The following is a 52,619-nucleotide window of genomic DNA, read 5'->3' as shown; positions in this document are numbered from 1 at the left end:
TCTACTCGAGCCAGGTGGCGGCCGGCGCCGGCAACCACTACCGGCACAACAGCGGCAGCCTCAGCGCTTACCCGGTCACCCAGGCCGACTTCGACAAGGCCCAGGCGGCGATCGGTGGCCACGCCGACGCCCAGGCCTACGCCGATGCCTGCCGCCTTGCCCGCCTGGCCAAGCATGACGAGCTGTGGGGCGACGCCACCCGTGGCCCTTGGGGGATCGTCGGCTGGTGCGGCCGCGAGGACTTGGCCACCAAGCTGGCCGCCCAGCAGCGGGGCTACAACTGCCGCGCCGACGTCCAGGTGGAAGCCGTCAACAACGGGGAGCGGTGAGGGGTTCGCCCTTTCGCCCTTTCGCTAAAACGCTAATTCGCTACCCATCGGAGCTGCCGCCATGCGTGAACTCAAAGCCCTGCTGTTCGCATCCACCAAGGAAGCCTACGACGCCACCCAAACCGGCAATGCGCCGCTGGGTAGCGTGCTGCTGATCCCGTCCGAGGGCGTGGTCGGCCTGGCCTGGACCTGGCCCGTCGCGGTCACCGTTGCCTGTGGCGAGCTGCACCAGGTCGCCGACGTCTTCCAGGCCGACAACATCATTGCCGAGGCCGCCTGGGGCAAAGCGCAGCTGGAGACGGCGCGCGACTTCGCCCTGATCGGCCACATGCCGCTGGAGGCCTGGGCGGTCAATGCGCTGATCGACCCGCTGCACTTCCCGCGCCTGGAGGCGCACCAGCCGCCCTACACCGTGCTGGCCAGCGCCACCGTCGGCAACTTCGTCAAGGTGCGCGTCGTGCTCGATGGCGACGACCTGCCGGGAGCGGAAACGCTGACCCTGGAGGTGCTGTCCGTCGACGCCGAGCGCCTGATCGGCCGCATCAGCGGCCCCACCCTTTACGCCCATGAGCACGACCTTCGCCGCGGCGATCGCGTGGTCTGTGGCCACCACAACCTGTTCCCGGCCGAGGAGGCCTGATCGATGACCATTGCCATCAACTTCAACAAGTCGGAGGCCGAGGTGGTGCGTCACCGCCTGGCCTTCCTGGCCGCCCTGGACCTGGACGGTATGCGTGAGCTGTTCGAGGAGGAGTGCGAGCTGGATTGCCTGGTGCTGCTCGAGTACGCCGGCAAGGCCGACGCCGCCCTGCGCGACCCGCTACACCGGGTCCTGGTCGATCGACCTGAGCACGTGGCCATCCTGGTCGAGGCGATCGAGGGGGCCACCGTGCACGCGGTGGCCAGCGACGAAGCCGCGGCCGGTCGCATCACCCGTATTGCCGCCGTCAACGTGCGCCACTCGCTACGCTCGGCAGGCCGCAAAGTCACGGCTGCAACGGGCTCTGCGGTTAGAGCGCCGTAGGAAATTTCCCATACTTTTTACTTGCTACGATCAAAAGGTGATCTTATAGTCACCTCACCAAACAACACCGCTCACTGCTACGGAAAAGCCCCCCATGTCGACCATCGCACGCTACGGCTACAGCCCTTCTACTGCCGGCCAAGCCCTCGTTACCTGGTGCATCAGTGCACGCAACTCCCTGATCGATCTGCTGCAAAAGCCGACTCGTCCGATCTCGGACGCTTCGGTCGATATGTGGGAGGCCTACTTCCGCAAGATCGCGGCCATCCGCGCCATGGACCACAAAGAGCTGGCGACCGCCCTGGCCGCTGCCAAAGCTGAGGCACCTACCGCCATGACCAATGCCACCCCGTCCACCGACTACCTGATCCTCAAGACCGACGGCACCGAGCAGCGCCTGTCCGCTGAGCTGCCGACCAACCCGGGCTACCGCGCCCTGTCCGACCTGATCGACCCCGTCCTGGGCGTGCTTGCCTGGGAGCAGGTCAGCGTCCTGTTCAACGGCGAGCCGTGCGATATGTTCGTCGACGAGGTCAGCGCCCTGCGTCCCGACCGCGTGCGCAACGAGCGCGCCACCGCGATCTACCGCGCTAACGCCCTCGCCCAGCGCCCGGGCACCGACCCCGAAAGCCTGCCGGCCGTCTACGGCACCGTCGTGCTGTTCACCCGTCGCGTTTGGTTCTGAGCCCCCCGGAGAGCCGCCATGTCTATCCCAACTACTGCTGAGGCGATCTTCGCCAACCTGACCCGCGGCCATGCCGTGACCGTCACCACCGCTGCCCTGGTCGTCATGCGCGTCGGCCTGGTCGACGTCGCCGGCGGCCGCCTGAGCGGCCTCAACATCGAAACCGGCGAGCCCTGCGAGTGCGTGGTGTCGCAGGTCCGCAACATCAGCACTGTGCTGCGCCGCAGCGTGGGTACCATGCGCGCCGCCGATGTGGTGGTGGGCATGGATATCCGTCTGATGACCATCCAGGGCAGCGCCGGCGCCGTGATCGACAAGGTGGTCGATGGTGACGACGTCGACCTGGAGCTGCGCATGGAAACCGGCGAGGTTGTGACCTTCCACATGGACGCCCACCGTTCGGTCGAGCGCCTGGAGGCCCGGCTGTGATCGATCCACGCGCCAACAGCAAGGGGCCGCTTGCGGCCCCAGCTCCCCTGCCGCACGTCTCTCGGCGTGCCCTGGGGCGCATCAACGACGCCCTGCCGATCCCGACCGAATGCCGCTACTGCTCCGGCCCGGTCGCCCTGGTGGACAACTCGGAAATCTACCGCGGCCGCTCCTACGGCGGCTGGCCCTTCGCCTACTGGTGCAAGGACTGCGACGCGATGGTCGGCCTTCATCCCGACACCGACCTGCCGCTGGGCACGCTGGCCAACAAAGCCCTGCGCACCGCCCGCCAGAACTGCAAGGCGCCCTTCGAGCGCATCTGGCGCGTACTGCGCCTCAAGTCGCGCAAGGGCGCCTATGCCTGGCTGGCCGAGCAGCTGCGCATTCCCGTCGAGCAGTGCCACTTCGGGCTGTTTGAGGTCGAGCAGTGCGAGCAGGCCCGCGACGCCTCGCTGCGCTTCCTGCAGGCCCAGGAGAAGGCCCATGTCGCCTAGAACGCCTAAGCCGGCGATGGTCGATCGCCAGTGCCTGCACTGCAATTCCCCGTTCCAAGCCACCGCCTCGGCCGTTCGCCGGGGTTGGGGCACCTACTGCGGTAAACCCTGCAAAGCCCGCCATGCGGCCCTATTGAAAGCGCAACCTGCCCACCTGGAGTCCCCGATGTCTAATGCCCCTGTTCTCCCAACCGACGCCGTCCAGGCGCCCGCTCCTACGGCCGCCGAGGCCCCAGCGGCCGCCCCAGGCGTCCAGATTCCGGCCCGTGGCCTCACGCTCGAGCAGCTGATGGTCGAGCGCGTTTCGGCCTACGCCGTGTCCGATCGCCCGCGCGAGCTGATCGACGAGGGCCTGGACAAGCTGTTTAAGTCGGTTGTCGATGACCTGACCCGCTCCTACGGCGACCTGGGCAAGGCCATCAAGGAAGCGCTCGCCGCCGCGATGCCGGCGGGCGTGAGCGATATCTTCGAGCTGACCCGCTATAACGCCCTGGTGGCCAACCAGCTCAAGCAGCGCTGGGAGGCCTCGGCCGTGGGTGATCAGCTGCTGCAGCAGGCCAACAAGTCGATTGATGCGGTGCTGTCGGGTGACGGCCTGGTCAAGGGCGAGGTGTCGCTGCAGGAGCTGCTCGAGGCGTTCATCGAGGACAACAAAGAACGCGCCGCCGAGGAGCGCTGGAGCGCGCCAGAGATCCGCTTCGAGGAGTCCGACACCTACGGCCCGACGCTGGTTGTCGCCTTCGACCCCGAGCCCGAGGAGTCGCATCGCGGCGGCGGCCTCCGAAGCTCCCGCCGGCGCTACGATCATGAGCTGAAACACCGGATGCAAATCCGCATCACCGACGAAACGCGCCCGGCGCCGTTCCCGCATCACCCGGTGATCCGCGTGGGTGAGGTCTATGCCGCCACCTTGGATGACAAGAAGATCGCCCTCGACATGCAGATCTACACCCCGTGGGAGAAGCAGCTGGCGGCCCTGTACTTCGGCAATGCCAAGCTGCTGATTGACTGCGACGCTGACGACTTCACCTATGGCTTCGATGACTGAGGCGCCCCTGATGAAAGAGCATGACCTGAACACCAGCGCCGGCGGCCGTGGCTTCGTGAAAGAGCTGTTCAACGAGCACCTGGGGACCCACTCCTACAACCGCTATATCGACGAGCGCCTGGCCGCCGACTTCGCCTGCGCCCTGGGCCTGTGGGCTGGCCCGGTGCTGGCCAAGGTGGCCGCCTACGAGGCGATCGACGCCATGGCCGAACCGGTGCGCGTGTCGACCTTGTATGCGGCCACCCTGGAGCGCGACGTTGTCCTGGAGCAGAACCGCCAGCTGCGTGCCGCCCTGGAGGAGGTCCTGGTAAACGCCGAGCGCGGTCTGCCGCCGGCGCTGCACCGCAAGCTGCGCGACCTGATCCCGAAGGCGCCGTCGGCGCCGGCGAACGAGGCCGAGCGCCCTGGCTTCGAGGCCTGGCACTGCGACCGCTTCAAAACCGAACACACAACCGGCGCGCCGACCCGCGATTTCGACGGGTCCCGCCATGCACCTGAATACGGCCCTCCCGCCCAGCAGTTCATGTGGGAGGCCTGGCAAGGCCGCGCGGCCAAATGCACCTGTGGGGGTGGAAAGTGAGCGAACAAGTAAAACCGGCCCTTTCTTCGGGCTACCTGACGATCGAATCGGGCGCCGACAAGCACCAGGTGGTGCTGTCCTTCCAGACCATGGAGGCCATGCACGCGGCCCATGTCGAGCTGCACGCCCTGCGCCAGCTGCCCGACGTGCCGCTGGTTTGGGCCAACCGCGAGCAGCTGCTGCTGTGCACTCGCCAGCCGCGCGAGCATGCCCCGGGCACGCTCCTGGACGGCCAGCCGCGCAACGTCGCCGGCAGCGCCCTGCGCACCGACTACTGCAACACGCCGCTGTACCCCCGCCCTGCGGCCCTGCCGGCGTCCTGGAAGCTGATCGAGCGCCACCTGGTGGCCGAGCCTGTCGCCGAGGCCGGCGCCGGCATCGTGGCCCGTTTCAAGGGCAACCCGGCGTTCGACGACCTGGCGCTGGCGCTGGCCGTGTGGGATGCCATGCTGCTGGCCTCGTCGGAGGTCACCCTGGGCGACCTGTTCCCGCTCCTCGAGGAGGAGCAGGCCGTGGAGATCGAGGAGGACGCCAACCACCGCTGCCCCGATCGGGCCCTGCAATCGGCGCTGTTCGCCTGCCTGGCCGGCGGCGCCCTGCCCCGCCGCTACGGCGGCGTGCAGATCGATGGCGGCCGCTATGCCTGGGTGACCTTCACCACCGTCGGCGCCGACGACCCAGCCCCGGAGCCGGTGAAGTGGTGGAACGGCTGCGACAGCAGTGTGCCGGCGGCCCTGCGCTTCCTGGCCAACAACGAGCGCCCGATCGGCGGCGAGAGCCGGTTTAACGCCGAGCACCTGTACCAGCTCGCCGGCGAGATCGAGCGCATGGCCAAGACCCGGCTGTATGCGGCCGCGCCCGACTTCGAGCAGCTGGTGCAGGCAAACGCGGCCCTGGTGACCCAGCGCGACCACGCCTTCGAGGTGCGCGACAACCTTTCCCGCCAGCTGCGCAGCGCCGAGGAGCGCATCCGCGAGCTGCTGCTGCCGCTTGAGGACGGCGAGCCGGTCCTGGGCTGGGTTGACCCCGAGCGCGACGAGTTCTTGAGCGTGAAGGGCCGCCAGCGGGCCGAGAGCATGGGCCACGGCGAGGGCGCCGGGCGTTTCAGCGTCCCGGTGGTGCCTGCGGCCGAGTCGGAGCGCCTGCGCGCCCTGCTGGCCGAGGCCCTGTCGGCGGTCGAGGGCGGCTGCCATGTGGCCGATCTGCCCGATCGCATGCGGGCGGCGGTCGGTGATCTGGCCGTCGACCTGGTGGCCGATGACGCGCTGGCCGCGCCGCCGGCGCCGGTCGTGCAAGGTGAGGCGCTGGCCGCTGCTGGCTTCGCCGAGCTGGACCGCCGCGGCTTCCGCGTCGGGGCTTCTGACCTGGGGATTGATGACCTGGTGGCCGTCTACCGCGCCATGCAGGCCGCCGAGGTGACGTCGCCGGCGAAGGTGAGCCCGGACGCCCTGCGCCAAGCCATGGAGAACCTGGCGGTGCGCGCCCCGTCCCAGGTGTATATGTCGGCGCCTGCCTGCAAGGGGCCGATGGTGATCCTGGGGGGCGTCTGCCTGCGTGTTCACTACTCGGGCCTCAAGTGGTACCACGACCAGCTGGTCAATGACTGCTGGGAGCCGCTGTCGGTCGACGAGTTCGACGCCCTGTTGGCCGAGGCGCTGGCGAAAGCATGAGTCGTAAAGCCCGGGGCCGGCGCGTCCAGCCCCGCGCCGTTTGGGGCCTGGTGAAACAAGGTCCCGAGGCGCCGCCGGTGATGACCGGCAACATCCAGGCGCTGGCCAAGGCGCCCAGGCGCTGGCGCGTTGACTACGAGGTCGAGCACTTCGAGGTCGACGAGGCCGGGCAACAGGCGGTGGCGGTCGATCATGACCGCTTCACCACCTACAGCCGGGTGCTGCTGCACCAGTTCCTGGTCGACGTCATCGAGCCGTACATCGATGGCGTGCTGGCCCAGTACCAGGGGCGTCTGATCGACGTCCGCTTTAAACTTGAACCAATTTTGTAGGAGTTGCCCCTATGTGGCTGATGTTAAACACCGGTTTTCTCTCGATCGTCCAGCCGTCCGACCGTGACCTGGCCCAGTTCGCCCCTGCCGGCGACGACCTGCTGCTGGTGCGTGCCCGCGCCCGTGGCCACATCGAGGCCGCCTTCCCCGAGGCCGAGGTGCTCGAGGTGAAGGGCCGCGACTACCTGTTCCGCGCCTTCGTGCCGCGTGCCCGGGTTGCCGTGAAGGCCGCCGAGCTGGTGTCGGCGATCAACTACGGCAACTTCAAGGACTCGGTGCGCGACCATGCGCTGCATGACGCCTACGCGGACTGCTGGTCGGTGTTCTACCGCTACCAGCGCGCAGAGGCCCACAAGCCGCATTCTGGCGTCCTGCGCGCTCGTCGAGGTGGCTACTGATGACTGCTGCTGCCAAGCGCCCTTCCCCGATCGACAAGGCGATCGGCGCCCGTCTGCTCGCTATGCGCCAGCAGGCGGGAATGTCTCAGGCGGATATGGTGGTGCAGATGCAGCAGGCGGGCCTGTCGGTTTCGCAGGCCCAGCTGTCGCACTATGAGCGGGGCGAGAATAAGGTCCCGGCGTCGCTGCTGGCGATCGCCGCGCCCATCCTGCGCTGCAAGGTGGGGGATTTCTTCGATTTCCCGCCGGTCAGTCGGGCTGCGATGCTCGCTGCCAGCGAAGGGTAAACGCCTTGTCCAGGTCGTCGGCGTCCTGGACCTGGTTGGCGTGCTCCGGTCGAATCTTGAAGCCCAGCACCAGGTTGTTCACCGTCCCGTCCGGGTTGGCTCGGACGCGGCGGAAACCGTAGTAAACCCGCCCCGTGGCCTTGTCTGTCGCCCGGCAGAAGTGCCACCCCTCAACGATCGGCGCCTTGTCGGTCACCGCGTAATTCCCCCACCAATCGATGACGCAGTCGTTGACGTAGCAGGCCAGGAGCCGGCTGGTGCGCTTGGCCTGGTTGAACGGGTTGCGGATCAGCCAGCGGTACTGGGCGCCGACGCTGCGCTCGTTGCCCTTCTCCCGGGCGCTGTGCTTGCCGCTGGGCTCGCCGAGCAGTCCGTCTTCCAGGTTGTTCCAGAGGCGCAACAGCGGCCATGTGGTGGCTTTGTAGGCCCACAGGCCCGACGACCCCTGGGCGATGTACTTCGGCTCATGGCTGGCCAGCGCTGGGCCTTCCGGGCTGCGGATGAACCGCGCCGTGGCGATGACCAGCGGTCCCATGGGAAAGAAGGTCAGCAGCACGCCGGCGCCGATGACGATCGCCAGCCAGGTCCATTGCCAGGCTGCGGCGATGATGTAGCGAATCGGGACATTCATCAGGCAGCTCCCTTGGATTTGACGACCTCGACCAGCGAGTGCATGGCGTTGTCCTTGCCCTGGCTGCTGCGGCTGCTGCCGTAGAAGTAGGCGATGATGATCGGGATGATGGTGCCCAGCAGCACGCCAAGGATGGTGTCTGCAAAGCGCTGGCTGCCGGCCGGGATGTCGATAAACGTGATCCCGACCAGGTAGGTCATGGCGAACGCCGACCAGGCGGCGGCGAAGTAGTAGACGAACCGCTTGCTGAACACGTCGTCTTGCTCGAGCGCGGCCTTCTGCATGTCGCGGGCGCTCTGGCGGTCCAGGGCCTCGCGCTGGGCCTCGGCGTCGGCCAGGTCCAGGACACGCTGGCGCAGGGTGGCGTTGGCGGCCAGGTCGGCCTTGAGCTGCTCGGCGATCTCCTCGGGATTGCGCAGGCCGGTGACCTGCTGGGCGACGTCTACGACCTTGCCGGCAAACGCCGCGCCCTTGTCGCCGCCGAGCCAGCGGCCGACGACCTGGTCAATGCCCAGGGTCTTGATCAGGCCGGTGGCGGCCGCGATGGTGATGGGGTCCATTCAGTTGTCCTCTGCTGCGTATTCCAGGTTGCCGGCGACGCGGTTAACCCACCCGCGGCCGAACTCGTCAAAGGTGCTGATCTGCGCGATGAAGCGCAGGCGCTGGGCGGCCAGGCGCATGATCAGGTCGTTGAGGTCCATCTTGGCCATGGCGGCCAGGCTGATCGGCCCGACGCGGCCGTCATCGAGCACGCCGGCGGCGCGCTGCAGCATGCGGATGGTGTTGCCGAATCCGTGGTTGATGCCCATGTCGAACAGCTGGAACACCACTGCTGCCGGCAGCTGGCCCATCTGCGCCCGGTCCCAAAAGTCGCGCCGGTAGATGGCCTTGGCCTGCTCGAGCGTCAGGTTCTTGATGTCCAGGTCGGGATAGGCCATGGCGCTGATCCCGTACTTGGTGCCCTTGAGTTCGCCCTGGCCAACCACACCGCTGGTCCAGTTGCCCCGGTCCTTGCGGTTGTCCTGGTACTTGCCTTCGTGCCCGACGACGCGCTCAAAGGCGACCGGGAAGGCTACTGCGGCTTGGAGGGTCATACGGTGGCCCCCTTGCCAGCGGTGGCGTGCATCTGCTTGATCTGCTCCACCAGGTTGCGCGACAGCTGGTTGACGTCATCGCGCATGTCGTTGCGGATCTGGCGGGTTTCCTGGCGCAGCAGGTCATACAGCTCTTTGATCTCGACCCGGCGCATGTTCTCCAGGTCGGCCTTGATGCCGCTGCGCAACTCGTCCATTTCCTGGCGGGTGACGAAGTTGTGCTGCTCGCGCTGCAGCTCCTGGATCTGGTTGCGGTTGGCCTCGCATTCCCTTTCTAGGCGCACGAATGCGCCCTGCTGGGCGGCGATCTGCTGGCGCAGAAACCAGCCGAAGACGCTGGTGGCGATGCCACCGGCAAAGATAACGATGGTTAAGGTGTCGCCCGTCATGAGCTGGCTCCCCGGTAGCGCTGCCGCGCACGGCGGCTTGAAATGCCGCAATGCGGCGCGTGCGCGGCTCTCCCGGTACCGCTGACCGGGAGTTTACAGGCGGCTATTCCGTGGCCACAGAACGGGCTGGACTGGCGAAGTCGCGGGGGAGGTGTTCGCGGGCCAGCTCGCCCAGGTAGGCCAGCTGGCAGTGGCGGATGACGACGCCGTCGGGGAATGTCTGCCGATCGCGCCAGAACAGCGCATCTATGGCCGCCCTGGCCCAGCGCCAGCGCCGTTTGGCGTTGATAGCGCTGGCACCTCGGTAGGCCCGGCTCGACAAGGTTTCGTCGTTGTATCCCCCCAGCATGGCGTTGACGAGCTGATCGATGCCGATCAGGACGCCGATCCAATAGGGCCGGCGCCCGTATTTCGCCACGTATGCGGAGAGGTCTAGTTTGTTGGCCATACAATCGCCTCGACTTCCGCCGCGGTGGTTGCTGCATCGAGCTGGGCTTTCAGCGCCCAAGCCTTCTGGTAGTTGCTGGCCAGGAACGTGGCCACCGCTACGCCCATTTCCACCATCTGCACCGGGGTGAGCAGGTACGTCTCGTCGCTCGCGGCTCGGAACGGAAGCGCAGCGGTCGTGACGCCGGCGGTTTGCATGATCAGCGCGCTGGTGGTCTGCCCGTTGACGTTGGCGATGTCGCGCTCGTCGCGCAGCTGGACAACGTCCTGGACGTTGCCCGGGAAAGTCCAAGGCATGCCGGCGGCTTCGGCGGCCTTGCGCCACGCCTCGATTTCGCGGCGCTTGCGCTTTTGCACCACCTCGAGGAGCAGAACAAATGGCTCGACCGGCCCGAAGTCGCCGCGCACCAGCCCCTCGAAAATGGCCTGGCCCTCCAGATCGCTGTCATTCGGGCAGGCGGTATATGGAATCCAGCCCAGGGTGGCATGCTCCAGCTCGACGTTGATTTGCCCCTGCTCGGTGTACTTGGGGTTGCGGATGTTCGGCATTAAGAGACCCTCATGCAAACGGTGGCACTATCGCCGTCTGTTTCGTCGGCGTTTTGGATGTAACCCATGATTCGCCAGGTGCCAGGCGGGGATACGACCGATGGCTTGGTGCCCCAGCCGTTGGAGTAACGCATGTTGCCGCCTGCGACCAGCGAGTTAGGCGTGGTCGCGGCGCCTCCGCCGATGACGAAGAACCCATAGCTTCCGACTTCGCCGGCGCCGTTGCCGGCGTGGGGGACGAGGTTGCCGCCAACATACATGGCGATGTTGGCGAACACCCCGTTGGCGGACAGGTTGTTGGTTGCATACACACTGCCTGCCGTGCTGAATCCGCCGGCGGTCATGGTGCCTGCGATCGACATATCGCCGTTGCCGCCGTTGTAGTTCAGCGAGTACGTAGCGCTATAAGCGCCGATCTTGAACACGTTGTCGGAGTCCAGGCCGGCCTTGATGGCGTAGTTGCCTGGCCGGTGGAACACGATAGCCGCTGCGCCAGGGTTGGCCCGGACCTCCAAGGCGCCGGCCGCGTTGCCGGCGTTGAAGTTGGCGTTCATTGGTCCGGCATCGAACAGGGGGATGCCGTCAGAGCCGATGGTGATCCGCGAAACGCCGCCGGTGGCAAACGCCAGCGTGTCGGCTCCCGGGGTGTACATACCGGTGTTCGGGTCCCCGGCGAAGCTGAAAATGGGGGCCGTACTGCCACCCCCTCCGCCTGCAAGGTATTGGTTCCCAGTGTTCCAGGTGGCGCGTGCTGCGCCGCCCAAGCTGAGCGCCATGGTGTCGGCGCCAGGACTGTAAAATCCGGTGTTGGGGTCGCCGTTGAACGAGTAAATAGGCAAGGCCGCGGTGCCGAGGCTGCCGGCCAGGTATTGGTTGCTGGAGTTGATGATTGCCGCGACCACGCCGGCGGTGGTGATGCCCACCTGGTCTGCCGCGGGGCTGTAGATCCCGGTGTTGGGGTCGCCGTTGAAGCTGTAGATCGGGAGGGCGGCGGTACCGAGGCTGCCGGCCAGGTACTGGTTGGCCGCGTTGATGATCGCCGCCACGACGCCGCCGGTGGTGATGCCCACTTGGTCTGCCGCGGGGCTGTAGATCCCGGTGTTGGGGTCGGCGTTGAAGCTGTAAATCGGCAGCGCGGCCGTACCCAGGGAGCCCGACAGGTACTGGTTGGCCGCGTTGATGATCGCCGCGACCACGCCATTGGTGGTAAAGCCGATCTGGTCGGCCGCGGGCTGGTAGATGCCGGTGTTGGTGTCGCCGGTGAAGGGCAGCCCTGGCAGCGCGGCGGTACCGGCCGGAATGCCGTATTCCTTGCTGATGACCTTGTCGGCCGGCAGGGTGCAGAACACGTCGCGGGTGCCGGCGGCCCAGTTGACCTTGGTGGTGCCGCCGGCGGAGCTGGCCAGCACGGTGTCGCGGCTAAGGGTGTTCGGGCTGCCGCTGGTGACGGTGCCAATGCCGACTTCCCACGCGGTGCCGTCGGTGATGCAGTAGTACGTGTTGTTGCCGCTGCCGATACCGGCGACAAAGGTCTGGTACCCGGACGCAGCGCCCGCCAGCGACAGCGTGCCGGTGCCGGTGGTGGTGCTGGACTCGCGGACCCTGTCCGCAACGTTGAACGCCATTTAGAGCCTCTCCTCGATTCGATAGGCTTTGCTGTAAACCCCGAAGCTCGGGTTACTGATTTCGCTGGAATTTTCGAGCGTACCCCAGATGGCCTGGTCGCTCCGGTTGCTGCCGTCAACGTCCAATAGCGCCAGCAGGTCGCGGTGCAAACCGCAGTTGCGGTCCAGCTCCAGGACGCCGCCCAGGGCCTCTGCCTGGGTCAGAAAGTCGAACTTGAAGGCGACGGCCCGGTACATGGGCTGAATGTCGGTGTACTGCTGGCCACCGCGGCTGCGGCGCTTACGGCTGGGGTCGATGTAGGCGACCGACCAGTTGTAGCTGTAATTAACCTTGGGCTGGAACATCGGGCCCATGTACAGGCGCCCGGCCTGCAGGTAGCCGCTGGCGCCGCTGTCCGTCAGGTCAATTTTCCAGTAGCGGGCTGTGATCTCGCTGGCCATCACCAGCGACGCCAGGCCGTAGGCGATATCGACGCCTGCCGAGACGGTGCCGCTGTCGTAGGTGATGCCGGTGGCCACCGCCGGGTCCGTGTTGCTGGCCCGCACGCGCCAGGTCGCGGCCGCGGTCAGGTTGGTGCCGATCAGCGCCACCACCTGCACGGGCTGGGCGCTGGCCAGGTCGATGCGCAGGTTTTGCCCGGTGACGCTGGTGGTGCGCCATTTCTTGGCAATGTGCGGGTCTTTCAGGTTTTCGGCCGGCAGCGTGGGCACCTCGGTGCTCGGCGTGATGATGGTGCTGCTAGGCGCGGCCTTGTTGTCCCAGGCGAGGATGGCAGATGGCATAGGGTCACCCGAATACGGTTAGTTCGACTTCGTTGGTCGTGGCGTCCTCGCTGATCCTGACGACGGCAAATTGTCGGCCGTTATCCAGGCCCCAGCGGGGGAATCTGAGGGTGATGACGTCGCCCAGGTCGAGCTGGAAGGGCTGCGTCTTGAGGGTCACGCGGTACATAGCCCGGGCGGTGCCGTACAAACCAAGCTGGCGGTCGGCTTCGGTCTGCGCGGCCGTCTCGTCGTTGAAGAAGGCGACGATGGGGGCGCTGTCGGTGGCCAGCAGGTGCCGGTTCAGGATGCTGGCGTCCTGGGCAACGGCCAGCTTGGCGTCGGTGGCCAGCACCGCGCGGCGTTCGGCTGTGACCACGCCGGCCAGGTCGCTTGTCTGCGGGGTCCAGTTGCGGGCGTACATGACGCGCCGGCGCCAGTTCGGCGGGTTGATGCTGTCGGGCAGCGCCAGGCGCTCGATGTCCAGTATCTCGATCGGTGTAAATTCCAGTTCCGAAACACCGGCCGGCGCCTTGAACACGGCCGCCTGCAGCTTGCCGGCACGGCTGAATCCGTACCAACCGCCGATCCCCTTGGCCAAGGCCTCCATAATGTCGCGCAGGCTGGCCTGCTCGTTGATGTAGATGCCGACAGCGGCGCCGTTGTCGCTCCTGCAGGCGGCCATGGCGGCGCTATCGATCTCGGTGTCTGCCAAGTTGCCGTGCCGGCGCGCCAAGTGGTTCAGGATGTCCGAGGTTGTGACGGTCGCCGGCGCAATCAGGCCGACCAGGTCCTGCAGGAAGCGCTCGGCGATCGACAGTTCGCTGGCGCTGGCCGCTCGATCGAGGATGACAGCGCCATAGAACCGGCCATTCCAGTACGCGCCGCCCGATGCAGCACCGGTGCCGCCCTGGCAGCCCAGGAAGAAGTTTGTTGCCGTGCCCGGGTAGCCGATGGCGCTGGCGCCGGCGCCGACGTAGCGCGCCTTCTCGCTGCCGTCGACGCGCAGAGCGACATCCTTGAGGTCGCACCAGGTGGCGAGCACATGCGGGCCGTCGGCCAGCGCTGCCGGCGCCACGACGCTGCGCGCGGCACCGCCCAGGGTGACCATGCCGCCGTTGGTGCCGGCCGCGTAGTGGCCGACCTCCCAGCCGTTCGCGCCGTTGCTGCTGGTGGTCAGCAGCTTGCGGTTGGCCGTCTCGTCCCAGTCGGCCGATTGAGCGGCCACCAGGGCGGTCATGCCGCTGCTGAACTGGTAGGCGGCGCTGGTCACCGACGTCATGAACTGGGCCCCGGAGAACTGCAGGTAATAGGCACCGGTGGTGGCGTCCTTTTGCAGTGTCGGCCTGGCGCCGGCGGTGGGCTGCCACAGGTCGCGGGCGGTACCGCTTTTGTCGGCCAGGTAGCCGACGGGCTGGCCCACGGCCGTAACCTTGGTGAGGCGCCCCGCGTCCTGCCACATGCTGGTCAGGTCGCCAGGGTCGAGCCAAGCGCCGCCGGTACCGCCGGAAAACAGCGACGCCGGGGTCAGCACCTCGCCCACGGCGTCGACGGTGATCTCGCCCGCCGGCATGGCCGACAGCGTGAAGGTGCCGGTGGCCAGGTCGACGGTGTAGCCGCCGTTCGGGTTGAGCAGTGCGCCGCGGTCGTAGACGGCATCGATCGAGCGCAGGTTTCCGTCGTGCACCTGGTAAAGCAGCTGGGTGGCGTCGATCAACACCGCGGAAACGTTGAGGCACTTGCCGTAAAGCAGCGGCTTGGGCCGGCCGATGACGTTGGCGTCGCCCGCCAGGCCGCCTTCCCCGCTGTACAGCCAGCGCTGCACCGGGATCTCCAGCTTGTACCCAAAGTCGCGCACCAGCAGGCGTACCCGATCCTCGTCGACCTCCCAGCCCCGTGCCGTGCCGTCAAACACCACGCCAAACTCGCCGTAGGCAAAGTCGGCGGTACCGACCTTCACCGTCACCCGGCGGCCGTCGACGGCGCTATTGGTCACAAGGCTGTCGTAGTAGCCGTCGCTGTTGATCATCTCGATGTCGCCCCAGCCGAGCGCGGCCTGGCCGACGGGCTCGCCCTGGCCGATCAGGCTGCGCTCAAAGCGCAGGGGGACGTCCAGGCGCCCCTCGAAGTAGGTCTGTGACGGGGTGTCGGCGGCCTGGCTGATAAAACCCTGGGTGGCCGCGTAGAGCGTGGTCAGGCCGTAGGCGCCGGTCTGCTCGCCTACCAGGACGCTTAGGGGAAATTCGGATAAGGCGTAGGCGCCGAAAAGCATTATGCAACCCTTACTTCTGGCTCAAATTCGAGCGTGTAGATTCGGTTGGCGTCCGGGGCCATAGCGACCTTGGCCAAGGGTGTAGCCGCCGGCGGTGCGACCGTGCCGCTGCCCTGGCCAGGGTCGCGCACCTGCATGACGCTGATCTCGACGGTGAACAGCCGTTGCTGGTCGCTGTTGCGTAGCAGCTTGGCGATCGGGGTGTTGGGCAGCGCGGCCGGGGCGCCCGGGGCCTTGCCAGGGGTGCGGAAGGTTTCGGGGCTGATCTCGACCGTAAACACCCGCCCAATGGTCGGGCTGGTCGATAACAGCTCAAAAAGGCTAACAATTTTGCCCTTGAGGGACGAACTACCGGCCGGACTGGCGCGCAGCATCTGCAGGCGCCCTGCAAACCCGGTAATGGCGCCGGCGCCGGCGACGCTGGCGGTCAGGCCGTTGATCTTCTCCGCCTCGGCCTCGAGCACTGAGCCGCCGCCGGTGAGGGTGGTGGTCAGTGCCTCGATGTGGTTCAGGGTACCGGTGATGCTGCCTGCGCCCGCCACGGTGGCTTTTAACACCACTTCCATGATGTAGGCGGCGTCCAGGCTGCCGGCGCCGTTGACTGTGGCCGTGGGGCCTCGGATGGCGTTGCCCTGGGCGGTGACTGCACCTACGCCGTTCAGGTCGGCATCGGCCGCGTTGATCAGCTCCGGCTCAGCGTCCAGGCTGCCGGCACCGGCGACCGACACGGTGGCCACCGCGCGCAGGTCCTGGTCGGCGGTGATCGAGCCGGCGCCGGCGACACTGGCACCGGTGCCGTTGATGAGCTGCTCGTCGGCGTCGATATCGCCCGCGCCGGCGACGCTGGCTGCGCCCACTGCCAGCAGGTCGGCGTCGCAGGTGATCGAGCCGACGCCCGCTACGGTGGCGGTGAAACCCAGCACCAGGTCGACGGTGCCGTCGATATCGCCCGCGCCGGCGACGGTGGCCACCGGCCCGCGTATCGCCCCGGGCACGGCCGTAACGCTGCCGGCGCCCGCCAGGTCGGCGTCGACGTCGAGCCATAGGCCGGTGAGCGTGCCCTGGCGGATACCGCCGCCGATCGGCGCCTCGCCGAAGGCCCCGCCAGATATCGGCATGACCTCCTCGGGGTCGCCCAGCCAGCCGCGTCCGTTCAGGATTTCTGCGTCTGTTTCGAGCGGGTAGCCGCCGTTGGCTGTGATCGAGCCGGCGCCGGCGACGCTGGCCGTCGGGCCGTGGATCAGCTCGTCGTCGCCCTCGAGTGCGCCTGCGCCGGCGACGGATACGGTGGCCACCGCGCGCAGGTCGACGTCGGCCGTGACGGAGCCAGCCCCCGCCACGCTGGCGGTGGCCACCGCTCGGCGATCGGCGTCCGCGGTGATTGCGCCGGCGCCCAACAGGTCGGCGTCGGCGACGGCGTATAAGTCGGGATTGGCGGTGATGCTGCCGGCGCCGGCGACGCTGGCGGTGGCCACCGCGCGCAGGTCGGCATCGCTGATGAAGGTGCCGGTACCGGCGATCAAGTCCGCATCGAGCGGTTGGATCAGGTTCGGTACCGCGGTGATGGAGCCCGCGCCTGCGACGCTGGCGGTGGCCACCGCGCGCCGGTCGGCATTCGCGGTGACGGCGCCGACGCCCTGCAGGTCGGCTTCAAGGTCCTGGACGCCCACGCCGGGCGTGGTGGCCAGGGGCGTGACCGATAACGGCGAACTACTGAACACGGCCGCGCCCTCCTGCGGTTAAGGGGTGACTTAGTCGATCGATACGGTCAGGTTGTTGGCCCCAAAGCGCAGGGAGTCACCGACCGCCACGGCCTTGCTCGCGGTTACTGGCCCGTAGAACAGCAGGTTGCCGGCGCCGATGGTGGCGCTGTCGACGATGCCGATGTGGGTCACGGTGCCCCAGCTGGTGGTCACGCACGGCCCGAAGTTGATATCGGCAGCATTCTGCGAGGTGGAGCCGTTCGAGCTGGCCGACATGGTGCTGGTGATGGCCTGTCGGGCGTAGCCTCGGCTTGCCGGCACCTCGGCGGTCAAGGTGCCGTTATCGGTCGGGTCGGCCGTAAACAGCGCCAGGTAAACCGTGGTGGGCATGGTGTACGCGGCCTTGCCCAGGATGTGGTTGGTCAGCGCCGTTTCGGCGTAGTTGGTGAGTTTGCTCATGGGTGGCCCTTATGGTTTCTCGTTCATGCGGCGCAGCTCGCGGCGCATACCTTTCACTTCGTCCTGCAGCTCGCCGAATAGGTCGACCAGCTCGCCCAGTTGCTGGGTTTGGTCCGCACCGGTGGTGACGATGGCTTTTACCACCTCGGCCCCGCCGCCCTGGCCGCCGCCAGTTGCGCCAGCGGCCATGGCCGCCGATTGACCGGCGGTGTAGACCTGCTCGCCCCCGCGGAAAGCCACCAGCTCGGGGCCCTGCTCGCCGACCCACGCCATGCCCCGGGGCGCGTTATAGGTGCCGGTGGCAAAGCCCGGCAGCTCCAGCTGCTTGCCCAGGTTCTCGATGGTCTTGCGGATGAAATCCGCCATGGTCGTGTACTGCTCGCTGCTGGCGTAGAAGTCGCGGCCGATCTTGAGCAGCTGGTCGGCGTAGCCGGTAATGCTGCCCTGGGCGTCCTTGTCGCCGCCCCGGGCTTTCTCCAGCTGCGCGTCGAACTGGCGCTGTGCCTCGGCCAGGCGCTCGGCCGGGGTCAGGGTGCTGGTGTCGCCCAGCTTCTGGCCGTCGAGCCACGCCTTATAGTTCTCGCCCAGTTCCTTGGCGGCGGCGATCGCCTGCTCGTTGAAGTCCTTGATGGCCTGCAGGCGCTCAGCGGCCAGCACTTGCTCGAGCATCACGATGTCGAGGCCGTTGTGCTTGGCCTGCTCCAGCTCCTGCTCGGCCTGGGCGTCAAAGACGGCCAGCATGGCCTTGCGCTTGGCCTCGGTGTCGTCGCCCAGGTCGGCCAGGCGCTTGGCGATGCTGGCGTTACCGCCACGAATGGCCATATCGGCCTGTTTCATGGCGTCGGCGAACTCGCCGGCGAGGACGCTGGCCAGGCGCTCCAGCTGCGCGGCGCTGTAGCCGGCGGCCTTGGCGCTGGCCATCTCGGCGCGCTGCTGCTCTTTCAGGGCGATGACGGACGCCTCGCGGTCCATGTAACCCAACACTGCCTGGCGCTGGTCCAGGTTCACGTCCAGCTTGCGGATCTGCTCCTGGTACTGCTCGATGACGGCCTTGCGACCAGCCTCGATGCCGGCCTCGATCAGGCCCAGGTTCGCGCCCACCAGGGCGGCGTCCTTACGGGTCAGCGCGGCTTGCTTGTCGTAATCGCGCAGCGCCATGGCCTGCTGGTCGGTCAGGCTCATGCCGATCGACTGCTTGGCGGCGTCCTCGAGGCCGTCGGCCAGCTTGCGCAGGTTGGCGGCGCGGGTCTGCTCGATCTCGGCCATCTTCGTGGCGTCGGCCGCGACCGTCTCGAAGGCCAGCGAGGCCTCGGCCAGGGCTGCGTTCAGCGATTCCACCTGCTTGCTGATGTCGGTGGCGTCCATGTCCTTGATCGAGGCGTAGTTCTTGAAGATCTGTTCCAGGCGGCCGAAGGCGTCCTGCGTCGTCTCGTCCTTTTTCTTGAAGTTGTCGATGTTCGGGGCGGCGGCGGTCAGCAGCTTCTCGACGTAACCGTCCATCCAGGCGCTGAAACCGTCGGTACCGCCGTGGTACTGACCGTTTACGGACGCGGTGCGGCTCAGCAGGTCCATACCGGCGGTGTCGCCGACGGTGCCGATGTAGTCGGCCAGGTTGCCCAGCTTGTCGTTGACCTCGTCCTGGAAGCCGTCGGGCAGGTCCAGGTACTTGATCGACTTCTTCTTCTTGCCGAACAGCTTTTTCTTGACCCACACCTGGTACTGGCGGCCGCCAGTCATTTCGGTACCGGAGAAATCGGCCTCGATGCCCTGCTCTTTCAGCTTCTTGTTGGAGCCGAACAGCGAGCCGACCAGGCCGCCGATGACCGCGCCCGCCAGGGCGCCTACGGGGCCCGCAAACGCGCCAAGGCTAGCGCCCATGGCAGCGCTCGACACACCTGCCGCGGCGCCTACAACGGCGCCTGCGGAGCCCAGGGCGCCGGAGTACTTGCCGCCGCCGACCCAGTCGCCGATGTAGTTGCCGGCGATGCCGTAGCCCATGTAGCCCAGGTTGGAAATGGTGCCGGCGTTGGCGAACATGCCGCCGGAAATGTTGCCGCCGGCCATGGTCGCGCCCTGCAGGCCGCTGGTGCCGCTTGCCCAGCCGCCGAATTGGGACAGGCCCAGCCCGACGCTGTTGCCGCCGAAAGCGCCCTGCACGCCGTTCCACAGCCCATTGATGCCGCTGCCGACGCTGCCCATGAAGCCCTTCCCGAGCGTATACGCCTGGTTGAGGCTGCTCATGGTGCTCATGAGGTTACCGCTCCCGCCGCCGCTGTTGGCGGCGCTGAAACCGCCCCCGCTGAATAGGTTGCTGAACCAGCTGGTGGCGTTGCTGGCACCGGTGCTAACCACGTTGCCCAGGGACTGGAGAAACGACAGGCCGCTGCTGCCGACGCCGCTGCTGCCGGTACCGGAACCACTGAACAGATTCCCGAGGGACTGGAGCCAGCTGGTGCCGCTGGTGATGCTTTGACCGCCAATCCCGGCCGTTTTCCCGTTGCCGTTGCCCAAGACGTTATTGAGTATCTGGTTCACGTTGTCGCTGCCCAGGCCCATGATCGAGCCGGTGCCCTGGAGGATCGGCAGCAGGATTGGCTTGATGGCGGCCTGGTAGGCCAGCTCGGCCACCAGGCGCTTGAACATCGACTTGATGCCGTCTGTCATCTTCTGGAAGGCGTTCTCACCCTCCTCGAAGGCCGAAATAAACGACTCTTTAAAGCCGTCCTCGATCTCGCCGGCGATCGACGCGAACTTCTGCGCCATCGGGTCCAGTTGGTTCTGTGCCTCGATCAGCTCCTTTTTGGCCAGCTCGAGCGATCGGCGGATGGCCTCGACCTGCTCCGGGGTCTTAGCGACCTTGGCCAGCTTCTCCAGGTCCGCGACCTGCTTGTTGTACTTCTCCTGGGCGTTGGCGGTGGATTCGACCATGCGCTGCAGCTCGGTGGCCTGGTCGACGCGCAGGCGGGCGCTGTCGTTGGCCGCCTGGGCCTTGCGCAGCTCCTCGGCCTCGGCCTTGACCGCTGCCGCGTTCTTGCCCGACAGGGCCGCGCTGATGGCCTTCTCGTTGTTGTAGGCGCGCAGGGCGGCCTCACCCCCAAGGATGGCGGTGGCGTGCGCCTGCTGCTCGGCAGTGTCCTTCTGCAGCTCGGCGGTGGTCTTGGCCAGGTCGGCGCGATCTCGGGCGTCGTGTTCCTTGTTGATCAGGTCGACGACCTGCTGGCGGGCCGAGGCGTTGACCTTGAGCATCTCCTTTTCGACCTCGGCCTGGATGCCGGCGACGCGCACGGCCTCGGCGTTCTTGCCGTATGCCTCGGCCAGCCGGTTGGCGTTGTCGATGGCGTTTTTCTGGTCCTTGATGAAGTCCTTGAGCGCGTCGGCCTCGCGGTTGGCGTCTTTTTGACTGTCCTTGCTGGGCGTGGTGTTGGCCTTGATGGTCGCCAGGATGCCGGTCATGCGGTCCTGGGCAGCTTTCAGGGTGTCCTGGTACGCCTTCGCGCCGGCGGCGCCGGTGCGGTTGGCGGCCTCGGTGACGGTCATGACGCCCTCGGCCACCAGCGGCGCCAGAGCGGCTGCTTTTTCGGCGATAGCGATCGCCTGCATGGCGTTTGCCTCGAGCACGGCGGTGCGCATGGCGCTGTCCTTGGCCTTGGCGGCTTCGGCGGTATTGGCGTCCTTGAGGGCTTTCTCGTACTTGTTCAGGGCCTCGGCCTGCTTGGCCAGCACCACCACGTAAGCCTGGCGCTCGGGCGAGAAGCCCTTTTGCGCGGCCTGGTAGGCGACTTCCTGCGACTTGAGCATGCCGATGGTGTCGCGGGCAGTGACCAGCTTGCCGATGAACTTGGACCACTCCTCACCGTTGGCGTCCATGCTGGATGCGCCGTCGGTGACGTTCTTGTTGAGCCCCAGGATGGCCTGAGCGGCCATGTCGGCCGGGTTCTTGATCAGGTCGATGCGGGCCTGGTAGTTGGCCGCGCGCTTGGCGCTATCGTCCATTTGGACAGCGGCCGCGCCCACCTTCATCTTGAATTCTTCCATGGCCTTGCCGGTGTATCCGGCCTTTTCGGCGATGGCGGTCAACGACTCGAGCATCTGCGTGCTGTCGATCTTGCCCGAGCTGCCCTGCTCGATCAGGTCGGCGACCTGCTTTTGGCGCGCCAGAGTGGCTTGTTGCTCGGCCAGGCTGGTCGGTGCGCCGGTTTTGCCCGAAGCGTGCTGCAGGCGGGTGAGCTGCTCGAGCTGCTCGCGCATATTGGCCACGGCGCCCTTCATGGCCTCGTTCTCGGCCTCCAGGTTCTTAGCCAGGTCCAGGCGCAGCGACTCGCGCTTGGCCTCGTTGAGGGACTTGAGGTGCTTCAGGTACTCCTGGGCGTTGCGGCCGGTGTCCAGGATGGTCTTGTTGAAGTTGCTTTCAGCTTCCTGGGCGGTGGTGGCGTTGGCCGCGTACAGCAGGTAGATCGCCGCAGCAGCGCTCAGGAGGCCGATAAGCGCGCCCAGGGGGTTGGTGAGGGCAATGGCTGCCCCGAAGCCGGCAGCGGCCTTGCTGGCCGTGCCAAGGCTCAACCCGAGGGCCGACGCGCCCACGGCCGCGGCGCGGGTGCCGACGCTGAACGCGGTCATGGCGCTGGTGGCGCTCAGGATTGCCCCGGCGACCTTGCCGGCGGCCCACAGGCCGATAAACACGTCCAGGTGGTCGATCATGAACATCAGCGCCTTGGCGCCCACGTCCAGGGCGACGGCCAGCAGGTTGATGGCCGTCGTGGTGCTGTTCAGCGCCTCGTTCGACTCCAGGCGGGTGATCAGGTCGGCGATCGCCTTGCCGAACACGGCCGACGCGCCGGCGGCCTCGTCCGCGCGGCCCACCAGGTTGATCATGGTGCTGTCGACGCGGGCCATGCTGTTGCTGACGCTGATGAATACGCCGGCGAACTCCTGGTCGATGTAGTCCTTTTGCTGCTGCAAGGCGCCGATCATCTTCTTGGCGGTGATCTGGCCTTCGGCGCCCATGGCGCGCAGCTGGCCGATCGAGACGCCGAGGCCGTTGGCGATCGCCTGGGCGAGCCGCGGGGCCTGCTCCATGACGGAGTTCAGTTCGTCGCCGCGCAGGGCGCCCGACGCCATGGCCTGGCTGAGCTGGAACAGCGCCGCCTCGGCCGACGCGGCCGGGGTCCGGCTGATCATCAGCGTCTTGTTGATGGTGTCGGTGACGCTCACCAGCTGCGTCTGGTTAAGGTTCAGCTCCTGGCTGGCCCGGGCCATACGGGCGTACAGCTCGACGGTGCCCTTGAGGCTCTGAGCGGTCTGCTGGCTGATCTGGTACAGGTCGCGCCAGGCGCTGTTCATCGCCTGGGTGGACTCGGCGGTCAGCATGATCTGCCCGCGCAGGGCGCCATAGGTGTCGGCGTAGTTCATCAGCTGGCTGACGCCCAGGCTGATGCCGATCGCCGCCATACCCGCCTTGAGCAGCTGTAGCGCCTTGCTGGTGGCCTTGGCCTGTTCTTCGTGCTTGCGCAGCTCGTTGGCGTTGAACGTCAAGGCTGCGGTCAATTTGAGGACGGAGCCGGTGGCAGCGGCCGTGGCCACCTCGTAAAGGGACCAGGCGCGCGCCAGGCTGCCAATCTGTCGTGCAAGGGTGGTGGCGACGCCGGCGATCGACTTGAACGCCGACGTAACCATGCGCTCCATCCGAATCGCGGTTGTTTCGACCTGGCGTCCCTGGCTCTCGAATCGGCCCAGTTCGTCCCGTGCTCGCTTGATGTCGCCCGTGTCGACCTCAAAGCCCAATACCGCGATGTCTTCGCTCATGCACCACCCTGCTGCTTGGTAGGCGGTTTGTTCTCCGCCTGGTGATCTAGGTGCGCCTGGTCCAGCGCTCGCAGGGTTTCCACTTCCCAGGGGGTTGGGTGGTTGCCCGTAAGCGCGGCCCAGGCCGCCATTTCTGTAAAGCCGATGGGGCTGGGTCCGAAGCCGCTACCACCTCGCGCGGCGTGCAGCTCCAGATACCAGCCCCATACGTGATCGATGGCGGCCGGCAGCTCGGGGCCATCGAGTTGGGCAGGTCTACGGCCGGCGGCGCGTTCGACCTGCTCCAGGTTCTGCCTGTTGGTGATTGCCTTCGGGTCGTTGTTTAGGCGATCGCCGAGCCAGAACTGGTGCTTGGCGAATTCGAGGATGGTGCCTCGGCACTCGGCAAAAAATTGGCGCGCTCGTTGATGAAGCGGTCGGCCTGGTCACGAATGAACGGGTACTTGGTGTACAGGGCGGTGGCCGACTGACGGGTGCAGGCGATCGGCTGGCCGTCCAGGCCCAGGAAGCCTTCCCAGCGCACGGTGACGCCGGCGAGCATGTTGATGGTTTCCGCTTCCAGCTCCTCGGCGGTCATCTTGACGTTGCGCTTGGCCAGGCGCTTGTTCAGGTTGATGTTCTGCGCGGTGCGGTACGCCTGCGAGTCGGAGCCCTGCAGGAAGATGATCATCTTGGCGCGGCCGTGCTCGTCGCGGTCCACGACGCCGTTCGGGCCTTCGACTTCCAGGGCGGCGCCTTGATCGGCGTGCGCTACGGTGTCGAACGATGCTGGCATTTGAAACATGGGGCTTTCCTCGCTTGGGGGTTTGGTGCGGTGCTTCGCTCTTTAGCGTGTTAGCGAAATAGCGATTTCGCTAAAGGGCGAAGCGGCCCGCGGGTTAGTTAGAACGCTGAATGATCAGGGAGGTGTTGGTGGCCGCGTCGACCAGGGCCTGGTACTGGTACTGGCTGGTTACCGGGCCTTCCTGCGGCGGGTCCATGGTGCTGGAGCTGAACTTGGTACGCGGCAGGTGCACGGCCAGGAAGTCGGTACCGTTCGGGTCATCCATCCGGCACGAAATGGCTTTTTCCTGCTCGTTCTCGAAGATGTTGTGCAGGGTCGCGTTCTCGAAGAACGCCGACAGGTTGCCGGTGACCTGGGCGGTGCCCTCGAACACATCCGGGCTGAATCGGGAACCGCACACCGGCTGCACCGAGCGGCCGTTGGCGATGGTCAGGTCCAGGCTGGTGACAACGGCCTGAGCGACGCCGTCGACCAGGATGTTGGCCTGGAACGCTACCAGCGGGCTGTTGGACGGGGCCGCGGCCGGGTTGCCCAGGGTCGAGCCTTGGAACGCGCCGCCGCTCATGCCGAGCAGCTCCAGCGTGCCGCCGATCATCTGGTCGGGCTGCATGCTGATGCTCATGCTGTTGATGGCCACGCCACGGAACACCTGGTACTGGGCAACGTCAGGGAAACGACGCTCAATGGTGTAAGTGGTCAGGGTGCTGCCCACCTTGAGGATCTTGCCGACGCCGGCGCAGGTCCGGCCGGTGGCCGTAGCCTCGGTGGTCAGGGTCTTGCTGACGAACAGGTCCTGGGCGGTGACCGATACCACGGTCGCGCGGCCGTTGTTGCCGCCGGTGGTAAAGCCGGTGACGTTGATTTCAAGGCCCGGGAAGAAGCCGTCTGTGATCCAGGAGCCGGACGCACGGGTGAACTTGTTGGTGCCGGAAGCGGCCGCCAGGCTGACCGCCGCGTGGGTCGGGGCGTTGACCCAGGCGCTGGACATGGCGCCTTCGAGCATGTCGTCGAAGCTGGCCACGGACAGCTCATAGCCCAGGCTGCCACCGACCTGCTCGAAGCCGTGGCGCATGTCGGCCACCTGGCGGTCTTGGCGGCGCTCCTGCGAAACGATGGCCGATCGGGTCTTGTTGATGTTGCGGCTCATGGCGCGCAGCGTCTTCATGGACGGCGAGCCGGGGGTGGTGCCGCGAGTGACCTCTTTGACGTAGCTGAGGCCGACGTTAGCGCCAGATGCAAGTGGCATGGGGTGTCTCCTTTCCTGGTGGTTTAGCTATTGGGGCGGTGCAGGTAGTACGTGACGCTGATGGGGATGCCGTACCAGTCGGGTTCGGGCATTGCCGGCCCGGCCTGGGCCTTGCGGCTGACCACGGTTGTCTCCCCGTAGGTCATGAATCCGCTAAGCCCGGGCCGGAAGGCCTGGCAGATGGCGCTGGCCATCTGTTCGGCTGCCTTGGTGCCCTTCCCCGCCGGGTAAAACACGGTGATCTGCCACACGCCGTCGTCTCGCAGCAGCCCGTCGCTCGCTCCATTGCTGCCGAAGCTGGCGACCGCCGTACTGGCCGGCATCAGCTTCTCTTTCAACCAGGGAGTGCCCGGGGTGGGATCGTACCCTTCGTTCTCCCAGGCGTGACCTGTGGGCAATCCGGCCACTTGCAGCAGGCGCTGCCGAAGGGCGGCGCGGACGTTGAAAAGCTCGCTCATGGGTTACTTGCCTCGAAGTCGGCGGGCGTGGCCCTCGGCGATCGCCTTGGCCTGCGCCAGGGCGATGCGGACCATGCCGTTGGGGGCTTGCTGGCTCCAGCCGTACTCCAGCCGGAGGATGTAGCGGGTGTTGTTCAGGAAGAAGAACCGGTCGCCGGCCTGCATCTGCGCCGTGACCAGCGCCAGCTGGCTCAGTGGCTCGCCGGTGCCGGTGGTGGTGCCGCTGTTCAGGCTCGGCTGCCAGCTGCCCCGGGCAAAGCCGGTGTCGACGGGGGTTCCCTCGACGACCAGTTGGCCCAGGTCCTGGCAGGTCAGGGCGGCGACGGCATCCATATTGGCGCCGGCCTTCCTGATGATCCTGGAGAGGTCTGATGCAAAGCGTTTCCCCATGTCAGGCCTCGGCGTAGAGCTTCCAGAGGATCGGGGCCCCGTCCGGCGCCAGCTCGTATTGCCAGAAGACGGTGCGGGTCTTGCCGCCGGCGATCAGCTGCCATCCCTTCCCGGGGGTGTACGGGGCCCCCTTGGCGGCCACCCAGCACTCCACGACGTCGCGGCCGACCAGGCTGCCGGGCTCAAAGTCCCGGCTTTTGCCTGGCGGCAGGATGACGGCGCGGCGGTTCATGGTCAGGACCAGGCCGCCGGTTTCCTCCTGGGAGACGGGATCGCGCTCGCCTGGCTGCTCGAAGCGCAACACGACCGGGCCGCCGGCCTCGTTGATCGCCTCCAGGGCGCTGTCGATCTCGTCGCCGTAGATGGTCACAGGTCATAGTCTCCAGGCGCAGCCGGGTTGAAGCCCGGGCGGTGGCTCGGGTTGTCGTGCATGCCGACGTCGAACTGGGCCGGGTCGTCGTTGCCCCACTGAGGCAGCATGCCGTCGACGTCGCTGTCGCAGCGCAGGAGGCTGGCCAGCAGGCCGAGCGCCGCCTGGTAGACGGTGTGGCCCGGGGCGCCGGCGGCGTAGACGGTGGTGATGGGGCCGACGGTCTTGCTCTGCACCTGGCCGCCGCGCGGGAGCGCCGGGGTCAAGTCCTCGCCCTGGGCAACGAGGCCGGCCAGGTAGCAGGTGGCGTCGATGACCTGGAACGGCACGACGTTGTCGGGGATAGCGTCGCCGTGGCGCTCCACAGCGCCGCTACGCGGCCATGGCATGCGCTGGCCGTACCCTTGGGCCTTGCGGCCCTTGAAAGCGTAACGCTGGGCGTCGCTGAGGCTTGCCGAGGCCTTCACCAGGGCGGCCTCCTTTTCGCCCTCGGCCAGCGCCGCCCAGGCGGTGTCGCCCCGGGCGGAGAAGTAGGCGTCGGCCGCGGCCACGCTGGCCAGGCTGACGGCGTCGGTCTTGCCGGTACCGTCCTCGACAATGATCGTCATGCTGGCAGCGCCTCCGCCTCGCGGGTGAGGCCGGTGGCCTCGCCTACAACCTCGACCTGGACGATGCTCAGGCGAATCAGCGCCTGGCCCGGGCTGTCGTTGTCGATGTGCCAGGTGATGGCGCTCACGGGCAGATTCAGCTCGGCGCCGGTGTCTGCGTCGTACAGCTTGGTGCCCATGGGGGTGCCGTCGCTCACAACCTTGACCCGGACCATCAGCCGTTCAACTCGGCAGCGCGGGCGATCGCTTCGTCTTTCTTCGACGGCTCGCCTACAGGTTCCTTGGTGGTGCTGTCGATGACGTACCAGCGGCCGGCGCCACGGTGCTCGGCGTGGTAGCGGCCGGCGACCGGCAGTTCGGCGATGGCGGCTTCGTTCGGCGTCAGGGTGGGCGCTGGCGGCGCCGTCTGCGCGCCTTCCAGGATCTGGCCAGGGGTCGGGCCGTCTACGGGCGGAATCGTGCCGTCAGGGCCGTTCTCGTCGCCCTTATCGACTTCCAGCGGGATGGCCTGGATGGCGGCGACCAGCTCGTCCAGGGGCAGCAGCGCGGCGCCCTCGATCTCCAGGTCAAGGCCGAGGCGGCGCAGCTCCTCCTCGGGCAGCTGGGCCAGGGTCATGCCCTCGCCCAGGCTGTTGATGACGCCGACCAGGTGGCCGATGCGGGTATCCAGGTCGGTGTCGTCGGCCGGCGGCACGATCGGCTCCGGGGCTGGGGCCTGGATCTGCTCGAGCACGGTCACGCCGCGTACCAGCGGGTAGCCGTTTTCGTCCAGGCGCGCGTCGATACGGCGGCCTTCGTACAGCTGGCGCAGGCGCGGCAGCAGGATGCCGTCGGTTTCGACGGGGTCACCGGCCTTGTGCTCGGTGCCGTTGAGGATCAGCGCGCGGGTGGCGATGAACAGGAAACTGGGGCTAAACGGGGGGCGTTTGTAGCGGTTATCGGCCATGGGGGCCTCCTTTCGTCAAAGGGAAAGGGGCGCCGTAGCGCCCCCTGCCGTTAGGCCATGTCTTGCAGGAAGTAGCCCAGGTCCTGGCCGACGATCTGCATGTCGAACGCCATGGAGATCTCCACGCGGTCGGACTCCAGCGCCTCGATGCGGAACTGCTTAATGCGGTTGCCCATCGGGCCCGAGCCGCTCTGACCGGTCCAGGAGAAGGTGTAACCCGCGGTCGGGGTCATCAGGCCCGGCTCTGGGGTCACGTAGTTGAACAGGCAGTGGTTGCCGCCGATGAACTTGTGCACAGGCGGCTTGCCTTCCGGTGCGATGTTCTCGATGGCGTTCATCACCAGGATTTCATCGATCTCGAACAGCGCCGCGATCGCCTCACGGGTGATGTTGGCCGGGTTGCTGTTGCTGTTGCCGCCGGCGAACTTCACGCGGTCGATCAGGTCCGGGTGGTCCTTGAGGGCGTCCCAAACGCGGCGGCCGATGGTGATCTTGTTCGGCTCGTAGCCGGTGTCCTCGGCCATGTCGGCCTTGATCTGGCGCACCAGCGCGATCGGGTCCGAGTTGGCGTCGGTCCACTTGAGCACCTGGCTGCCGGTCGGGTTGGCGGCCACGCCGACCTTGCCCTGGGTCCACACACCTGGCTTGAAGTAGGTGTTGGCGAACAGCTTTTCGCGCTTGATCAGCGCCTTTTGGGTGACGAAGACGGTGGCGTCGCGGTCGACGTTGATCTGTACGTCGGCGTTGTCGCGGACCTGGTCCGGGATGTCCTTGTGGAACGAGTACACGCGGCAGAAGTAGGCCGGCGCGGTGTCGATGTTGTAGCCGCCGCCCTTCGATTCGGTACCGGGGGCGCGCTGCTCCATCTCGTCGCGGTTGAACTCGCCGCGATCGTAGCGGTAGTAGATGTCCGAACGGTTGGTGCTGGGGATGTTCGGGAACACCTTGGTGGCGATGAAGTTCTCGGCCTTCTGCATGTAGGCGATCGAGATGTTGGTCAACGGCTTGTTTACATGCACGTTGTTGCTGGTAGGTCCTGCCATGATGACTCCTTAACCTGTTGGGTTAGACGACCGCAGGGGCGCCTTTCTGGAAGATGCTGATGACTTCGCCGGCGGCGGCGGCCGCGATCATGGCGGTGCCCAGGACGGCGTTGCCGGTGGTGGCGGTGACCGCGCGGCCCTGGTTGTCGGTGGTGATCTTCGCGTCGACGTTGATGGCGGCGCCGGCGATGATCTTGGTGACGCTGCCGTCAACCGAAACGGCGGCGGCTTCGTCGAGGATTGGCTGGTTTTGCACCACGCCCAAGGCGGCCTCGCCGGCGGTGGTGCAGCGCACGACCTTGCCGCCCGACGCCTTGACGAAGCGGTATTGCGAGGCGGTCAGGTCTTCCCCGGCCACCCGGCTCATGCTCTTCACGTTTTCTTCATATGCCATTGCGTTTTCCTCACTGATGGCTGGGGGTGGCCGCCGGTCGACGGCCGTAACGGGTTAGCGGGCAGCGTTGCGCTCGGCGATGTAGGCCTCGTACAGCTCTGGCTGGTCCATCAGGACTTGGGCCTCGGCTTCCTCGGCGGTCAGCGACTTGTCGGACTTGCGCAGCTCGACCACGGCGCTGGCGATGCGTGCTTCTGCGTCGCCGCCGCCTTCAACGTGGCCCTTGCCAATGACTTCGGTGCGCGGCTTGCGGCCGTCGCCCTTGTCGCCGGCGGCGGTGGTGATGGCGTCCTGGGCGGCCTTGAACAGGCGTTCCAGCTCCTCGCCGTCAGCCTTGGTGGTCATGCCTTTCTCGACGCGCATCAGCAGCGGGCCCAGCTTGTCGGCGCTGGTCGGCAGCTGGTCGAAGGCCTCTGCCTTGGCGATGAACACCGCGACAGCCTTCTCGTCGGCCTGCTTGGCGATCAGCGCCTCGGCGGCGTCGACGCGGGTCTGCATGGCCTTGAACATCTTGGCCACCGGCTCTGGCAGCTCGCCCAGGGCCTTGGTGATCTCGTCGACTGGCTCACCGCCGGCGTTTTTGGCGATGGTCGCCTTCGCTTCGTCCAGCTGGGTGGTCAGGGCGGCGACTTGACCGGTGAGCTGGTCGTTTTTGGAGACCAGCTCCTCGTTGGCCAGGGTCAGCTCGCCCAGGGCCTCCTCGGCCTTGGTGACGGCTTCGGTCAGGGCATTCAGCTCGGCCTGGGTGGGTTCTTTCGGCATTGGATCGTCCTCGGTGTCATCGCGCTTGAACAAAAGGACCGCGCTGCCCTGGTTGGCACCGCGATCGACTAGGGAAATTTCGCCAAGCACCACGTCGTGCAGCGTGGTGCGCTTGTTTTTCTTGGCTGGGGCGGTCATTGCTGCTCCTCGTAATCGCGACGGATGCCCTTACCGCCGATGCTGAAAGCGGCCAGGCTGCCGTTGCGGACGCGGGCCTTGATGCCTTCGTCGTGCAGCTTCATGCCGATGAACCACCCGGCTTTGCCCAGGTCGATGCCCAGGGCTTTCTGGATGTCGCGGGTCAGGACGATGCTCTCAACCACCTCGCCGACCGGCTGGCCGCCGTGCATGACCTTGGCCACGCGCGCCTCGCTGACGTAGCGGTGCGCCATCTTGCGCACCTCGGTTTCGTCGATAGCGTCGTTCTGCCGGTCCCACACCAGTTCGCCGGCCTCCTCGTATACGGTGACGAAGCCGTAAACGACGCCTTCGGCCTCGTCGAACTTGGCGATTTCTGCCTGGTACTGGTAGGAATCCATAAAGCCACCTTTTCAGCCGGACGCAAAAAGGCCGGCGGTTGTAAATCCGTCGGCCATCCAGGTTTAAGGGGTCGTTGTGGGTGTTGCGGTGTCGCTTAGGCTTCGGGGTCGGCGTCGCTCTCGTCGTCGAGCCCGGTGGCCTCGTATTCGTGGTAGGGGATGCCCATCAGCAGGGCTGCTGCGCTGTCGAGGCTCCCGTCGATCGCTGCTCGCGCGGTGTCCTCGCCTTCACCGTCATCGAGCAGCCGGGCGGCCGCGTACATATCCTGGATAACCAGGATGAACAGGGTGGCCAGGCGCTGCACCGGGTCGTTTTCCCCGATGTTGGCCTGCGCCGCGACAAAGTCGTCGATCTTGCCGGGCTCGTTCCAGCCCTGGACGACGTTGTATTCGTCGCTCTGGCCCAGGAACACCTGCGCCAGCGCGGTGGCCTCGGCCACATCGGCGGCGCTGGCCGCTTCCTGGTCAATCTCCCCGCTGGAGAACTTGACCAGGCGGTTAAGCGCCTCGCTGCCCAGGTCGCCGACCAGGTCGCGCACAACGGCCTGGTCGCCCAGGTACGGCTTGCCGTCCTTTTCCGCAGCGGCGATCGACAGGTCTAGCGTGTGGTCGGTTTTGTTAAGCATGACGTCTCCTATTGCCCTGAATCCTAAGCCCCACACGCCGCGCCATCAAATCTGCCTCAACTGTTCGGCAATAGGGTCACGTCGACGACGATCTGTGTGTTCTTGCCGTAGCCGTCGCTCTGCTGGCCTTTATGGATGGCGGTGATCACCATCCGCTGGTTGGCCGGCAGCAGCACCTCCAGCTCGCCGGGGTGTTTACTGATAGTGGTGCCATCGGGCAGCTCTGTTCCTTTGCCGGCGTACAGGCCTTTAACCCCTGGCCCTGCTGTCATGCGGAAATGCACGTCGCCGGTCCAAACCTTCGGGTGAATCGAGGTAGAGCTGATACCAAACTCCTGGATAACCTTACCGATGCCATGCTTGCTGACTTGCGCGAGCATGTCGTCTGACATCTCCACTTTGCGGCTCAGGACTGTGCCGGGTTTGAGCGTGACGCCCGCCTCCAGGATGGCGGCGTTGGCGTCCAGGGCCTTCTGGCTCGGCTTGCCTGCGCGATATCCGGCGTTGATGTCCTGGTATGAGCTGCCGGTGTAATCGCGCACGGCGCCCTGCTTGACGGCGCTCAGCTTGGTGAAGTTGGCCAAAGACTCGGCCGAATAGGTGTGCTCGGTGAGCCCGGCGCCATATTTCAGGGTCTGCGGAACTACGGCGTGTGCTGCGTTATCAGCCTTGCCCAGCACCGGATACATCGCCAGCTTGGCCAGAACCTGCTGGGGGTTTTTCAGCGGCTTTGCCTGGTCGGCCAAGGCTTTGACCGCCTGCGCCATGGTCTTGCCGTTGCCGACGTTGATCGACTTTAGTGGCGCTGGCGGGTTCAGCTGTAGGTTTACGTCCTCGATGACCTGCTGCAGGTAGCTCGCAACATGCTGTGACGGCGACTGCGGCTTGTATGCCTTGAGCGCCTGCAGGTTGCCGGAAACGGCCATAGCGTGGATCGCGCCGACCTCGTCCTGGTTGGCCTGGTTGTTCTCGGCCTTAGACGAAAGCCCCTTACCGGTACCGCCCCAGTTGTGGAAATCAGGCGTGCTCGTCAGGCGCGAGGTGTCGATCTTGACCGGCGCCTTGGCGGCGGCCTTGGCCTTGGCGGTGACGGCAGCAGCGGCCGCTGTGGCCTCCGTTGCGGCCGCGGCCAGGGTCTTCGGCTTGCCGGCGGCTGCCTTGACTGCTGCCGGGGTGATATCGGCGCCCCCGATCGCCGCCAGGGTGTCGGCCTTGTACGCGGCGGCTTTCTTGCCGTAGGTGTTGCTGCCGAAGGTGATGGCGGCCAGCTGGGCCTCGGCGTCGGCCTTGGACAGCTTGCCGGCCTTAAAACCGGCGCCGATCGACTCGACCTGGTCGACCTTGGCCAGCAGCGTCTTGTTGGGGTTGGCGGCCGACGAGAGGGCCGCGGCGGCGGGCTTGCTCGGCATCGCCGGCGCGACCTTGGGCACGCTGGTGGTGGCGACGGCGGCGGCCGTGGCGGCCTCGACGGCGGCGGTGGCCTTCTCCCGGGCGCCGCCTTGTTTAAGGGCGCCTGCCAGGTTGCCGATCGACTCGTACTGGTCCATGTCCACCGCGCGATCGCCGAGGGTGTTCATCAGGCCGGTCATGAACGACTGGATCTTGTCTGCCGGCTGGCCGGCCATGCCTTTCAGCTCGGTGTGCTTCTGCGCCCACCACTGGGACGAATTGACCTTGGCGCCAGCGGCCGCCGATTTCGCCCCGGGCTGGGCATTCAGCCAGTTACCGATGGCCGTGATGTTTTGCCCCTCGATAACGCTGTCGGCCCGGCCAAGGCTGCTTAGGTACGCCTTGGCGCCGGCCGCGTCGCCTTGTTTTACCTTCCCCGCGACGACGGCCATGTGCGCAGAAGCCATGGTCTTCTGGTAGGACGAGCCCGCGAAGTCCTTGGATTTCAGTGGCTCGGGCGCTGCCGTCGGCGCCGGCGGAATGGCAAAGCCGCTGTCCTTGGCTGCTGCCTTGACCTTGACCGGGGCGTCGACGGGTTTTGGCGTCGGTTTCGGCGCTGGCGCGGGCTTGGCCTGCGCTGCTGCGGCCTTGGCGCCGACTGCGCTGCCGCCGCCGGCGACCAGGGCCTCGTTGAACGCCGTGGGGTTGACCTCGTAACCCTTGAGCATGATCGCTTCCTTGCGCGCGATCAGGGTGTCGGCCAGCTCGGCCTTGGCCTTGGCGTCGCCCGGGCCGTGTTTCTCGACCAGCTGCTTGATGGTGGCGTCGCTGATCGAATCCAGGCGGGCCGCGCTCTGCGCCAGCTGGGTGGAGGTCATGCCGGCGAACACGGCCGCCGACTGCGGGTTGCTCTTGGCGTCGCGCAGGGTATCCCACTCGTTCGCGTGCTTGTTGAACGCGGCGCCCTTGGGCTCGCCCTGGGCCCGGAACAGCAGCGCCCCGCCCGGGTCGATGCGCGAGGCCGTGCCGTTGCCGGTGACGGCGATGTTGTCGAAGCCCAGGCCGACGGCGTCCCAGTTGGCCAGCCAGGCGTCGACGGCGAAGTGCTTCTGTGCCTGGCTGATGTTCTGCGGACTGGCGTTCACCTTCTCCAGCGGGCCGTCCAACATGCGGCTGGCCACGCCGGTACCGCCGCCGTGCTCGGTGCCCAGGTCGACCGGGCGCATTTCCGGGGCGTGTGCGCCGGCGGCGTTGTACAGCCGCGACGCTAGCACCTCGTTGTGCGCCATGTCGGGGTTGCCCTTGGTGCCCTTGACCAGCCACTTGGCGCCGCTGGCGTCGGTGTAGATGGCGCCCGGGTTGCTGCCGCCGGGCTTGGGCGCGGAGTACTTCAAGTCACCCAGCGTCATCGGCCCGCGCGCGGCCGCCTTGCCGCCGGTACCGGGCGTTGTGCCGGCGCTGGACAGCCCCTGCGCGTGCCCCAGGGCCTTGTTCCACTCGTTCCACACGCCCTTTTGGTATGGGTTGGCGCCCTTCCCGGGCTCGGTGGGTTTGATGGCGTGCAGGCCGACGATGTCGCCGTCGTTGGCCATGGCGGCGATCGCCTGGATTTTCTTGTTGGCGGCCTTGAGCGCGCTGTTGTCCGGGTTCTTGCCGGTGAGCATGGTGGGCGCGAAGGCCCCCAGCTGCGCCTTGGCGCCGGCGATCGCCTGGGCGGCGGTGACGGCCTCGGCCCCGGGCTTGGCGGCCGCTCCCACAGCACCTGGTGCAGCGCTGGCCATGGCGCCGCCACCCTTGGGCTTGAACTGGCCCCCGCGCGGGTCGCCCTTCGGGTAGCGGGCCTGCTTGGCGTTGCCGCCCTTCCCTTTCCCCTTGCCCTTGCCGTCGCGCTTGAGCAGCTCGGCGACGAAGTCGGCGATGCGGGTGGCGCGCTCGGCTTCGGCCTTGGCCAGCGGCCCGGACAGCAGGTCGATGGCGATCTGCTTGTCACGCATGCGGTTGAGGTGCTTGCCCAGCTGCATCGGCGGTACCAGCTTCACGCCCTGGGTTTCCCAGCCTGCGTCGGCCGGGGTGCCGCCCACGCGCTTGGCGGTGTAGTACCGCGCGACGCTGGTGTCGCCCTCGTAATCGCCCAGGATGCCGGTGATCTCGACCTTTAGGCCGCTCTCCTCCCACGCTTCCTTGATGGCGTTGGCCTGCAGGCGCTTGATGCCCGGCTCGGCGCCGCCCTTGGGGAAGGTGTGCTCATACCCGCCGAAGTGGTTGGTCGGCTCGACGACCCACACGCGGCCATCGGGCTCCTGGATGACCACGCCGGCGCCGGGGCGCTTGGGGTTGCCCTGGTAGTCGAACTTCTGCGGCAGGGGCGGCTCTTTGCCCGGCATCTGGCCCGCCACGGCGTTCCAGCCTGCCTTGGTGGTCGGCGGGGTCCACGGGGTGAGTGGGACGCCGTTCAGCGCCTTCGGTACCGAGCTGCCCGGGGCGAAAGTGGCCACGGCCTTGCGGTCCAACCAGGTGGCGCGCGGGCTCGGGGTAGTGGGGAAATGCACTGTGACGGGGTTGCCGGCGTCGTCTGCCTTGGGGTGTGGCGCGGCATTCAGGGTCGCGCCCAGCGCTTCCTTGGCCTGCGCCAGGGCCTGCTGGGCGGTGTGCACGGGGCTGGAGCCGAAGCCGCCCCCGCCGCCCTTGGGCTTGAACTGGCCACCCTTGGGGCTGCCCTTGGGGAATCGGGGCTGTTTGGCCCCCTTGGTGATGGCTTCACAGCGCTGCAGCAGTTCGGCGATCGACGCCATTGGTGCCCCCTCAAGCCGCGAGCGCGGCCGGTACGTAACGGATGAAAATCGTGCAACGGCAGGCGGGGTGCAGCGGGGGCATCTGCACACCGTAGCCGTGGCCGGTGTTGAACTGGACGTTGATGTGTATGCCGTAGCCTTCGGCGCCCCTGTTCAGCGCCGGCATTGGCAGGCAGATGGGACAGGTGCGCTCGTCTTTGGCAGTGAGCCAAGTTTTCCGCATCGCCTCCTCGTCCACAAGGCCGGCCTGTGCGGCCTGCTGCCAGCTGGCCAGGATGCCGGCGTTGGTGGCGCGCAGGCTCTCGGTGCGGGCGATCATCTCGCTCCGGTACCGGCGGTACTTGCGGGCGTAGGCTTCGACCATCTTGTCGATCTGCGCCGGCGTGAGGGGCTTGCCGGTGTCCATGGCCGCTTGCAGGGTCTTGTCGTACCGGAAATCACGTAGGCGGCGGTCGAAGATGCCGTCCAGGGGCTTGCCGGAGCCGTCGACGGCGAACGTCTGCGCCCCGCCGGCGGCCCGGCTGACCTTGCCGCCGAGGTTCATGCGGGTGGCGCTTTTCTTCTCATGGAACGTCTGCAGCTGCTTGCGGAAGGCTCCCACGGCCGCGGCCTGGCGCTCGGTGAGGCCGACGATCTGGCGCACGTCGCGCGCGGTGTCGCGGGGGTTGGCGCCGTTCTTGAGCCCCTGGTTGACGACGTGGCGGATGCCTTCCCGGGCCTTGTCATCGATCTCGACAATAAGGTCCAGCTCGTACTTGTCCAGAAACTGGGTCACCTTGGGGTTCAAGGCGTCGAACTGGAAGACGGCAGCCTTGGGCTTAAAGTCCGGCTTTCCACCAGGTGTAAAGCCATCATCCCCGCCCCCGCCGCCTGGCCCTTTACCACCTGGTGGTAAAGCGTTGCCGCCGTTTGGTAAAGCCGGCGCCGGTTTTGGTAAAGCCTGGACGGGTTTTGGTAAAGCGGCCCCGGGCTTGGCCAGGTCGCGCAGCGTCTCGATGTAGGCGTCCTCGATCTCGCCGACCGCGTGCTCGATCGCGCGCAGGGCGCCCCGGCCGATGGTGGCCCGGCCGACGCCGGTACCGGCGCCGTAAATCGTGGCCAGCGACGCCATGGCGCCGATCCGCGGTGCCTCACCCTGGGCGCCAGTGACGACGGCCTGGCGCAGGGCCTGGCGGGCTTCGACCAGGTAGTCGCTGGGGTCGCCCATGCCCAGGGCCTCGAAGACGGCGGCCAGGTCGCCGGTGGCGATGGCCACCTCCAGGGCGTCGAGGTCGGTCTTGCGGTACAGGCGCGCATACGCGGCCTCTACGGCGTCGGCCAGCGGCCCCTCGAAGCGCTTGGCCAAGGCATCGAGGGCGTCGGCGATCGCCCCCTCACGCCCGCCGGCGGCCTTCTCGATGCGGGTTGCCGGCGCGGTCGGTCGGTTAAATACCCACATGGATTAGTCCTCGACTGGTTCGGGTTTGCCAGGCTTGGCGGGCTTGGCAGGGGCCTGTGGGGCCTTTTCCTTGCCTGCCGGTGCCTTGGCCCCGGGTTGGCCCTCCTCGCCGTACAGGCGCGCGTCGCGCTCGACGGTGTCCTGATCGGTGTCCTCGGGCGCCTCGGGCAGACCCATGCGGCTGCGCAGAGCGTTCTCCAGCTCGCGGTCGGGGAACAGCTGCGCCCCGGAGCCGGTCATGGCGGCGAGCATGCGGCCCAGCTGGTCCAGGTCCAGGTTCTCGATGTCGCCCGGGGCCAGGGTGGGCATCAGCTCGTATTTCAGGCCGTTCTTGCGCCACAGCTCGGGCAGCAGGATGCGGTTGATCGGCGCCGCGACCTGCTTGAGGAAGCTGCCGATGGCCGTGGCAAACAGCGCCGTCTTGTCGCTGGACAGGGCGAAGCTGCCGGCGGCGGTCTGCCCCAGGAACAGGAAATCGGCCAGGACGGTCATGGCGATGCGGCGGTCGTAACGGTCGACGATGGCGGTGGTGTCGAACTGGCGAGTGCCGCCGCTGCTCAACAGCGCCACCTCGTACAGGTAGTTGCCCTTTTCGTCGCGGGTGTTGGGCAGCAGCAGGCCCTCGTTGGTGTCGCGCTTGATGCCCTGGGCCAATTTCTTGTACCCGGCCAGGGTGCGCTTGTCGTCGGGGCTGGCGTCGTTCTTGAACAGCGAGCCCGGGGCGCGGACCACCGGCAGGCCGGCCAGGTCGCGCTCGATGCCGATGCCCTCGATCTCCTCGATGCGGGTCTTGAAGAACCACGGACGGTAGGCGCTGCGCAGGATCGACCGGCCTTCGGGGTTGTTCTTCACGCTCTGCGTGCGGAACAGCAGCATGTTCTCGATCGGGATGAACACCTGCGGGCCGTTCTCGGGCTGCTGGTACAGGCCGAGGATGTCGCCGTTCTCGTTGATCTCCCAGCGCTCGACGGTTTCCTGGGCGCGGAGCGCCATCTTGCGGATACCCCAGTACCCGTCGTCGAAGTTGGAGCGCTGGCCCGGGTCCTTGTGGTCGCGGCCCTTGCGGCGCTTGAGGGGCACCTCCATGGGGGCGTAACCGAACGGCAGCATGGTGAGGATTTCCGTCAAGGTGTCCTCCCAGGTGCTCTCCATGTCCTCAAACAGCATTCCCGCGGCCAGGTCGGCCATTTCCTGGGCCTTTTCGGTGTCGTCGGCCGGCTGCATGCTCCAGTCGCTCTGGCGGATCAGCATGTTGATGGCAAACAGCATGGCCCCGACGACGGGGTCGTTGTCGGCCATCTGGCGGTACACGCGCATGCCCTTGCGGCCTTTCAGCTCGGGCAGGAACTCCTCGTTGATGTAGCCGCTGGCGTGCTTGAGGCCGGTGCTGCCGACCTCCTCCGGGGCAAACTTGCGGATGTCTTCTGTTGGGTCTTCGGTGGCGTCGAGGATCTTGGCGACTGCGGGTTCGGTCATGGTCTAGCTCCAGGGGGATTCGCGTTCTAGGCCAATGGCGGCCAGTACGTGGTCGTCGACGCCTTCGGGGGCGAACGTCAGTAGTAGGGAGTCGGCAATGTCGGGGCTGTGCCCGAGCCGTTTTTTCATCTCGTCCTTGGACTCGACCAGCAGGCGGCCGCTGGAGTCGATGGAGTACTTCACCGTGGCCAGCTCGGCGGCCAGGTCCTGGGCGATCTCGTTGTCGATCATCGAGAACGATGGGCGCTCCTGGGCGATCCAGCGGGCGCCTTCCAGCCACAGGTAATCGCGCAGGCGGAAGCCCTGGGCCTCGACGCTCTCCTCGCCATCCTCGTAAGGGTTGAAGCGCTTGGGCGCGGCCTGGGCGACGTTGACCTCGACAACCCGGGCCTTGAGCTTGCCTTCTTTGCGCAGCTCGCGCAGACGGTCGACGACGCCGGCGCCAAGACCCACAACGTCGACAAACACCTTCCTGGCGCCGTAGCTGTTGGCCAGGTTCACGATCTGACCGGCCGTGGTCATGGTGTCCTGCTTGGCGTGGATCTCAGCGTGCAGCAGGTTGCGTTCCTGGCGAACGGTGAGCACCACCCGGTCGTTACCGAAGCGCGCGACGTCGGCGCCGATGCGGATTTCGCCCAGGTCGTCGTATGGGTCGCGGGTGATGCACGGCTCGCAGTGCTCGAGCGCGATTAGGGTGTCGTCGTCTTGCTTCGGGAACTCCCCATCACAGCGGACACGCACCACGTTGCTGCCCTCGCCGTACTTGCGGACCAGGCCGGCGCGGTAGTCGCTGGAAACCAGCGGGCTCTCGGCCGAGCTGAAGTGCAGGCAGGTGAACTCCGACCGGCCGTGGTGGTGGCTCATGTGAAAATAGCCCGACGTCCTGGTCGGGTTGCCCAGCATCAGCAGGCGGGCGCCGTGGCTGGACAGCGCGCCTTCGGCGACTTCGAACACCTTTTCGAAGACGCCCGATGCCTCGTCGATGATGAAGAAGATCTTGCCTTCGCCGTGCTCGTCGCCGACGACGCCCAGGCCGTCCTCGCTGATTTCCAGGTCGGAGGCGTGGAAACCCTGCAGGGCGTCGGGGTTGTCGCGGCCGCTGGTGCGCGCCACCGCGAACCATTCCGCCGGCGCGCTGGTGTCGTAGATGCGGTCCTTGGTGAAGGTGAATAGGTTGGTAAGCCAGAACCGCGGGTGATCGCCGCGCTTTAGGCTGACGTCGGCGCTCTTACGCGCCCATTTGCCGATCTCGGCCCATAGCACGTCGCGCAGCTGGTGGCTGGTGGGCGCGGTGCAGGGGATCTTGGCGTAATCGCGGGTTTCCAGGAACCACAGGGCGGCGCCGCTGGTGCAGCCCGACTTGCCGATACCGTGGCCAGCGCGGCACGAAACCTTGGCCCCCTCGGGTGCCAAAGCCTCGAATAGTTTCTTCTGCTGCCAGGTGGGGCGAAGGCCCAGGCGCTCTACGGCGTAGCGCACGGGATCTTCTGCCCATTGTCTGCGGAGGGTTAGGTATGCGTGCAGCTCCTCCTCTCGCACCGGCGGCATCTGTGCCTTGGCGCTGGCCATTCCTTACGCTTTCTCCGCTCCCATCGCCTTGGCGGTGTTCTCGGCGGCCTTGAGCAGCGACGCCAGGCCGGCGCCGACGATGCTCAGGGCGCCTGGCTCGCCGTCCGGGTCGGTGATCGCGGCCTTGATCGGGCTGTCGAGGCCCAGGTACTTGGCCCGGCGGTCCATGACCTTGAGGCCCTTGTCGATCGCCTGCAGGTGGCCTTTGCGGATCTGGCCCTCGATGGCCATCCACATTTGGTCCAGGCGCATCAGTTCCAGCTGCTTGACCACCTCGGCGTCTTCCTTGGTGCCTTCGCTCAGCTGCTTGAGCAGCTCGGTGACGTACCCGTGCGCGGTCGACACGCTGATGCCCAGGGCGTCGGCGATCTCGGTGTAACTGGCGCCGCCCTTGCGCAGGGCGAAGGCCTTGCGCTTGCGCTCCATGGCGAGCAGCTGGTCGGGGCGGGTGCGACTCTTTTTGGTCATGTAGTCACTCCTTTGCTGGCGCGGGCCTTGCCGAGGCGCTCGGCCTCAACCTGGGCGAACTGCTTTTGCTCCTCGAAGTGGACGGCCACCATGCCGGTCCAGTCCTGCCACCGGCGGATGATGATGTCGGCGTACTTCTCGTCCAGCTCGTTCAGGCGGGCCCGGCGGCCGATCTTCTGGCAGGCGATCAGGGTGGTGCCGCTGCCGCCGAAGGTGTCCAGGACGATCTCGCCGCGCTTGCTGCTGTTGGCGACGAAGCGCTGCACCAACTTGACCGGCTTCATGGTGGGGTGCAGCTCCGACCGGCTCGGCTTGTCCTCGTACACGACGCTGGTGATGACCTGCTCGAGCAGCTCCTGGCACAGCTGCTCGAGCTGGCCACGGCTCAGGGCCTTGAGGTCCTTGGTGTCGTCGACGACGGTGGTCTGCGTGAAGTCCTGGCAGTAGTAGTGGGCGGCGCCTGGCTTCCAGCCGTACAGGATCGGCTCATGGCGCCAGTTGTAGTCCTGGCGGCTCAGGGTGGCGCTGGACTTGACCCATATCAGGTTCTGCTTGAGCAGCCAGCCGGCGTCGATCATGGCCCGGCGGAAGTTCAGGCCCTCGCTGTCGGCGTGGGCGATGTAGACCGCGCCGCCTGGGCGGGTGACGGCGATCGCCGCCTGGTAAAAGCCCAGCAGGAACTCATAGAACTGCTGGTCGCTCATGTCGTCGTTCTGGATGCTGCCGGCCTTCGTCTCATAGGCGACGTTGTAGGGTGGGTCGGTCCATACCAGGTCGGCCTGTTCGCCCTGCATCAGGTAGCCCAGGGCCTGGACGCTGGTGCTGTCGCCGACATGCAGGCGGTGCTCGCCCAAAATCCACAGGTCGCCCTTGCGGCTGACCGTCTCCTCGCGCTCGCCCGGGACGTCGTCGTCGTCGGTTAGGCCCTGCTCCTCGGTTTCCTCCAGCGGGCCTTCGGCGTCGACGACCAGGCTGTCGATCAGCGCCTGCAACGCCGGGTTGTCCGTCTCAACCTCGGCCAGGAGGCTGTTCAGCATCTCCTGGTCGGTGGTGGCCATGCCCCCGATCGGGTCGAGGGTGGCCAGAATCAGCGCCTCCTCCTCCTCGCTCAGCTCGACGTAAACCACCGGCACCTCGGGCTCGCCGCGCTCCAGCGCCACGCCCACGCGCAGGTGGCCGTCGACGATGTAGCCGGTCAAGCGGTTGACGATGACGTTTTGCACCCAGCCAACCTCGTCTAGCACCGCCTTGATGGCGCTGCGCTGGAGGTCGTTGTGGACGCGCCAGTTGCGCGGGTTGGCCAGGAGCTGTTCGGGGCTCTCGGTACCGGAGCCGACGATGCGGTTGTTCCAGGTGGAAGTCATGGGGGCGGGAGTCCTTGCGGGGGGCGTGCTGTGGGATTTTTCCAGTGGTGCCCGTTATACCCGCGCGCTTGGCGCCCCCACAAACCGGGCCGGAGTGGCGGAGAGGGGGCCCGGGGCAGGCCTGGCGCGGGTTTGGCGAGACTGGAGGGCGCGCCGTTCCTTATTTCTGTGGGTTATAAAAGCGCACCTTTTAACTTGTATGACTGTTTGTGAGTGGGTACAGTGTACCTACTCCACAACGAGGATAAGCCCCCATGTCCCAGTCTCAGTTCTTCTGTTGCTCGCTGCTCGAGGCGGCCGAAAAGGCCTCTATCAAGACCGTGGCCGAAGTCACTCATGCCCAGCGTCATGCGGCCAATGACCACCCCGTGCTGTCCCTGCTGCTCACCGACCTGATCAAGCAGTCGGCCGACCTGCAGGTGCGTATCCGCCAGGTGCGCCTGGCCGCTTGCCCCAACTAACCCCCCTTGCCCCCGAGGAGTTGCCCCATGATTGATACCCTTTCCCCGATCCTGCCCGGCTTCCCCTGCTCGTCGGAAGACCTGCACCAGGTAAACCGCGCCCTGCTGGCCGCGGACTCAGCTGGTCTGCACTCCGACAAGTTCGTCCTCGTCCTGACCTCCCACTGCGCCATCGGCATCGTGTCGATGTCGGGCGGGCCGAAGGTCGGCAACCTGTGTCCCTCGCTCAAGAGCTGCCACCGCTTCGAGTCCATGGCCGCGGCCAAGGCCGCGATGGTGTCGTGCTTCCACCTGGACTTCCCGCCGGTGATCGTCATGCCGGTACCGGCCTGGCGGGCGAACGTGCGCGCCTTCCTGCGCGTGGCGCTGGCCTGCGCACAAAGCCATGAACTGCTGCAACAGAACGCCGCTGACGTCGTGTCAGCGGCCCTCCAACAAGCCGCCAAAGAGTGACCGCCATGACCGCTCCTGCTCCCTTCCCGCTGTCCCTGAAACCGGGCGATCGCGCCCACTACCAGCCGGGCGTGTTCGGCACGCAAACGGGCGGTACGCCGGTGCTGATCGCCGAGGTGGGCCGCCAGTACATCCGCGACACCATGGGCCGCCAGTTCCAGATCGCCGACGGGATCAACATCAAGGGCGCCGCCCAGGGGCGCCTGTGGGCGTCCGAGGCCGCGTACAAGTCGGAGATGCGCTGCGCCCTGGCGATCGTGCGTCTGACTAAGCGCTTGGAGGGCATCGCCCGAACCACTCGCGGCGCGCGCCCGTCTATCGAGAATGTGATGGCCGCTGCGTCGCTGCTGGGGGTCAACCCCGAGCACATCCTGCAATGACGCCCGCGATCCTGCTCCAGCCGCGCCGCGTCGAGGTGCTGCGTGGCATGGCCGATGATGCGGGCGATGTGCTGGTGCCCGCTGGGGAGCTGCATACGCTCCTCGCGGCTCATGAGGACGCCAGGTCGCTGGCGGTGTCGCTGCCGGTGCTGCTGGCCCGCCTGGAGCGCTGCGACGCGCTACTGCGCGCCCTGGTGAGCAACGGGGGTGCCCCCGAGGTGCTTGCCGGCGTCGAAACCTATTTGTCTCAACGATTCCAGGAGGTTCCCCGTGGCTGATCATGTGGTTTTGCAGGATTTCCTGCGCCGTCATCGGCTCCAGCACAACGAGGTCGGCAAGGTGACCGGCTACTCGCTCGACCTGGTGCGGTCTGTCCTCTACCAGAAGCGTGCCATGCCTGAACCTATGCTGGCGGTTATCCAGGCCATCGACGCTCTGGCAGCTGTGGGACAGGAAAAAGCAGCTGTATTCATCCTACAGCGCTTGCGAGAGCGGCCGCGGAGTGTAACGGGAGCGTAAAGATACGTTAACTAGGCGACATTAATAGTTTATTCACTTGCAACGGTTCAGCTCACTGGGTACTTTGTACCCAACCAGAAACGCATTAGCAGCGTTTTGCGCGGGCCTTACCACCCCGCGCTGACTTTCCGAACTACCGCCCGACCCAGGCCACACTGGCTCGGGCTTTCGTGCTAGACGCTTCGGGAAGGTCTACTAAACTGAACATTACCCGCAAATTGACTTGCCCAGTCGGGCTTAAGCGGGTATCAGTACGCCCCTGCGCGCCCCCGCGCAGACTTGCAGGATGCAAAGTGCCGTTTTTGCTGGTCCGAACACCCCCGGCTGCCCCCCGCCGGTCTAGCTCGCTGCTTTGCACAACGAACAATGGAGTGCCACCAATGTCCCAACTCGACTACCTGCGCAAGGCCCGCGCCCAAATGGCCACCGCGATCGAGAACCTGTCCTCCGCCCTGGAGCAAGGTGGGACCTGCCTGACCGGCAAACCTTACATCCTGTCCTTGGCTGACTGCCCGTCCCATTGCCTTGCCCGCGTCGACGGCGAGTGGATGGTTTGTTCCGCATCTGACCTGCTGACCGATGTTGCCCGCTTCACCCTGGAGGACGCCGAACGCTTGGCGGCCGTCATGGTCGAACAAGGCGAGTCGGAACTGGTCGCTGTGCGGGCCTACGACTGGCAGATAGCCCGCCTGGCCGAAAGCCGCCAGGCCCTGGGGTCGCTTGACGCGCTGATCGCCGAGCATGCGCCCCTCGCCCCTGCTGCCTAACAACGAATACCCTGGAGCCCCGTTTATGTCGCAAGCGTCGCAAGAGCGTTATGTGCGTCACACCATCGCCATCCTGGACAAGGCTATCGCTGCCCTCGACAGCGCGATCAACCCTGGTGCCCCCTCCCAGGTTGAAGCCCCTTACATCCTGGTCGAGCCGTCCGACCCTGATCGCGGCCTGGTGTTCATGGGCTCCCCTGCTGCCCCATCGGTTGCCCTGCTGCCTGACCTGCTGACCGGCGTTCCGCGCTATCGCATGGACGATGCCGACCAGGCCGCCAGGAATTTCGCCGCACAGACCGGCCGCTCGCTGCTGCGCATCAATGCCCGAATCTGGCAGCTGCAGCGCCTGCAGGAGCTGTACGAATGCCGCGAAGGCCTGGAAGCGCAGCTGGTCACCATCCCGCGCCAGGTCATCCATGTACACCCGGACTTCTGCTCGCAGGCATTGCAATGATGCCTGCGCTGCGCCGCCTACGGCGCCACCGTGGCGTGCTGGGCGGCCTGCTCTTTGTCCTGGTGGCCTCTGGCAGCCTCGCGCTTGCTGGGGCCTTTGCTGTGGGCGCTGCCTGGCGCAACTGGCGGGCACGCCAGCGGCCGTAAAATAGGCGTCCCTTTCCGCCCCCGGACGCCTTCCCCATGCAGCCCCCGAGCACCATCAAGATCACCCGCGACGCCGATGGGCGCGTCGTGTCTGTCCTCCTCCCTGTGCGCGACCATGAAGTGCTGGCCCCGCTGGTCACCTGGGCCTCTCGCCGCACGCGCTACACCTACCTGGCCGAAGCGGCCGTATTCACCACCACCCTGGCCGTCTCCTCGATCGTCGACAGCACCTGGTTGACCGTCGCCTGGTACCTGTTGACCGCCCCTGTGCTGTTCTGGTCCAGCGAGGTGGCGAGCCGTGAGTTTGTGGTCGCGCGCTGGGCAGAACATATCGCCAAGACCAAGGGGGTGTGGTGATGGCCGCGTGCGTGATCGACGGTACGCGGTGCACTGCCTGCTGCCAGGCGATCGGCCTGCACAGCAAGCGCCCGAACCTTCGCAAGGCTGCCTTGCGCGGCGTGTGGGGCGACGTCCAGTTTGTCGCGGCCAACTGGAAGCCGATCAGCTGGCGCCGGGCGAAGAAGCGTAACCCCCACATCGCCACGACGATGGTCAAAACGGCCAAGTCCTACTGGGTGTGCAAGCAGCTGACGCCGAAGGGCTGCGGCGCGTACCTGGACAGGCCGAACGTGTGCCGGGGCTTCCCTCGGTACGGGAACAGCCCGGAGGTGTTCAACGAGCGCGTGCGCACGCACGGGCCGGAATACCACCCGCGCTGTACCGAGTGGCAGCTGATCGCTGTGCAATGACAAAGGGCGCCGGAAGGGCGCCCTTTTTGTTGGCCTGGCCAAGCTCCAGACGCAAAAAAGCCGCCCGTGTGAGGAGGCGGCTTGTCTGCCCGGCGATGTTGCTGCCGGTTTCGCTGGCTGTGTCGGGTGTGACGCGACGAGGGGGAATATACCCGCCCTCCCCTGGCCCTGGTATCCGACCGTAAACAGACCCAGTGTGGCCAGCTAGATCGGCTTGCGGCGCAGGTGCCAATCTGGCGTGCCTCGCGGCCCGGGATCGGGCGGCCATTTCGGCGGTGGCTCGACGGGCTCGGGCTCAGGCGGTGGCGGCTCCTGGCGATCGCTACACACCAGGCGAAAGTACCCACCACTGTGCGGGTCCTCCCAGGGCTCTGGCATGCGAAAGCGCATGGTGTGGCGCTTGCTACAGGGGTTGAACGTCTCGGGCGGGTCGCCCCTGCGCGTCCAGGGCTTGAAGTAGCGGCACTCCTCGCATGGCAGCAGGTCGACGCCCCTGTCGAGGAGCGTCCGCTCCAGGGCGCGCTCCTGCAGCTCGTCGCGGAGCGCCTGGTCGCTGGCGTCCTCGATGTTCATCCGACGATGGTGACGCTGTCGCGGTCGGCGCGGTCATGGATCTGCGCCAGGGTCAGGCCCTTGCAGCGCAGCTCGCCCCGCTCGCCGGGGTTCTCGGTGTGATGCGCCACGGGCCCGCTGTGCTCGACACCGTTCTCATGCCACCGGATGGTGTCGCCGCGCTTGATCGGGGCGCGCACGCTGCCGCTGAAGTCGATGTGCCCCTTGGGCTGGGCCAGCTGGGTGATGGTCACCTCGGCGACGTGCTCGCTGCCGGCGGTGCCGGTGACGGGCCTGGTGGTGAGCCATACCTTCTGCTCGACGCCGGCGGCGTCCAGGTCAATGCCGGCCGCCTGGGCGACGGCCTGGGCAATGACGCGCTTGAGGTCGTCGCCGGCCAGGCTGGCGGTGGTGGTTTGGGTGTGGGTGGTGGTGCGGCTCAGTTTCATGGCTGCTCCTGGGCAGGCTGCTGTGGTGCGGGGAGGTATTCGGCGACCAGCGGGACGCAAAGGTAAAGGGCGCTGCGCATGTGCAGCCGTGTCGGGGCGTTGGCCAGGCGGCTGGCCAGCCACATCCAGCTGTAAACCAGGCGCCCCTGGGGCGGCTGCTCGGCGTCGACGTCGGCCTTAAAGCGCTCGTACTTGTCCAGCGCGCGCTCGAAGTGGCGGGTGCGGCGGAAGATGTCGGCGGCGTACCGGATGTTGTCGGCGCCGGCGATCAGCAGCGCCTCGATGTCCTCCGAGGCCTCGATCTCGCACATCTTGTCGAATAGGCCGGAAATCAGGCCGCTGGCGCGGTCGACGTCCTCCTCAGTGATGGGTGCCTGGCTCATGCCTGGGCCTCCTGGACGGGGGTGCAGTGGTCCAGGGCGACGCAGCCCGACTTGCCCAGTAGCCAGATGACGGCGCTGTGGCCGCTCAGCACCTCGGCCTCGCCGTTGGTGCGGTAGCGCCCCGTCTCGCCCTGGCCCTTGATCGATTCATAGCTGACGAGGGTGCCAGAGGGGTTGGCGGCGTTCCAGGCGTCGCACTGGGCCTGGAGCTGGGCGGCGGTGGGGCGTTTTGGTGCTGGCATGACGGTGTACCTGTGTTGGTGTGTTGGTACTGGCAAAGCCCCGTCAGGCCGGGGCGTGCGCTATTTCGCGGCTTAGCCGCTTCGCTATTTCGCTATTTCGCTAAGTCGCTATTTAGCGCTTTAGCGGCGGGTGCGCTGCTCGGGGGTCGTGCACTCGCAGCCTTTGATCTCGACGACCACCGTGTCGCCCCAGCGCGGGGAGACGCTGTAGCCGGCGAACAGCCATTGCCCCAGCAGCTTGCCCAGGTCGGCGCGGTCGGTGCGCTTCACGTCGGCGGCGCCGATGTGGTTGAAGCATCCGCCGCAGCTGGCGACGAAGGTGTTGGGCGGTGGGGTCTTGCTCATGCCGGGCACTCCTGGCGATCGGTGCAAATGATGCGGTAGTGGCCGAAACAATCGGCATCCTGCCACTTGGTGGGGGTGTGAAACTCCATGCGATGGCGCTTCTGGCACGGGTTGTAATCGGCCGGCATGTCGCTCGGGCTGGCCCAGTGCCGATAATGCAGGCACTCCTCGCACCACCTGGCCGGCTGCCTGGGCTTGACGCTGTTGCGACGGCGCACCAGCTCCTCCAGCAGCTCGTCGTCGGTGAAGTGGTCCAGGACGCTCACGCCTGGGGCTCCTGGCGGGTGTAGGGGCGGCCGCGCACCAGCTCGATCACCTGGGCGTCCTCGTATACCTCGGGCAGTTCCTCGCGGGTGGCTGCCACCATGTAGCGGTTGCCGGCGATGCCGTAGGCCAGGGTGGGGCGGTCGAGCAGCTCGGCCAGCTCGTTGTGCAGCTGGGTGATGGCGGTTTCAACCGCGCTCGACACGGGCCCGGTACCGGTGTGCTCGGCCCACTCGTTCTCCTCGACCATGGCGACCATCGCCATGCACTGCGCCAGCTGCTCCTCGCTGGCGTTGATGTCCAGGCGCTGGCGCTGGATCTGCTCGTTGAGGTTCTCGATGGTGGTCAGCAGCTGGTGCTGTGCGGCGTTGGCCTCGGTGCGCTCGGCCCTCAGCTTCTGCACCTCCTGCTCCAGGTCGCGGGTCCGCTGGCCGTACTCGCGGTATTCCTGGCGCAGCTGAGCCAGCCATGCGCTGCTGACCTGCTCGGTGCCCTCGGGCAGTTTCGGCGCCGGTGCGTGCATGGCGCGGGCCTGCCATCCAACCCAGGAATTCTGCAGGCTTGAATCGACGTACTGGCCGTAGCGCGGGTCGCTGGTCGGCAGGGCGTCGCGGATGAACTTGAGCGGCGCCGTCGGCCACTCGCCTTTGATCCACGTCTCGTACCTGGTGCGCTCTGGCTCCTCGGCGGCGTAGGCCGCTGGCAGGTTCGAGAAGCGCAGCAGCGCCTGCCAGGCGGCCTCCAGGGCCTCGTCGACGTCAAACCCGGCCTGCCGGCTGGTGTTGAAGGCCAGCAGCATCTTGACGCGGGCGTCGTAGGAGCGCTCCAGGGGCACGCGCACCTCGCGGCCGTTGCTGTGCTCGCCCAGTCGGCCGTTGGTGTGGCCGCGCTCGTAGACGCCCAGCAGCATGGCTGCCATCGGGTAATCGGGGGCGTCCTCGCGCACGGTGTTGAGGCAGAACGCCTCCAGGTGGCGCCCGTTGGGGCCAATGCGCCCCCATTCCCGGGTGGGGCTGCCCACCGAGAAGCGCCCGTCGCTGTTGTCGGGCTTGCCGGCGTCAATGGCCGGGGCGCAGAGGTCGCACTTGGGGTCGCGGCAGTGTGGGCCGGCGCACTTCGGATAGTCGGTCACTCTTTCTTCTCCATCGCCTTGAGGCTGGTGGTGTCCCACCCCTTGCGGTCCATGAACTCGATCAGGGATGTCTTGAATATGTCGACGTGGTTGGCGTCGTGGGTGGCGCAGAACAGCCGAAACTGTTTACGAAACTCGGCCTCGACCTTGAAGTTGCAGTCCACCAGGTCTTTCGCCTTGGGCGTCTTGGTGTTGTTGCCTACGACGACGGTGTCGGCCGCGCCTTGTGGTGGTTCGCCCTTGCCGTGGGCCTTGGGGCCCGGGGGCTTGGGCATGTTCAATGCTGGCGGTTGGGTGGTCATGGGGGCTGACTTCCTTTCGCTGTTTCGTTCTTTCGCTAGGCCGCGATTTCGTTAATTCGCGGCTTCGCTAATTCGCTAATTCGCTGCTTAGCCGATTAGCGCGTTGAAGCGGTCGACCGCTGACTGGACCAGCTTGCTGGCGCGCTTGTTGAGGCTCGGGTAGGGCGTCTCGATGATCGAGCGGCCCAGGTCGTGCGCGGTGCGGTAGCCCGGGCGGTCGGGTATCTCGCCGTCGAGGGTGTAGAAACGGGTCTTGCCCAGGTAGGTGCGCGCGGCGGCAATCTCCACCTCGCTGTTGCCTACCTTGTTCAGGGCAAAGGCGATTCGCTCGATCGGGATGGCGTGTTTGTCTACCAGGGTGTTGGCCAGGGTGACGGTGGGCTCCAAGTCGTCGAGGCAGAGGCCGGTGGGCAAGATCAGCAGGTTGACCGCCTGGGCCATGGCCACCGTCTCGTCGGTGGCCTGTGGCCCGCCGTCGATGATGATCATGTCGGCGCTGCCCGCCTGGGCGATGCCGGCGGCGACGCTGCCACACATTTGCACATGCAGCTCGGGCAGCACGTTGTTGGCCAGGCGCCGGCGTAGCCAGCTGGTGACGGTGCCCTGGCGCACGTCCAGGTCGATTACCTTGGTGTTCCAGCCGGCGTTGGTGAAGGCGACGGCGAGCGCGCGATCGATCGTCGACTTGCCCGGGCCTCCTTTCTGCGATGCGCATCCAATCATGTAGGGCATGTGGCTCTCCTGGTGCTGCTGGGGTCGTTGTTAAGCGTTGAGGTGGGGCAGGGCTGCGTCGATCTGCTTGCGCAGCCAGGTGCTGCCGCCCAGGGCGATAAAGCGCTTGCGGTAGTCCTCTGTCATGCGGGCGTGCACGCGGACGTCCTTGCGCTCGGGGCCGTAGAAGCGCTGGCGCTTGGGCTGGGTGCCGCGGGACTCCCGCTCGATGGCGGTCGGGGCGTCCTCGGCCTGCAGCTCCTCAAGACTGTTGAGGGCGCGGCCGTCGGTGGTGTAGACGCGCTGGCCGCCGGTGCTGACCATCGTGACGGCGCGCCGGAACCAATCGCGGCCCTGGTAGCGCTTGACGTCTTCGCGTGTGATTAGGGTGGTAGTCATGGGTGCTGGCTCCCGTGGTGTGCGTGCGTGGATTGTGTACGCACACTAGCGGAAGCGCAAGGGGCAGGCCGTGGGTTATTTCCTACAGCTACAGTGCCGCCAAGTGGCGGCTTCTGTAGGTTCTGGCGGGATATTGTGTTGCGGAGCTACAGGGGGAGGCAGTTCTGGTGATGGATCTGCTGCAGGCCGCGCCAATCGAACGTGGCGGGGAGGCTGAACGCCTGGTCGATCGTCAGGCCGTGCTGAATGCGGCGGCGGATGGTGCGCTCGCTGGCGTCGGCGAACGCGGCCAGCTCGGCGACGGTGCCGGTGCGACCGTTCCACGTGTAGAGGTGCCTGGCGCGCCGTGCTGCTCGAGCACGCGCCAGCGCCTCGGTTACGGCTGGGCTCGGGCTGCGGCTGACGCCCAGGCTGGAGCGGCGTCCAGACCAGGTGAGCGGGGGCATGACGCCCAGGATCGCCCAAAACTTGTTTGTGCTCAGCTCCAGGGCCTTGCGGGTCTGCGTCTTGGACCAGCCGCGTTCGGCCGCGGCCTTGATGAAGGCCTCGATGTCGACGTTATCGTGCGCTGCCATGTCATGCCTCCTCAGTCTGGAACTGCCCGCTGGCTGGGAAGTAGCGGGTACAGGTAACCACCACGTCTACGCCGTCGCGGCGATGGACGGGCATATCGTGAAAGGGTAGGCGAGTGCAGTCACTCTCGCGCATTGCGCAAGACTGGCACCGGCCTATGCGTGGGTGGTACTGCGTCTTGAGCTGGCTCATGTCTGCGGCCCTCCAGCGTCTCTGGACTCAGCGGCCTCGGACAACAGCTCAAGGCGGCGCGCGGACTCGTCGGCCAGCTCTTTGCGGTCCTGGTCGTTGTAGACGGGCATGGGCACAAAGTCGATGCCAAAGCGGACCATTTCGTTGACGGCTTCCATCACCTTGCGCAGGTGTGCCGGGCTGACGCGGTTGGTGTTGATCCAGGCGCTGTCGTCGGCTTCCAGGGCGTGCGGGTTGCCTGGGTGGGTGCAGTGGCTGCATGGGGCGCCGCCGAGGTGACAGGCGCAACCGCGCCCCTCGTTCTTGAACTCGTCGTGCAGGGCTTGGGCGGCTGGGGTGAGTGTCTTCATGACTGGATTCCTTGGGTTCGTTGTGTTGGTGCTGGCACGGTGGTGCTGGCGGCCTTCCCTCCCCGAGTCGGCCGCCTTGGGTCATTCCTGTGCGTCGGCCTTGGGGGCCATCGCGGACGGGTCCAGCGCCAGCAGACGCTCGGCCATGTGGCCGATCTGGCCCTCGGCGTGTGCGATTCGCTGGCGGGCCTGGCCAAGCTCTGCCTGGGCCTGTTGCTGGGCTGCGATGGCGCCGCGCACCTGCTGGGTCAGCTCCGCAATGATTTCAACGGCCAGCGGGGCGTCGCCGCGGGCCTGCTGCTCGCGCAGGAGGTCGTCTTGCTGGGTGACGATCAGCTGGCTGAACGCCTGGTCGTCGAGGCCGGTAGCCTTCTGCATGAACGCAGGGACCATTGTGTCGGCGCGCAGGTAGCGGCCTTGAGCGTCCACCAGTTCGGCAGTGTATTGGCGGGTGCCGGCCGGGGGCACGTCCTGGAACGAGCGGCGAACGCCCTGGAGCGGGGCGAGTGGTACGGCTTCGAGGGTCATACGGCCTCCTGTGGGGCTTGGGCGGCGGCCAGGATCTTGTCGGCTGCGGCCAGCAGGGCTTCGATGGCGGCGGCCTCGGCGGCCGGCTGCAGGGCGTCGCTCACCAGCGCCATGATCTTCTCCAGGACGTCGGAGGCGTGCGGGGTGTGGCCGTCGATCTCGACGCCGTGCAGGAGCCCTTCGGACTCCGACAGCTCGTCCAACTTGGCGAAGATCGGGGCGAACAGTTCGTTGACGCGCTCGCTCAGCTGCTCGACGGCCTGGTCGCGCACCTTCTGTTCCAGGGCGCTGATGGCGGTGCTAGGGGTTGCTTCGGTCATGGTGACTCCGGGGGTTAGTAGTCGCTGGGGCTGCTGGAATCGCTGGAGCTGCTGCAGGAGCCGTAATCGCTCCCGCCTCCCCAGCCGCCGCTGTCGCGGGACGGTGAGCAATCGACCAGGCGCGAGGAATCATCCCGCCCGGCGCCGGCGTCGCTGCAATGGCGGGCCGGCTCGGGCGCTGGGGCGACGTAATAAACCTGGTTGGCGGGGTTAAGCGGGTTGAGCGGGTTGAGCGGGTGCAGCGGGTTGCCCGTGATCGGGTCGGGGCTGGAGC

Annotated in this window: 66 protein-coding genes and 1 pseudogene (1 of these 67 running past the window's edge); 21 read left to right on the top strand and 46 right to left on the bottom strand. The window is 66.7% G+C overall.

Features of this window, described 5'->3' with window-relative positions:
- The 12 genes from ACK59H_RS13590 to ACK59H_RS13535 all read left to right on the top strand — a co-directional run.
- A protein-coding gene (locus ACK59H_RS13590; protein ID WP_409264545.1) for a hypothetical protein crosses the window boundary here: on the top strand, positions 1 to 329 show its 3' portion. 163 nt of this gene lie to the left of the window's left edge; only the last 329 of its 492 coding nucleotides appear in the window; its start codon lies off the left edge, out of view; its stop codon occupies positions 327 to 329.
- Positions 330 to 390: 61 nt separating this feature from the next.
- Positions 391 to 969, top strand: coding sequence for a hypothetical protein (locus ACK59H_RS13585; protein WP_409264544.1), 579 nt, complete (start codon positions 391 to 393; stop codon positions 967 to 969).
- 3 nt (positions 970 to 972) lie between these two features.
- Entirely contained in the window at positions 973 to 1,353 is a 381-nt protein-coding gene (locus tag ACK59H_RS13580; RefSeq protein WP_409264543.1) for a hypothetical protein, read from the top strand.
- A gap of 94 nt (positions 1,354 to 1,447) precedes the next feature.
- Positions 1,448 to 2,038 (top strand): hypothetical protein, encoded by a 591-nt coding sequence (locus ACK59H_RS13575; RefSeq protein ID WP_409264542.1) that lies wholly within the window; start codon positions 1,448 to 1,450, stop codon positions 2,036 to 2,038.
- An 18-nt stretch (positions 2,039 to 2,056) separates the two neighbouring features.
- A complete protein-coding gene (locus tag ACK59H_RS13570) occupies positions 2,057 to 2,467 on the top strand; it encodes a hypothetical protein (protein ID WP_409264541.1) in 411 nt (136 codons plus the stop codon).
- Positions 2,464 to 2,961 (top strand): zinc-finger-containing protein, encoded by a 498-nt coding sequence (locus ACK59H_RS13565; RefSeq protein ID WP_409264540.1) that lies wholly within the window; start codon positions 2,464 to 2,466, stop codon positions 2,959 to 2,961. Before ACK59H_RS13570 ends, ACK59H_RS13565 begins: the two co-directional genes overlap by 4 nt.
- A gap of 166 nt (positions 2,962 to 3,127) precedes the next feature.
- A complete protein-coding gene (locus ACK59H_RS13560; protein ID WP_409264539.1) occupies positions 3,128 to 4,009 on the top strand; it encodes a hypothetical protein in 882 nt (293 codons plus the stop codon).
- Between the two features lie 10 nt (positions 4,010 to 4,019).
- Complete coding sequence (locus ACK59H_RS13555; protein WP_409264538.1) at positions 4,020 to 4,589, top strand: hypothetical protein; 570 nt, start codon at positions 4,020 to 4,022, stop codon at positions 4,587 to 4,589.
- On the top strand, positions 4,586 to 6,259 hold the full coding sequence (locus tag ACK59H_RS13550; RefSeq protein WP_409264537.1) for a hypothetical protein: 1,674 nt from the start codon (positions 4,586 to 4,588) through the stop codon (positions 6,257 to 6,259). The genes ACK59H_RS13555 and ACK59H_RS13550 overlap by 4 nt, the downstream gene beginning before the upstream one ends.
- Positions 6,256 to 6,591, top strand: a complete 336-nt coding sequence (locus ACK59H_RS13545; RefSeq protein ID WP_409264536.1) for a hypothetical protein — start codon at positions 6,256 to 6,258, stop codon at positions 6,589 to 6,591. Before ACK59H_RS13550 ends, ACK59H_RS13545 begins: the two co-directional genes overlap by 4 nt.
- Before the next feature lie 11 nt (positions 6,592 to 6,602).
- Entirely contained in the window at positions 6,603 to 6,989 is a 387-nt protein-coding gene (locus ACK59H_RS13540; RefSeq protein ID WP_409264535.1) for a hypothetical protein, read from the top strand.
- Entirely contained in the window at positions 6,989 to 7,276 is a 288-nt protein-coding gene (locus ACK59H_RS13535) for a helix-turn-helix domain-containing protein (RefSeq protein ID WP_409264534.1), read from the top strand. Before ACK59H_RS13540 ends, ACK59H_RS13535 begins: the two co-directional genes overlap by 1 nt.
- Here the strand turns inward: ACK59H_RS13535 and ACK59H_RS13530 are convergent.
- The 31 genes from ACK59H_RS13530 to ACK59H_RS13380 form a co-directional block, all read right to left on the bottom strand.
- The gene (locus ACK59H_RS13530) at positions 7,239 to 7,907 is read right to left on the bottom strand and encodes a hypothetical protein (RefSeq protein ID WP_409264533.1); all 669 of its coding nucleotides are present in this window, start codon (positions 7,905 to 7,907) and stop codon (positions 7,239 to 7,241) included. The genes ACK59H_RS13535 and ACK59H_RS13530 overlap by 38 nt on opposite strands.
- On the bottom strand, positions 7,907 to 8,467 hold the full coding sequence (locus tag ACK59H_RS13525; RefSeq protein ID WP_409264532.1) for a hypothetical protein: 561 nt from the start codon (positions 8,465 to 8,467) through the stop codon (positions 7,907 to 7,909). Before ACK59H_RS13525 ends, ACK59H_RS13530 begins: the two co-directional genes overlap by 1 nt.
- Positions 8,468 to 9,001 carry a glycoside hydrolase family 108 protein gene (locus ACK59H_RS13520; protein ID WP_409264531.1) on the bottom strand — a complete coding sequence of 178 codons (534 nt, stop codon included), beginning with the start codon at positions 8,999 to 9,001 and terminating at the stop codon, positions 8,468 to 8,470.
- Positions 8,998 to 9,390: a hypothetical protein gene (locus ACK59H_RS13515; protein WP_409264530.1), complete on the bottom strand. Its 393-nt coding sequence runs from the start codon at positions 9,388 to 9,390 to the stop codon at positions 8,998 to 9,000. The genes ACK59H_RS13520 and ACK59H_RS13515 overlap by 4 nt, the downstream gene beginning before the upstream one ends.
- A gap of 103 nt (positions 9,391 to 9,493) precedes the next feature.
- A complete protein-coding gene (locus ACK59H_RS13510; RefSeq protein WP_409264529.1) occupies positions 9,494 to 9,838 on the bottom strand; it encodes a hypothetical protein in 345 nt (114 codons plus the stop codon).
- Positions 9,823 to 10,386 carry a hypothetical protein gene (locus ACK59H_RS13505; RefSeq protein ID WP_409264528.1) on the bottom strand — a complete coding sequence of 188 codons (564 nt, stop codon included), beginning with the start codon at positions 10,384 to 10,386 and terminating at the stop codon, positions 9,823 to 9,825. The genes ACK59H_RS13510 and ACK59H_RS13505 overlap by 16 nt, the downstream gene beginning before the upstream one ends.
- Positions 10,386 to 12,011: a hypothetical protein gene (locus ACK59H_RS13500; RefSeq protein WP_409264527.1), complete on the bottom strand. Its 1,626-nt coding sequence runs from the start codon at positions 12,009 to 12,011 to the stop codon at positions 10,386 to 10,388. The genes ACK59H_RS13505 and ACK59H_RS13500 overlap by 1 nt, the downstream gene beginning before the upstream one ends.
- Complete coding sequence (locus ACK59H_RS13495; RefSeq protein WP_409264526.1) at positions 12,012 to 12,794, bottom strand: hypothetical protein; 783 nt, start codon at positions 12,792 to 12,794, stop codon at positions 12,012 to 12,014.
- Between the two features lie 4 nt (positions 12,795 to 12,798).
- The gene (locus tag ACK59H_RS13490; protein WP_409264525.1) at positions 12,799 to 15,045 is read right to left on the bottom strand and encodes a hypothetical protein; all 2,247 of its coding nucleotides are present in this window, start codon (positions 15,043 to 15,045) and stop codon (positions 12,799 to 12,801) included.
- The gene (locus ACK59H_RS13485; protein ID WP_409264524.1) at positions 15,045 to 16,766 is read right to left on the bottom strand and encodes a hypothetical protein; all 1,722 of its coding nucleotides are present in this window, start codon (positions 16,764 to 16,766) and stop codon (positions 15,045 to 15,047) included. The genes ACK59H_RS13490 and ACK59H_RS13485 overlap by 1 nt, the downstream gene beginning before the upstream one ends.
- Positions 16,767 to 16,796: 30 nt before the next feature.
- Positions 16,797 to 17,207 (bottom strand): hypothetical protein, encoded by a 411-nt coding sequence (locus tag ACK59H_RS13480; RefSeq protein ID WP_409264523.1) that lies wholly within the window; start codon positions 17,205 to 17,207, stop codon positions 16,797 to 16,799.
- Positions 17,208 to 17,216: 9 nt separating this feature from the next.
- The gene (locus ACK59H_RS13475; RefSeq protein ID WP_409264522.1) at positions 17,217 to 23,009 is read right to left on the bottom strand and encodes a tape measure protein; all 5,793 of its coding nucleotides are present in this window, start codon (positions 23,007 to 23,009) and stop codon (positions 17,217 to 17,219) included.
- A gap of 322 nt (positions 23,010 to 23,331) precedes the next feature.
- Positions 23,332 to 23,793 (bottom strand): hypothetical protein, encoded by a 462-nt coding sequence (locus ACK59H_RS13470; protein WP_409264521.1) that lies wholly within the window; start codon positions 23,791 to 23,793, stop codon positions 23,332 to 23,334.
- A 94-nt stretch (positions 23,794 to 23,887) separates the two neighbouring features.
- Positions 23,888 to 25,039: a phage tail tube protein gene (locus tag ACK59H_RS13465; RefSeq protein ID WP_409264520.1), complete on the bottom strand. Its 1,152-nt coding sequence runs from the start codon at positions 25,037 to 25,039 to the stop codon at positions 23,888 to 23,890.
- A 23-nt stretch (positions 25,040 to 25,062) separates the two neighbouring features.
- A complete protein-coding gene (locus ACK59H_RS13460; protein WP_405124275.1) occupies positions 25,063 to 25,497 on the bottom strand; it encodes a phage tail terminator-like protein in 435 nt (144 codons plus the stop codon).
- 3 nt (positions 25,498 to 25,500) lie between these two features.
- Positions 25,501 to 25,887, bottom strand: coding sequence for a hypothetical protein (locus ACK59H_RS13455; protein ID WP_235769017.1), 387 nt, complete (start codon positions 25,885 to 25,887; stop codon positions 25,501 to 25,503).
- Between the two features lies 1 nt (position 25,888).
- Positions 25,889 to 26,257: a hypothetical protein gene (locus ACK59H_RS13450; protein WP_409264519.1), complete on the bottom strand. Its 369-nt coding sequence runs from the start codon at positions 26,255 to 26,257 to the stop codon at positions 25,889 to 25,891.
- Positions 26,254 to 26,865, bottom strand: a complete 612-nt coding sequence (locus tag ACK59H_RS13445; RefSeq protein ID WP_409264518.1) for a DnaT-like ssDNA-binding protein — start codon at positions 26,863 to 26,865, stop codon at positions 26,254 to 26,256. The genes ACK59H_RS13450 and ACK59H_RS13445 overlap by 4 nt, the downstream gene beginning before the upstream one ends.
- Positions 26,862 to 27,062 carry a hypothetical protein gene (locus ACK59H_RS13440; protein ID WP_409264517.1) on the bottom strand — a complete coding sequence of 67 codons (201 nt, stop codon included), beginning with the start codon at positions 27,060 to 27,062 and terminating at the stop codon, positions 26,862 to 26,864. Before ACK59H_RS13440 ends, ACK59H_RS13445 begins: the two co-directional genes overlap by 4 nt.
- Positions 27,063 to 27,079: 17 nt before the next feature.
- Positions 27,080 to 27,811 carry a hypothetical protein gene (locus tag ACK59H_RS13435; protein ID WP_409264516.1) on the bottom strand — a complete coding sequence of 244 codons (732 nt, stop codon included), beginning with the start codon at positions 27,809 to 27,811 and terminating at the stop codon, positions 27,080 to 27,082.
- 50 nt (positions 27,812 to 27,861) lie between these two features.
- Positions 27,862 to 28,854, bottom strand: a complete 993-nt coding sequence (locus tag ACK59H_RS13430) for a major capsid protein (RefSeq protein ID WP_409264515.1) — start codon at positions 28,852 to 28,854, stop codon at positions 27,862 to 27,864.
- Positions 28,855 to 28,876: 22 nt separating this feature from the next.
- A complete protein-coding gene (locus tag ACK59H_RS13425) occupies positions 28,877 to 29,248 on the bottom strand; it encodes a capsid cement protein (RefSeq protein WP_409264514.1) in 372 nt (123 codons plus the stop codon).
- A 54-nt stretch (positions 29,249 to 29,302) separates the two neighbouring features.
- On the bottom strand, positions 29,303 to 30,148 hold the full coding sequence (locus ACK59H_RS13420) for a hypothetical protein (protein WP_409264513.1): 846 nt from the start codon (positions 30,146 to 30,148) through the stop codon (positions 29,303 to 29,305).
- On the bottom strand, positions 30,145 to 30,549 hold the full coding sequence (locus ACK59H_RS13415; protein ID WP_409264512.1) for an XkdF-like putative serine protease domain-containing protein: 405 nt from the start codon (positions 30,547 to 30,549) through the stop codon (positions 30,145 to 30,147). The genes ACK59H_RS13420 and ACK59H_RS13415 overlap by 4 nt, the downstream gene beginning before the upstream one ends.
- Before the next feature lie 95 nt (positions 30,550 to 30,644).
- Positions 30,645 to 31,175, bottom strand: a complete 531-nt coding sequence (locus tag ACK59H_RS13410) for a hypothetical protein (protein ID WP_409264511.1) — start codon at positions 31,173 to 31,175, stop codon at positions 30,645 to 30,647.
- A 56-nt stretch (positions 31,176 to 31,231) separates the two neighbouring features.
- Complete coding sequence (locus ACK59H_RS13405; RefSeq protein WP_409264510.1) at positions 31,232 to 35,356, bottom strand: NUDIX domain-containing protein; 4,125 nt, start codon at positions 35,354 to 35,356, stop codon at positions 31,232 to 31,234.
- Positions 35,357 to 35,366: 10 nt separating this feature from the next.
- Positions 35,367 to 36,794 (bottom strand): phage minor head protein, encoded by a 1,428-nt coding sequence (locus ACK59H_RS13400; protein WP_409264509.1) that lies wholly within the window; start codon positions 36,792 to 36,794, stop codon positions 35,367 to 35,369.
- A gap of 3 nt (positions 36,795 to 36,797) precedes the next feature.
- Positions 36,798 to 38,270 carry a hypothetical protein gene (locus tag ACK59H_RS13395; protein ID WP_409264508.1) on the bottom strand — a complete coding sequence of 491 codons (1,473 nt, stop codon included), beginning with the start codon at positions 38,268 to 38,270 and terminating at the stop codon, positions 36,798 to 36,800.
- Positions 38,271 to 38,273: 3 nt separating this feature from the next.
- A complete protein-coding gene (locus ACK59H_RS13390) occupies positions 38,274 to 39,749 on the bottom strand; it encodes a hypothetical protein (RefSeq protein ID WP_409264507.1) in 1,476 nt (491 codons plus the stop codon).
- A 93-nt stretch (positions 39,750 to 39,842) separates the two neighbouring features.
- Positions 39,843 to 40,307: a helix-turn-helix domain-containing protein gene (locus ACK59H_RS13385; RefSeq protein WP_409264506.1), complete on the bottom strand. Its 465-nt coding sequence runs from the start codon at positions 40,305 to 40,307 to the stop codon at positions 39,843 to 39,845.
- Positions 40,304 to 41,671: a DNA modification methylase gene (locus ACK59H_RS13380; protein WP_409264505.1), complete on the bottom strand. Its 1,368-nt coding sequence runs from the start codon at positions 41,669 to 41,671 to the stop codon at positions 40,304 to 40,306. Before ACK59H_RS13380 ends, ACK59H_RS13385 begins: the two co-directional genes overlap by 4 nt.
- Before the next feature lie 254 nt (positions 41,672 to 41,925).
- Here ACK59H_RS13380 and ACK59H_RS13375 point away from each other — a divergent pair, with 254 nt between their 5' ends.
- The 9 genes from ACK59H_RS13375 (at position 41,926) to ACK59H_RS13335 (ending at position 45,603) form a co-directional block, all read left to right on the top strand.
- The gene (locus ACK59H_RS13375) at positions 41,926 to 42,132 is read left to right on the top strand and encodes a hypothetical protein (protein ID WP_409264504.1); all 207 of its coding nucleotides are present in this window, start codon (positions 41,926 to 41,928) and stop codon (positions 42,130 to 42,132) included.
- 27 nt (positions 42,133 to 42,159) lie between these two features.
- Complete coding sequence (locus ACK59H_RS13370; RefSeq protein ID WP_409264503.1) at positions 42,160 to 42,585, top strand: hypothetical protein; 426 nt, start codon at positions 42,160 to 42,162, stop codon at positions 42,583 to 42,585.
- A 5-nt stretch (positions 42,586 to 42,590) separates the two neighbouring features.
- Positions 42,591 to 42,965, top strand: coding sequence for a hypothetical protein (locus ACK59H_RS13365; RefSeq protein WP_409264502.1), 375 nt, complete (start codon positions 42,591 to 42,593; stop codon positions 42,963 to 42,965).
- Complete coding sequence (locus ACK59H_RS13360) at positions 42,962 to 43,243, top strand: hypothetical protein (RefSeq protein WP_409264501.1); 282 nt, start codon at positions 42,962 to 42,964, stop codon at positions 43,241 to 43,243. Before ACK59H_RS13365 ends, ACK59H_RS13360 begins: the two co-directional genes overlap by 4 nt.
- On the top strand, positions 43,236 to 43,484 hold the full coding sequence (locus tag ACK59H_RS13355; RefSeq protein WP_409264500.1) for a hypothetical protein: 249 nt from the start codon (positions 43,236 to 43,238) through the stop codon (positions 43,482 to 43,484). The genes ACK59H_RS13360 and ACK59H_RS13355 overlap by 8 nt, the downstream gene beginning before the upstream one ends.
- 380 nt (positions 43,485 to 43,864) lie before the next feature.
- A complete protein-coding gene (locus tag ACK59H_RS13350; protein ID WP_409264499.1) occupies positions 43,865 to 44,251 on the top strand; it encodes a hypothetical protein in 387 nt (128 codons plus the stop codon).
- Positions 44,252 to 44,276: 25 nt separating this feature from the next.
- Positions 44,277 to 44,708, top strand: coding sequence for a hypothetical protein (locus tag ACK59H_RS13345; RefSeq protein ID WP_409264498.1), 432 nt, complete (start codon positions 44,277 to 44,279; stop codon positions 44,706 to 44,708).
- Positions 44,709 to 44,890: 182 nt separating this feature from the next.
- On the top strand, positions 44,891 to 45,211 hold the full coding sequence (locus tag ACK59H_RS13340) for a hypothetical protein (RefSeq protein WP_409264497.1): 321 nt from the start codon (positions 44,891 to 44,893) through the stop codon (positions 45,209 to 45,211).
- A complete protein-coding gene (locus ACK59H_RS13335) occupies positions 45,211 to 45,603 on the top strand; it encodes a YkgJ family cysteine cluster protein (protein ID WP_409264496.1) in 393 nt (130 codons plus the stop codon). The genes ACK59H_RS13340 and ACK59H_RS13335 overlap by 1 nt, the downstream gene beginning before the upstream one ends.
- Positions 45,604 to 45,807: 204 nt before the next feature.
- Here ACK59H_RS13335 and ACK59H_RS13330 read toward each other — a convergent pair whose 3' ends face one another.
- The 15 genes and pseudogenes from ACK59H_RS13330 to ACK59H_RS13260 all read right to left on the bottom strand — a co-directional run.
- Positions 45,808 to 46,176: a hypothetical protein gene (locus tag ACK59H_RS13330; protein WP_409264495.1), complete on the bottom strand. Its 369-nt coding sequence runs from the start codon at positions 46,174 to 46,176 to the stop codon at positions 45,808 to 45,810.
- Positions 46,173 to 46,604 (bottom strand): hypothetical protein, encoded by a 432-nt coding sequence (locus ACK59H_RS13325; protein WP_409264494.1) that lies wholly within the window; start codon positions 46,602 to 46,604, stop codon positions 46,173 to 46,175. Before ACK59H_RS13325 ends, ACK59H_RS13330 begins: the two co-directional genes overlap by 4 nt.
- A complete protein-coding gene (locus ACK59H_RS13320; RefSeq protein WP_409264493.1) occupies positions 46,601 to 46,987 on the bottom strand; it encodes a hypothetical protein in 387 nt (128 codons plus the stop codon). Before ACK59H_RS13320 ends, ACK59H_RS13325 begins: the two co-directional genes overlap by 4 nt.
- Positions 46,984 to 47,229, bottom strand: a complete 246-nt coding sequence (locus ACK59H_RS13315) for a hypothetical protein (RefSeq protein ID WP_409264492.1) — start codon at positions 47,227 to 47,229, stop codon at positions 46,984 to 46,986. Before ACK59H_RS13315 ends, ACK59H_RS13320 begins: the two co-directional genes overlap by 4 nt.
- Before the next feature lie 120 nt (positions 47,230 to 47,349).
- The gene (locus ACK59H_RS13310; protein WP_409264491.1) at positions 47,350 to 47,574 is read right to left on the bottom strand and encodes a hypothetical protein; all 225 of its coding nucleotides are present in this window, start codon (positions 47,572 to 47,574) and stop codon (positions 47,350 to 47,352) included.
- On the bottom strand, positions 47,571 to 47,840 hold the full coding sequence (locus tag ACK59H_RS13305) for a hypothetical protein (protein WP_409264490.1): 270 nt from the start codon (positions 47,838 to 47,840) through the stop codon (positions 47,571 to 47,573). The genes ACK59H_RS13310 and ACK59H_RS13305 overlap by 4 nt, the downstream gene beginning before the upstream one ends.
- A complete protein-coding gene (locus tag ACK59H_RS13300; RefSeq protein ID WP_409264489.1) occupies positions 47,837 to 48,970 on the bottom strand; it encodes a hypothetical protein in 1,134 nt (377 codons plus the stop codon). Before ACK59H_RS13300 ends, ACK59H_RS13305 begins: the two co-directional genes overlap by 4 nt.
- Positions 48,967 to 49,272: a hypothetical protein gene (locus ACK59H_RS13295; protein ID WP_409264488.1), complete on the bottom strand. Its 306-nt coding sequence runs from the start codon at positions 49,270 to 49,272 to the stop codon at positions 48,967 to 48,969. The genes ACK59H_RS13300 and ACK59H_RS13295 overlap by 4 nt, the downstream gene beginning before the upstream one ends.
- A gap of 87 nt (positions 49,273 to 49,359) precedes the next feature.
- Positions 49,360 to 50,004: a ParA family protein gene (locus ACK59H_RS13290; RefSeq protein ID WP_409264487.1), complete on the bottom strand. Its 645-nt coding sequence runs from the start codon at positions 50,002 to 50,004 to the stop codon at positions 49,360 to 49,362.
- A gap of 30 nt (positions 50,005 to 50,034) precedes the next feature.
- On the bottom strand, positions 50,035 to 50,382 hold the full coding sequence (locus tag ACK59H_RS13285) for a hypothetical protein (RefSeq protein WP_409264486.1): 348 nt from the start codon (positions 50,380 to 50,382) through the stop codon (positions 50,035 to 50,037).
- 146 nt (positions 50,383 to 50,528) lie between these two features.
- Positions 50,529 to 50,957, bottom strand: a complete 429-nt coding sequence (locus ACK59H_RS13280) for a hypothetical protein (protein WP_409264485.1) — start codon at positions 50,955 to 50,957, stop codon at positions 50,529 to 50,531.
- A 186-nt stretch (positions 50,958 to 51,143) separates the two neighbouring features.
- Positions 51,144 to 51,497 (bottom strand): hypothetical protein, encoded by a 354-nt coding sequence (locus tag ACK59H_RS13275; RefSeq protein WP_409264484.1) that lies wholly within the window; start codon positions 51,495 to 51,497, stop codon positions 51,144 to 51,146.
- 81 nt (positions 51,498 to 51,578) lie between these two features.
- Positions 51,579 to 52,025: a hypothetical protein gene (locus ACK59H_RS13270; RefSeq protein ID WP_409264483.1), complete on the bottom strand. Its 447-nt coding sequence runs from the start codon at positions 52,023 to 52,025 to the stop codon at positions 51,579 to 51,581.
- A complete protein-coding gene (locus ACK59H_RS13265; protein ID WP_409264482.1) occupies positions 52,022 to 52,345 on the bottom strand; it encodes a hypothetical protein in 324 nt (107 codons plus the stop codon). Before ACK59H_RS13265 ends, ACK59H_RS13270 begins: the two co-directional genes overlap by 4 nt.
- A 14-nt stretch (positions 52,346 to 52,359) precedes the next feature.
- Positions 52,360 to 52,619, bottom strand: a pseudogene (locus tag ACK59H_RS13260) (hypothetical protein); the annotation flags it as partial.

The sequence above is a fragment of the Pseudomonas sp. KCJK9000 genome (assembly GCF_046230725.1).
GTDB lineage: Bacteria > Pseudomonadota > Gammaproteobacteria > Pseudomonadales > Pseudomonadaceae > Aquipseudomonas > Aquipseudomonas promysalinigenes.
The sequence above is the reverse complement of the archived record's forward strand: the minus strand, read 5'-3'. Positions and strand labels throughout refer to the sequence as shown.

Excerpts from the sequence above, each read along its gene's own strand:
- ACK59H_RS13575 (WP_409264542.1), top strand. The coding sequence starts at position 1,448 with ATGTCGACCATCGCACGCTACGGCTACAGCCCTTCTACTGCCGGCCAA.
- ACK59H_RS13425 (WP_409264514.1), bottom strand. The coding sequence starts at position 29,248 with ATGGCATATGAAGAAAACGTGAAGAGCATGAGCCGGGTGGCCGGGGAA.
- ACK59H_RS13385 (WP_409264506.1), bottom strand. The coding sequence starts at position 40,307 with ATGACCAAAAAGAGTCGCACCCGCCCCGACCAGCTGCTCGCCATGGAG.
- ACK59H_RS13350 (WP_409264499.1), top strand. The coding sequence starts at position 43,865 with ATGTCCCAACTCGACTACCTGCGCAAGGCCCGCGCCCAAATGGCCACC.
- ACK59H_RS13400 (WP_409264509.1), bottom strand. The coding sequence starts at position 36,794 with ATGTGGGTATTTAACCGACCGACCGCGCCGGCAACCCGCATCGAGAAG.
- ACK59H_RS13475 (WP_409264522.1), bottom strand. The coding sequence starts at position 23,009 with ATGAGCGAAGACATCGCGGTATTGGGCTTTGAGGTCGACACGGGCGAC.
- ACK59H_RS13325 (WP_409264494.1), bottom strand. The coding sequence starts at position 46,604 with ATGAAACTGAGCCGCACCACCACCCACACCCAAACCACCACCGCCAGC.
- ACK59H_RS13420 (WP_409264513.1), bottom strand. The coding sequence starts at position 30,148 with ATGACCGCCCCAGCCAAGAAAAACAAGCGCACCACGCTGCACGACGTG.
- ACK59H_RS13455 (WP_235769017.1), bottom strand. The coding sequence starts at position 25,887 with ATGGGGAAACGCTTTGCATCAGACCTCTCCAGGATCATCAGGAAGGCC.
- ACK59H_RS13275 (WP_409264484.1), bottom strand. The coding sequence starts at position 51,497 with ATGAAGACACTCACCCCAGCCGCCCAAGCCCTGCACGACGAGTTCAAG.
- ACK59H_RS13535 (WP_409264534.1), top strand. The coding sequence starts at position 6,989 with ATGACTGCTGCTGCCAAGCGCCCTTCCCCGATCGACAAGGCGATCGGC.
- ACK59H_RS13465 (WP_409264520.1), bottom strand. The coding sequence starts at position 25,039 with ATGCCACTTGCATCTGGCGCTAACGTCGGCCTCAGCTACGTCAAAGAG.
- ACK59H_RS13280 (WP_409264485.1), bottom strand. The coding sequence starts at position 50,957 with ATGGCAGCGCACGATAACGTCGACATCGAGGCCTTCATCAAGGCCGCG.
- ACK59H_RS13295 (WP_409264488.1), bottom strand. The coding sequence starts at position 49,272 with ATGACCACCCAACCGCCAGCATTGAACATGCCCAAGCCCCCGGGCCCC.
- ACK59H_RS13415 (WP_409264512.1), bottom strand. The coding sequence starts at position 30,549 with ATGGATTCCTACCAGTACCAGGCAGAAATCGCCAAGTTCGACGAGGCC.
- ACK59H_RS13500 (WP_409264527.1), bottom strand. The coding sequence starts at position 12,011 with ATGGCGTTCAACGTTGCGGACAGGGTCCGCGAGTCCAGCACCACCACC.
- ACK59H_RS13335 (WP_409264496.1), top strand. The coding sequence starts at position 45,211 with ATGGCCGCGTGCGTGATCGACGGTACGCGGTGCACTGCCTGCTGCCAG.
- ACK59H_RS13315 (WP_409264492.1), bottom strand. The coding sequence starts at position 47,229 with ATGCCAGCACCAAAACGCCCCACCGCCGCCCAGCTCCAGGCCCAGTGC.
- ACK59H_RS13290 (WP_409264487.1), bottom strand. The coding sequence starts at position 50,004 with ATGCCCTACATGATTGGATGCGCATCGCAGAAAGGAGGCCCGGGCAAG.
- ACK59H_RS13555 (WP_409264538.1), top strand. The coding sequence starts at position 4,020 with ATGAAAGAGCATGACCTGAACACCAGCGCCGGCGGCCGTGGCTTCGTG.
- ACK59H_RS13530 (WP_409264533.1), bottom strand. The coding sequence starts at position 7,907 with ATGAATGTCCCGATTCGCTACATCATCGCCGCAGCCTGGCAATGGACC.
- ACK59H_RS13525 (WP_409264532.1), bottom strand. The coding sequence starts at position 8,467 with ATGGACCCCATCACCATCGCGGCCGCCACCGGCCTGATCAAGACCCTG.
- ACK59H_RS13580 (WP_409264543.1), top strand. The coding sequence starts at position 973 with ATGACCATTGCCATCAACTTCAACAAGTCGGAGGCCGAGGTGGTGCGT.
- ACK59H_RS13270 (WP_409264483.1), bottom strand. The coding sequence starts at position 52,025 with ATGACCCTCGAAGCCGTACCACTCGCCCCGCTCCAGGGCGTTCGCCGC.
- ACK59H_RS13505 (WP_409264528.1), bottom strand. The coding sequence starts at position 10,386 with ATGCCGAACATCCGCAACCCCAAGTACACCGAGCAGGGGCAAATCAAC.
- ACK59H_RS13375 (WP_409264504.1), top strand. The coding sequence starts at position 41,926 with ATGTCCCAGTCTCAGTTCTTCTGTTGCTCGCTGCTCGAGGCGGCCGAA.
- ACK59H_RS13395 (WP_409264508.1), bottom strand. The coding sequence starts at position 38,270 with ATGACCGAACCCGCAGTCGCCAAGATCCTCGACGCCACCGAAGACCCA.
- ACK59H_RS13320 (WP_409264493.1), bottom strand. The coding sequence starts at position 46,987 with ATGAGCCAGGCACCCATCACTGAGGAGGACGTCGACCGCGCCAGCGGC.
- ACK59H_RS13545 (WP_409264536.1), top strand. The coding sequence starts at position 6,256 with ATGAGTCGTAAAGCCCGGGGCCGGCGCGTCCAGCCCCGCGCCGTTTGG.
- ACK59H_RS13460 (WP_405124275.1), bottom strand. The coding sequence starts at position 25,497 with ATGAGCGAGCTTTTCAACGTCCGCGCCGCCCTTCGGCAGCGCCTGCTG.
- ACK59H_RS13370 (WP_409264503.1), top strand. The coding sequence starts at position 42,160 with ATGATTGATACCCTTTCCCCGATCCTGCCCGGCTTCCCCTGCTCGTCG.
- ACK59H_RS13285 (WP_409264486.1), bottom strand. The coding sequence starts at position 50,382 with ATGACTACCACCCTAATCACACGCGAAGACGTCAAGCGCTACCAGGGC.
- ACK59H_RS13430 (WP_409264515.1), bottom strand. The coding sequence starts at position 28,854 with ATGGCAGGACCTACCAGCAACAACGTGCATGTAAACAAGCCGTTGACC.
- ACK59H_RS13510 (WP_409264529.1), bottom strand. The coding sequence starts at position 9,838 with ATGGCCAACAAACTAGACCTCTCCGCATACGTGGCGAAATACGGGCGC.
- ACK59H_RS13470 (WP_409264521.1), bottom strand. The coding sequence starts at position 23,793 with ATGTTTCAAATGCCAGCATCGTTCGACACCGTAGCGCACGCCGATCAA.
- ACK59H_RS13495 (WP_409264526.1), bottom strand. The coding sequence starts at position 12,794 with ATGCCATCTGCCATCCTCGCCTGGGACAACAAGGCCGCGCCTAGCAGC.
- ACK59H_RS13585 (WP_409264544.1), top strand. The coding sequence starts at position 391 with ATGCGTGAACTCAAAGCCCTGCTGTTCGCATCCACCAAGGAAGCCTAC.
- ACK59H_RS13310 (WP_409264491.1), bottom strand. The coding sequence starts at position 47,574 with ATGAGCAAGACCCCACCGCCCAACACCTTCGTCGCCAGCTGCGGCGGA.
- ACK59H_RS13365 (WP_409264502.1), top strand. The coding sequence starts at position 42,591 with ATGACCGCTCCTGCTCCCTTCCCGCTGTCCCTGAAACCGGGCGATCGC.
- ACK59H_RS13360 (WP_409264501.1), top strand. The coding sequence starts at position 42,962 with ATGACGCCCGCGATCCTGCTCCAGCCGCGCCGCGTCGAGGTGCTGCGT.
- ACK59H_RS13380 (WP_409264505.1), bottom strand. The coding sequence starts at position 41,671 with ATGACTTCCACCTGGAACAACCGCATCGTCGGCTCCGGTACCGAGAGC.
- ACK59H_RS13520 (WP_409264531.1), bottom strand. The coding sequence starts at position 9,001 with ATGACCCTCCAAGCCGCAGTAGCCTTCCCGGTCGCCTTTGAGCGCGTC.
- ACK59H_RS13540 (WP_409264535.1), top strand. The coding sequence starts at position 6,603 with ATGTGGCTGATGTTAAACACCGGTTTTCTCTCGATCGTCCAGCCGTCC.
- ACK59H_RS13560 (WP_409264539.1), top strand. The coding sequence starts at position 3,128 with ATGTCTAATGCCCCTGTTCTCCCAACCGACGCCGTCCAGGCGCCCGCT.
- ACK59H_RS13265 (WP_409264482.1), bottom strand. The coding sequence starts at position 52,345 with ATGACCGAAGCAACCCCTAGCACCGCCATCAGCGCCCTGGAACAGAAG.
- ACK59H_RS13410 (WP_409264511.1), bottom strand. The coding sequence starts at position 31,175 with ATGCTTAACAAAACCGACCACACGCTAGACCTGTCGATCGCCGCTGCG.
- ACK59H_RS13330 (WP_409264495.1), bottom strand. The coding sequence starts at position 46,176 with ATGAACATCGAGGACGCCAGCGACCAGGCGCTCCGCGACGAGCTGCAG.
- ACK59H_RS13445 (WP_409264518.1), bottom strand. The coding sequence starts at position 26,865 with ATGACGATCATTGTCGAGGACGGTACCGGCAAGACCGACGCCGTCAGC.
- ACK59H_RS13490 (WP_409264525.1), bottom strand. The coding sequence starts at position 15,045 with ATGCTTTTCGGCGCCTACGCCTTATCCGAATTTCCCCTAAGCGTCCTG.
- ACK59H_RS13345 (WP_409264498.1), top strand. The coding sequence starts at position 44,277 with ATGTCGCAAGCGTCGCAAGAGCGTTATGTGCGTCACACCATCGCCATC.
- ACK59H_RS13480 (WP_409264523.1), bottom strand. The coding sequence starts at position 17,207 with ATGAGCAAACTCACCAACTACGCCGAAACGGCGCTGACCAACCACATC.
- ACK59H_RS13435 (WP_409264516.1), bottom strand. The coding sequence starts at position 27,811 with ATGGCCGATAACCGCTACAAACGCCCCCCGTTTAGCCCCAGTTTCCTG.
- ACK59H_RS13405 (WP_409264510.1), bottom strand. The coding sequence starts at position 35,356 with ATGGCGTCGATCGCCGAACTGCTGCAGCGCTGTGAAGCCATCACCAAG.
- ACK59H_RS13340 (WP_409264497.1), top strand. The coding sequence starts at position 44,891 with ATGCAGCCCCCGAGCACCATCAAGATCACCCGCGACGCCGATGGGCGC.
- ACK59H_RS13515 (WP_409264530.1), bottom strand. The coding sequence starts at position 9,390 with ATGACGGGCGACACCTTAACCATCGTTATCTTTGCCGGTGGCATCGCC.
- ACK59H_RS13570 (WP_409264541.1), top strand. The coding sequence starts at position 2,057 with ATGTCTATCCCAACTACTGCTGAGGCGATCTTCGCCAACCTGACCCGC.